This is a genomic window from Desulfosoma sp., from assembly GCA_037481875.1.
Classification (GTDB): domain Bacteria; phylum Desulfobacterota; class Syntrophobacteria; order Syntrophobacterales; family DSM-9756; genus Desulfosoma.
Genome location: JBBFKY010000002.1, coordinates 1 through 56427, shown reverse-complemented (window position 1 = coordinate 56427; position 56427 = coordinate 1). Strand labels below are relative to the sequence as shown.

At 54.0% G+C, this 56427-nt stretch carries 53 protein-coding genes, 1 tRNA gene and 2 rRNA genes (1 of these 56 only partly in view); 29 read left to right on the top strand and 27 right to left on the bottom strand.

Annotated elements, in window-relative coordinates:
• Window positions 1-115: the 3' portion of a hypothetical protein gene (locus tag WHS46_03160; protein MEJ5347671.1), read on the top strand. Its footprint begins 68 nt before the window's first position; 115 of the gene's 183 nt are visible here — the last part of the coding sequence; its start codon lies beyond the left edge, outside the window; the stop codon is at window positions 113-115.
• A complete protein-coding gene (locus tag WHS46_03155; GenBank protein ID MEJ5347670.1) occupies window positions 112-1284 on the top strand; it encodes an NADH:flavin oxidoreductase in 1173 nt (390 codons plus the stop codon). Before WHS46_03160 ends, WHS46_03155 begins: the two co-directional genes overlap by 4 nt.
• Window positions 1285-1383: 99 nt before the next feature.
• On the opposite strand, the gene WHS46_03150 is transcribed toward WHS46_03155, so the two are convergent.
• From WHS46_03150 to WHS46_03130, 5 genes are all read right to left on the bottom strand, one after another.
• Window positions 1384-3540 (bottom strand): tetrathionate reductase family octaheme c-type cytochrome, encoded by a 2157-nt coding sequence (locus WHS46_03150; GenBank protein ID MEJ5347669.1) that lies wholly within the window; start codon window positions 3538-3540, stop codon window positions 1384-1386.
• On the bottom strand, window positions 3537-4793 hold the full coding sequence (gene hybB, locus WHS46_03145; GenBank protein ID MEJ5347668.1) for a Ni/Fe-hydrogenase cytochrome b subunit: 1257 nt from the start codon (window positions 4791-4793) through the stop codon (window positions 3537-3539). Before hybB ends, WHS46_03150 begins: the two co-directional genes overlap by 4 nt.
• A complete protein-coding gene (locus WHS46_03140; GenBank protein MEJ5347667.1) occupies window positions 4790-5707 on the bottom strand; it encodes a 4Fe-4S dicluster domain-containing protein in 918 nt (305 codons plus the stop codon). The genes hybB and WHS46_03140 overlap by 4 nt, the downstream gene beginning before the upstream one ends.
• Window positions 5704-6153, bottom strand: a complete 450-nt coding sequence (locus tag WHS46_03135) for a universal stress protein (GenBank protein ID MEJ5347666.1) — start codon at window positions 6151-6153, stop codon at window positions 5704-5706. The genes WHS46_03140 and WHS46_03135 overlap by 4 nt, the downstream gene beginning before the upstream one ends.
• Before the next feature lie 192 nt (window positions 6154-6345).
• Complete coding sequence (locus WHS46_03130) at window positions 6346-6705, bottom strand: DsrE family protein (protein MEJ5347665.1); 360 nt, start codon at window positions 6703-6705, stop codon at window positions 6346-6348.
• Window positions 6706-7143: 438 nt separating this feature from the next.
• Between WHS46_03130 and WHS46_03125 the strand changes: the two genes are divergently transcribed.
• The 4 genes from WHS46_03125 to WHS46_03110 all read left to right on the top strand — a co-directional run bounded on the left by WHS46_03125 (window position 7144) and on the right by WHS46_03110 (window position 9695).
• Window positions 7144-7482 (top strand): hypothetical protein, encoded by a 339-nt coding sequence (locus WHS46_03125; protein MEJ5347664.1) that lies wholly within the window; start codon window positions 7144-7146, stop codon window positions 7480-7482.
• A 42-nt stretch (window positions 7483-7524) separates the two neighbouring features.
• Window positions 7525-7818 carry a 4Fe-4S dicluster domain-containing protein gene (locus tag WHS46_03120; protein ID MEJ5347663.1) on the top strand — a complete coding sequence of 98 codons (294 nt, stop codon included), beginning with the start codon at window positions 7525-7527 and terminating at the stop codon, window positions 7816-7818.
• A 98-nt stretch (window positions 7819-7916) separates the two neighbouring features.
• Complete coding sequence (locus WHS46_03115) at window positions 7917-8123, top strand: DsrE family protein (GenBank protein ID MEJ5347662.1); 207 nt, start codon at window positions 7917-7919, stop codon at window positions 8121-8123.
• A 159-nt stretch (window positions 8124-8282) separates the two neighbouring features.
• Complete coding sequence (locus WHS46_03110; protein ID MEJ5347661.1) at window positions 8283-9695, top strand: sigma 54-interacting transcriptional regulator; 1413 nt, start codon at window positions 8283-8285, stop codon at window positions 9693-9695.
• A 230-nt stretch (window positions 9696-9925) separates the two neighbouring features.
• Here WHS46_03110 and WHS46_03105 read toward each other — a convergent pair whose 3' ends face one another.
• The gene (locus WHS46_03105; GenBank protein ID MEJ5347660.1) at window positions 9926-13132 is read right to left on the bottom strand and encodes a DEAD/DEAH box helicase family protein; all 3207 of its coding nucleotides are present in this window, start codon (window positions 13130-13132) and stop codon (window positions 9926-9928) included.
• Complete coding sequence (locus tag WHS46_03100; GenBank protein MEJ5347659.1) at window positions 13132-13722, bottom strand: class I SAM-dependent methyltransferase; 591 nt, start codon at window positions 13720-13722, stop codon at window positions 13132-13134. The genes WHS46_03105 and WHS46_03100 overlap by 1 nt, the downstream gene beginning before the upstream one ends.
• A gap of 221 nt (window positions 13723-13943) precedes the next feature.
• On the opposite strand from WHS46_03100, the gene WHS46_03095 reads away from it, so the two are divergent.
• Window positions 13944-14231, top strand: coding sequence for a hypothetical protein (locus tag WHS46_03095; GenBank protein MEJ5347658.1), 288 nt, complete (start codon window positions 13944-13946; stop codon window positions 14229-14231).
• Window positions 14232-15343: 1112 nt separating this feature from the next.
• Here the strand turns inward: WHS46_03095 and WHS46_03090 are convergent.
• Window positions 15344-17374, bottom strand: coding sequence for a sigma-54-dependent Fis family transcriptional regulator (locus tag WHS46_03090; GenBank protein MEJ5347657.1), 2031 nt, complete (start codon window positions 17372-17374; stop codon window positions 15344-15346).
• 295 nt (window positions 17375-17669) lie between these two features.
• Between WHS46_03090 and WHS46_03085 the strand changes: the two genes are divergently transcribed.
• Genes WHS46_03085 through WHS46_03060 form a run of 6 tightly spaced genes read left to right on the top strand, consistent with a single transcriptional unit; the run spans window position 17670 to window position 22781 of the window.
• Window positions 17670-19004, top strand: coding sequence for a dihydrolipoamide acetyltransferase family protein (locus tag WHS46_03085; GenBank protein MEJ5347656.1), 1335 nt, complete (start codon window positions 17670-17672; stop codon window positions 19002-19004).
• Window positions 19005-19019: 15 nt separating this feature from the next.
• Entirely contained in the window at window positions 19020-19382 is a 363-nt protein-coding gene (locus tag WHS46_03080; GenBank protein ID MEJ5347655.1) for a Lin0512 family protein, read from the top strand.
• 40 nt (window positions 19383-19422) lie between these two features.
• Window positions 19423-20382 (top strand): thiamine pyrophosphate-dependent dehydrogenase E1 component subunit alpha, encoded by a 960-nt coding sequence (locus WHS46_03075; GenBank protein ID MEJ5347654.1) that lies wholly within the window; start codon window positions 19423-19425, stop codon window positions 20380-20382.
• A gap of 54 nt (window positions 20383-20436) precedes the next feature.
• On the top strand, window positions 20437-21411 hold the full coding sequence (locus WHS46_03070) for an alpha-ketoacid dehydrogenase subunit beta (GenBank protein ID MEJ5347653.1): 975 nt from the start codon (window positions 20437-20439) through the stop codon (window positions 21409-21411).
• 34 nt (window positions 21412-21445) lie between these two features.
• Window positions 21446-22438: an NAD(+)/NADH kinase gene (locus tag WHS46_03065; protein ID MEJ5347652.1), complete on the top strand. Its 993-nt coding sequence runs from the start codon at window positions 21446-21448 to the stop codon at window positions 22436-22438.
• A 31-nt stretch (window positions 22439-22469) separates the two neighbouring features.
• Complete coding sequence (locus WHS46_03060) at window positions 22470-22781, top strand: DUF6506 family protein (protein ID MEJ5347651.1); 312 nt, start codon at window positions 22470-22472, stop codon at window positions 22779-22781.
• Window positions 22782-22842: 61 nt separating this feature from the next.
• Here WHS46_03060 and WHS46_03055 read toward each other — a convergent pair whose 3' ends face one another.
• From WHS46_03055 to WHS46_03030, 6 genes are all read right to left on the bottom strand, one after another.
• Window positions 22843-23169, bottom strand: a complete 327-nt coding sequence (locus WHS46_03055) for a carboxymuconolactone decarboxylase family protein (protein MEJ5347650.1) — start codon at window positions 23167-23169, stop codon at window positions 22843-22845.
• 242 nt (window positions 23170-23411) lie between these two features.
• Complete coding sequence (locus WHS46_03050) at window positions 23412-24389, bottom strand: lipoate--protein ligase (protein MEJ5347649.1); 978 nt, start codon at window positions 24387-24389, stop codon at window positions 23412-23414.
• A gap of 301 nt (window positions 24390-24690) precedes the next feature.
• Window positions 24691-25272 (bottom strand): hypothetical protein, encoded by a 582-nt coding sequence (locus tag WHS46_03045; protein ID MEJ5347648.1) that lies wholly within the window; start codon window positions 25270-25272, stop codon window positions 24691-24693.
• Window positions 25273-25452: 180 nt separating this feature from the next.
• Window positions 25453-25785 (bottom strand): hypothetical protein, encoded by a 333-nt coding sequence (locus tag WHS46_03040; GenBank protein MEJ5347647.1) that lies wholly within the window; start codon window positions 25783-25785, stop codon window positions 25453-25455.
• A gap of 252 nt (window positions 25786-26037) precedes the next feature.
• Window positions 26038-27264, bottom strand: a complete 1227-nt coding sequence (locus WHS46_03035) for a SufD family Fe-S cluster assembly protein (protein MEJ5347646.1) — start codon at window positions 27262-27264, stop codon at window positions 26038-26040.
• Window positions 27243-28010, bottom strand: coding sequence for an ABC transporter ATP-binding protein (locus WHS46_03030; GenBank protein MEJ5347645.1), 768 nt, complete (start codon window positions 28008-28010; stop codon window positions 27243-27245). Before WHS46_03030 ends, WHS46_03035 begins: the two co-directional genes overlap by 22 nt.
• Window positions 28011-28197: 187 nt before the next feature.
• Here WHS46_03030 and WHS46_03025 point away from each other — a divergent pair, with 187 nt between their 5' ends.
• Window positions 28198-29895, top strand: a complete 1698-nt coding sequence (locus WHS46_03025; protein ID MEJ5347644.1) for a DUF6178 family protein — start codon at window positions 28198-28200, stop codon at window positions 29893-29895.
• Window positions 29896-30108: 213 nt separating this feature from the next.
• On the opposite strand, the gene mtaB is transcribed toward WHS46_03025, so the two are convergent.
• Genes mtaB through WHS46_03005 form a run of 4 tightly spaced genes read right to left on the bottom strand, consistent with a single transcriptional unit; the run spans window position 30109 to window position 33449 of the window.
• Window positions 30109-31440, bottom strand: a complete 1332-nt coding sequence (gene mtaB, locus WHS46_03020; protein ID MEJ5347643.1) for a tRNA (N(6)-L-threonylcarbamoyladenosine(37)-C(2))-methylthiotransferase MtaB — start codon at window positions 31438-31440, stop codon at window positions 30109-30111.
• Window positions 31441-31444: 4 nt separating this feature from the next.
• Window positions 31445-32527, bottom strand: a complete 1083-nt coding sequence (gene mnmA, locus WHS46_03015) for a tRNA 2-thiouridine(34) synthase MnmA (GenBank protein MEJ5347642.1) — start codon at window positions 32525-32527, stop codon at window positions 31445-31447.
• Window positions 32466-32957: a Fe-S cluster assembly scaffold protein NifU gene (gene nifU / locus WHS46_03010; GenBank protein MEJ5347641.1), complete on the bottom strand. Its 492-nt coding sequence runs from the start codon at window positions 32955-32957 to the stop codon at window positions 32466-32468. The genes mnmA and nifU overlap by 62 nt, the downstream gene beginning before the upstream one ends.
• A 60-nt stretch (window positions 32958-33017) precedes the next feature.
• Window positions 33018-33449, bottom strand: a complete 432-nt coding sequence (locus WHS46_03005) for an NIL domain-containing protein (GenBank protein MEJ5347640.1) — start codon at window positions 33447-33449, stop codon at window positions 33018-33020.
• Window positions 33450-33738: 289 nt separating this feature from the next.
• Between WHS46_03005 and WHS46_03000 the strand changes: the two genes are divergently transcribed.
• The 6 genes from WHS46_03000 to WHS46_02975 are packed head-to-tail and all read left to right on the top strand — an operon-like array spanning window position 33739 to window position 38687.
• Window positions 33739-34854: a Xaa-Pro peptidase family protein gene (locus tag WHS46_03000; protein MEJ5347639.1), complete on the top strand. Its 1116-nt coding sequence runs from the start codon at window positions 33739-33741 to the stop codon at window positions 34852-34854.
• A 36-nt stretch (window positions 34855-34890) separates the two neighbouring features.
• Window positions 34891-35334, top strand: a complete 444-nt coding sequence (locus WHS46_02995) for a CoA-binding protein (GenBank protein ID MEJ5347638.1) — start codon at window positions 34891-34893, stop codon at window positions 35332-35334.
• 3 nt (window positions 35335-35337) lie between these two features.
• Complete coding sequence (locus WHS46_02990) at window positions 35338-36147, top strand: hypothetical protein (protein MEJ5347637.1); 810 nt, start codon at window positions 35338-35340, stop codon at window positions 36145-36147.
• A complete protein-coding gene (locus WHS46_02985; GenBank protein MEJ5347636.1) occupies window positions 36144-36734 on the top strand; it encodes a class I SAM-dependent methyltransferase in 591 nt (196 codons plus the stop codon). Before WHS46_02990 ends, WHS46_02985 begins: the two co-directional genes overlap by 4 nt.
• Window positions 36731-37921 (top strand): pyridoxal phosphate-dependent aminotransferase, encoded by a 1191-nt coding sequence (locus WHS46_02980; protein ID MEJ5347635.1) that lies wholly within the window; start codon window positions 36731-36733, stop codon window positions 37919-37921. Before WHS46_02985 ends, WHS46_02980 begins: the two co-directional genes overlap by 4 nt.
• A gap of 4 nt (window positions 37922-37925) precedes the next feature.
• The gene (locus tag WHS46_02975; GenBank protein MEJ5347634.1) at window positions 37926-38687 is read left to right on the top strand and encodes an SPOR domain-containing protein; all 762 of its coding nucleotides are present in this window, start codon (window positions 37926-37928) and stop codon (window positions 38685-38687) included.
• Between the two features lie 191 nt (window positions 38688-38878).
• Here WHS46_02975 and WHS46_02970 read toward each other — a convergent pair whose 3' ends face one another.
• Both WHS46_02970 and WHS46_02965 read right to left on the bottom strand, forming a co-directional pair.
• Complete coding sequence (locus tag WHS46_02970; GenBank protein MEJ5347633.1) at window positions 38879-39115, bottom strand: hypothetical protein; 237 nt, start codon at window positions 39113-39115, stop codon at window positions 38879-38881.
• A 34-nt stretch (window positions 39116-39149) separates the two neighbouring features.
• A complete protein-coding gene (locus WHS46_02965) occupies window positions 39150-41114 on the bottom strand; it encodes an ASKHA domain-containing protein (protein ID MEJ5347632.1) in 1965 nt (654 codons plus the stop codon).
• 236 nt (window positions 41115-41350) lie between these two features.
• Here WHS46_02965 and WHS46_02960 point away from each other — a divergent pair, with 236 nt between their 5' ends.
• On the top strand, window positions 41351-41746 hold the full coding sequence (locus tag WHS46_02960) for a Smr/MutS family protein (GenBank protein ID MEJ5347631.1): 396 nt from the start codon (window positions 41351-41353) through the stop codon (window positions 41744-41746).
• 9 nt (window positions 41747-41755) lie between these two features.
• Here WHS46_02960 and pruA read toward each other — a convergent pair whose 3' ends face one another.
• Window positions 41756-44743: an L-glutamate gamma-semialdehyde dehydrogenase gene (pruA, locus tag WHS46_02955; GenBank protein MEJ5347630.1), complete on the bottom strand. Its 2988-nt coding sequence runs from the start codon at window positions 44741-44743 to the stop codon at window positions 41756-41758.
• A gap of 237 nt (window positions 44744-44980) precedes the next feature.
• Here pruA and WHS46_02950 point away from each other — a divergent pair, with 237 nt between their 5' ends.
• The 5 genes from WHS46_02950 to WHS46_02930 all read left to right on the top strand — a co-directional run bounded on the left by WHS46_02950 (window position 44981) and on the right by WHS46_02930 (window position 49562).
• Window positions 44981-46105, top strand: a complete 1125-nt coding sequence (locus WHS46_02950; protein MEJ5347629.1) for a branched-chain amino acid ABC transporter substrate-binding protein — start codon at window positions 44981-44983, stop codon at window positions 46103-46105.
• Window positions 46106-46229: 124 nt separating this feature from the next.
• Window positions 46230-47135, top strand: a complete 906-nt coding sequence (locus WHS46_02945) for a branched-chain amino acid ABC transporter permease (GenBank protein MEJ5347628.1) — start codon at window positions 46230-46232, stop codon at window positions 47133-47135.
• A complete protein-coding gene (locus WHS46_02940) occupies window positions 47132-48091 on the top strand; it encodes a branched-chain amino acid ABC transporter permease (protein ID MEJ5347627.1) in 960 nt (319 codons plus the stop codon). The genes WHS46_02945 and WHS46_02940 overlap by 4 nt, the downstream gene beginning before the upstream one ends.
• A complete protein-coding gene (locus WHS46_02935; GenBank protein ID MEJ5347626.1) occupies window positions 48088-48852 on the top strand; it encodes an ABC transporter ATP-binding protein in 765 nt (254 codons plus the stop codon). Before WHS46_02940 ends, WHS46_02935 begins: the two co-directional genes overlap by 4 nt.
• Window positions 48853-48854: 2 nt before the next feature.
• Window positions 48855-49562, top strand: a complete 708-nt coding sequence (locus WHS46_02930) for an ABC transporter ATP-binding protein (GenBank protein MEJ5347625.1) — start codon at window positions 48855-48857, stop codon at window positions 49560-49562.
• 223 nt (window positions 49563-49785) lie between these two features.
• On the opposite strand, the gene WHS46_02925 is transcribed toward WHS46_02930, so the two are convergent.
• Window positions 49786-50577, bottom strand: a complete 792-nt coding sequence (locus WHS46_02925) for a hypothetical protein (GenBank protein ID MEJ5347624.1) — start codon at window positions 50575-50577, stop codon at window positions 49786-49788.
• Window positions 50574-51476 (bottom strand): hypothetical protein, encoded by a 903-nt coding sequence (locus tag WHS46_02920; GenBank protein MEJ5347623.1) that lies wholly within the window; start codon window positions 51474-51476, stop codon window positions 50574-50576. The genes WHS46_02925 and WHS46_02920 overlap by 4 nt, the downstream gene beginning before the upstream one ends.
• 104 nt (window positions 51477-51580) lie before the next feature.
• Here WHS46_02920 and WHS46_02915 point away from each other — a divergent pair.
• From WHS46_02915 to rnhA, 3 genes are all read left to right on the top strand, one after another.
• Window positions 51581-51655: transfer RNA gene (locus tag WHS46_02915), tRNA-Gly, on the top strand.
• A 73-nt stretch (window positions 51656-51728) separates the two neighbouring features.
• Complete coding sequence (locus WHS46_02910; GenBank protein MEJ5347622.1) at window positions 51729-52754, top strand: DHH family phosphoesterase; 1026 nt, start codon at window positions 51729-51731, stop codon at window positions 52752-52754.
• Between the two features lie 97 nt (window positions 52755-52851).
• Window positions 52852-53304 carry a ribonuclease HI gene (gene rnhA, locus WHS46_02905; protein MEJ5347621.1) on the top strand — a complete coding sequence of 151 codons (453 nt, stop codon included), beginning with the start codon at window positions 52852-52854 and terminating at the stop codon, window positions 53302-53304.
• Window positions 53305-53757: 453 nt separating this feature from the next.
• Here rnhA and WHS46_02900 read toward each other — a convergent pair whose 3' ends face one another.
• The 4 genes from WHS46_02900 to WHS46_02885 form a co-directional block, all read right to left on the bottom strand.
• Window positions 53758-54207, bottom strand: a complete 450-nt coding sequence (locus tag WHS46_02900; protein MEJ5347620.1) for a SoxR reducing system RseC family protein — start codon at window positions 54205-54207, stop codon at window positions 53758-53760.
• A 36-nt stretch (window positions 54208-54243) separates the two neighbouring features.
• On the bottom strand, window positions 54244-54624 hold the full coding sequence (locus tag WHS46_02895) for a hypothetical protein (GenBank protein MEJ5347619.1): 381 nt from the start codon (window positions 54622-54624) through the stop codon (window positions 54244-54246).
• Window positions 54625-54690: 66 nt separating this feature from the next.
• Window positions 54691-54807 (bottom strand): 5S ribosomal RNA (gene rrf, locus WHS46_02890).
• Window positions 54808-54870: 63 nt separating this feature from the next.
• Window positions 54871-56427 (bottom strand): 23S ribosomal RNA (locus WHS46_02885); the annotation flags it as partial.

The window sequence follows — 56427 nt, the reverse complement described above, 5'->3', positions numbered from 1 at the left end:
ACGATATGTGCTTGTATCGGTCCCAGGTGCCGCCCGTCAAGCCGGCTTTTCTGCGTCGAACCCGACGCTGAGAGCCCTTTCTCAATACCAGTCCAGCCAAGGAGGTGTTCCATGACCAAGTATGCTAAGCTTTTTTCGCCTTTTGCTTTAAACGGCCTGACTCTGACGAACCGGATTACCATGGCGCCGTTTTTTACCGGATACGCCCACGGCGATGGGACCGTAAGCCCGCTGATTTTGGATCATTACAGGGAGATGAGCCGGTCAGGGGCGGCGATGATCGTGGTGGAAAACATCGGAGTGCATGCAACAGGTTTGGGCAGCCCTTTCATGCTCCGGGCCGACGATGACCGATTCCTTTTCGGTCTGGAAAAGCTCGCTCGAGTCATTAAGGAGGAAGGCGCCATAGCGGCCGCTCAGATCAACCATGCCGGCCGTTTTGCCTACACGTCCGAACGCCTGGCTCCTTCTCCTTTTCAAACAGGTCAAGTGATTCCCAAAGAAATGGACGCCACGGATTTGGAAACCATCCGCAGTGCCTATGCTGCCGCAGCTCGCCGACTTCAAAACGCCGGTTTCGATCTCGTGGAAATTCATGGAGGCACGGGATACCTTCTGGTGCAGTTTCTATCGCCTCGCACCAATCAGCGAAGGGACAATTACGGAGGATCCCTGGAAAACCGCATGCGCTATCCCTTGGAAGTGGTGGACGCGGTTCGGCATGCCGTCGGACCCGATTATCCTGTAGGCTATAGGTTCCTTGCCGATGAATGTCTTCCGGACGGTCTTCACATGGACGAGACGGTTATCTATGCTCAGGAACTGAAAAAGCGGCGGGTTGCCTACCTTTCCGTGATGGCCGGAACCTACGACTCCTTTTTCCTACCCGATTACCTGGCTCGAGAAAAACAACAAGGCTATATGGTAACCTTTGCAGCCGGCATCAAAAAAGCCGTAGGGGCTATGCCTGTGATCACCGCCGGAAGGATTCAGGACCCGATCACAGCCGAAACCATTCTCAACGAAGGAAAGGCGGACCTCATAGGGCTGGCCCGGGTTCTTTTTGCCGACCCTCTATGGCCGAAAAAGGCCAAAGGAGAAGTCCCGGAACCCATGATCCGTTGCGAACCCGCATGTTCTCTGTGCATGAAGCGGGTCATGAAAGGAAAACCTGCCTTTTGTTCCCAATGGTCCAAGGAAAAGCGCGAAGCCTTTCTTGCCCGCTGTAACGAATCGGCCGCCGAAGCCCAAAAGGACATGGAAGAAGGGATCGGCAGCCTGTAAAAGAAGCTTATACATTCTGTTCGAGAAGGCAGCATGAACCGCATCACGCGATACCATTCCACGAAGGGGTGGGGGCACGGCGCGCCGTGCCCTCATAACTTACGGGGTCTTGGGCAGAGCGGGACCTGGGCCCAGGGGGAGTTTCTTGAAACGTCCGCCGTGCACGATAGGATCCCCTTTGTAGCCCAAGGATTGAAACCCGATATAATCCGTCACGTTGAGAAGCTCCAAGGTGTCTCGTCCTGCATAGTAAAGCTGCTGAAAGTCGATTCCTCGATAGGCCAAGGTTTTAAAATCCACGGCGCCGGTGTTTTGATGACATCGTCCGCAGTAAGGTTCCTGCCTCAAACTCTGATGGCATTGCACACAGGAGAGGGCTCGGTCCTTTGGCGTGATTTCATGATTCAAGCCCCAATACATGACCGTATCCACCCACTTGAAGGAACCACTGTAGGTCAGTCCGGCCGCTTTCATACCGTTTTCAAGGGATTTTTGCCAATCTAGGGTCTGCCAATAGCCGCCTTCACCGAAAAGATGCGGTACGGCGATCATGTTTTGTTCAGCATCGGCGGGCTGCCGCCCTCGCATCACCTTAAAAGCGTAGATCTTGGCCTGTGGATCTCTTATGTCGCCTACGGGTTCCGTGAGCTTCACGGTCCCGTTGGGTTCAAACCGATCCCCCAGAATGTAGCGGCGTACTTTCCCATTGTACCAGTAATACTCAGGCTTGGCGCTTTCCTTCCAGACAAATTCTCCCTTCTGCCAAGAATAATCCGGCATCCCGTATTTGTCTTTTTTCGGCTTTCTTTCTTTATCCCCGGCTTTGGACCAATCCCAGGAAACAATGGTCGCTTTGCATTTGGCATAGATGGGGCTGTGGCAAGTGACACACGCTACATGTTCTGTGTGCCGGTTCAGGTGGTGACTCAAAAGGTTGTTTGAATCCGCATGAGGTTGCGCCGTATGGCAGGATTCACAGGAACGACTTCCTTCCACGACGGGTACCGACGTGCTTCGACCGGAAATTTTGTGATCGCGGGTTTTATGACAGTCCACGCATTGAAAGTCCATTCCTCCCATGTGCACGTCACAGTTGCGGCTGGGGTAATACAGAATACTGTTCAAGTCCCCGTGCTTGACCGCGTCGCCTCCGCCTCCGGAAAAATGACAGTCGCCGCAGTTCTTTCGAGTGGGTCGGCCGATGTTTTGGGCGATCTTCAAAAGGTCCAGCTCTTTGTACGGCATGCCGGCGCCTGTGGGGATCTTGGCGTACGTGCCGGTGGCGTCATGGCATACCAAGCAGTCGATGCGGGTTTTATCCGTGAAATCAAAATGAGCGTCCTTCCAGCCGTAGCCGGCATGGCAACTGGTGCATCGCGGCCAGTTGGAAGCCAAGGCGATGCAGAAGTTGTTGACCGTGTTGGTGCCTTTTCCCAGCATCACACTCTTTTCATGACCTTCTGTGTAAGGTGAAGGACCTCGCCACAGCCAGTGGGTGCTCTTCAGCATGTGCTCACCCGCCTTTTCATGGCACCTCAGGCATTCCTTGGTCACATCCCAGGGTTGCGGATTCGCCGGCAATTTCACCAGTGTGGAATGATCCGGAACCTTCTTGGCATGACATTCCGTACATCCCACAGGCCCCTTATCGCGTTCCTTATGGCATCCCATGCATTGTTGATGATAGGCGGCCTTCAGGCCGAGACGGTCCGGCATCTCAGGGTTGAACGCTTTTTGATGGCAGGCGGAACATCGTGTGGTTTCCTTTGCGGCCGAATCCGCCGGTCGATAATGGTGGCAGACGGTGCAATCCCCCACGACGGCTGCGTGCTTCTTGTGCATGAACCGAACGTACCCGAAAAGATCCTCTTCCGTTTTCAGAATCGGGCTCTGTAAAATCATGTAGTCCACGGTGAGATCCGACAACTTGGGAAAAGTGTCGCCAAGACGCTTCTTCCGCTGCACAGGTGTTTCCCGCAAAACGTCTTTGACCAAAGGGACCACTTCATGGGCTCTCTTGAGCGCCTCTTCCAGATCCACAGCACGCCATGGGGTGCCGTCTTCAAAGACGGCTTTGGGAGGTGGCGGAGGCCCTTTGGGAGCTTCGGCGCCGCTCAGTGTTTGAAGGTTTCCAGAAAGGAAAAGGCCACCTAAAAGCAAAAGGCCACCCACGAAGATTCCAAGGCGCCACACTGAGGAAAGAAAACCCCTTTCGCTCGGGGATGTTTTCACGTCCGCCGGTTTCCGTCTTTTCATGACTCAGCCCTCCCTTCCTGCAACAGCGCCCCGTCGCACGCCGTCGTGGTGTGACTATGATTTCGAGGCGTCAAAACGGGAAGATAGGTCACCAGCAGGCGATACAAGAACATGATGGCGGCAATCAGCGCCGTTGTCACAGCCAGTTCGCCTATGGATGGAAAGTATCCTTTTTCGGCGTACGGAGATTGAAAGCCTACCAGGAACACGTTGAGGCGATTCAGCACGACACCGAAGATGATGAGGCAGGCACTGATGAAAAGGCCGCGTCGAGACTTCCGAACGGAAGGCTTGAGCAACAAAAAGAAAGGGAGAAAAACCCCCACAAGCAGTTCAACCAGAAATGAAAAACTCTCGACACGGGCTTCCAAAAGATACCCGGCCGCTCCGCGGACCACGATATCCGCAACTTTCAGAATACCGTACACCCCGAGCAAAATCACCGTGTATCGGCTCAGGGCCGACAGCACTGGGGTTTCATCTTCAATGGGCAAGGAGGCGGAAGCAAGCGCATTTTCAAAGATCACCATGGGAAATCCGACGGCGATGGCGGAAAGCAGGAACAATAGCGGAAGAATGGGTGTGTACCACAAGGGATGCAGTTTGGTGGGAGCGATGAGCATGAGGGATCCCAGGCCGGATTGATGCATGCAGGAAAGGACCACACCCGCCAGAATAAAAACCCACATGACTCGATCCAATGTTCGATCTGCGACCTGAAGAAATTTTTCCACAATCCCGTTAAGGATCGACAAAGGCCCGGGAAGACGCACACGGTCTTTATAGCGTTCCGCAACAATGGGAAGAAATTCGATATAGAGTACATTGGTGTAGAGCACGACACACATGGCCACTTCAAAAAGGACCGAATTTCCCTGCCAATAAATGATGGGATGCCAGATGGCCCAAGACCGCCCGATATCGATCATCAGGGCGATGGGCACAAAGGTATAGCCGAGCATGGCCGTCAGAAGCGCCGGACGCGTGACGGTTTCATAGGCGTGACGCCCGAAAACATGAGCCAAAGCAGCGGTTGTGAATCCTCCCGCCGCCAACGCCACCCCGGTAGCCACGTCAATAGCGACCCAGATGCCCCACGGAGAAGTTTGGCTCAAGTTGGTCACGGCGGCCAGGCCCCCGATGAATCGAGCCAGAATAAAGACAAAGCCTGGAATCATCAAAGCGATCAGGACAAAGACTCCGGGCGTCCATAAAGGAACGGACAAAGGTGCCGCTGCATGTCGACCACTCATGACTGATCCCCCTTGTCATCTGAGATGCGGGACGGCGTTTTCGGCCGCACGCTGTACATGATCGCCCCCAGAAGCCCGTAAAGGGTGAGGGGAGCCCAAAAGTATTTGAAGATGCCGTGTTGAATGGCTTCCGCCGTTTGGGGAATGGGCTTGGAAGGAAGAGTGAGAAAGCCCAGTCTTTCAAAGGGCTCACCACTGATGTACAGCCAGGAGGTCCCCCCGACTTCCGTAGCTCCATAAATGGAGTCGATATACCGGGTGGGGTTTTCTTGAATCCGCTTCTTGGCCAGGTCCAGAAGCACGTTGCGTTTTCCGAAGGTGATGGCTTCCACAGGACAAATGGCAGCACATCCAGGAAGGCCGCCTTCCTGAGAAATCCTTTCAAAGCAGAAGGTGCATTTGCGCACTCGAGGTGTGATCGGGTCGGTGTATTCGTACTGGGGAATTTGGAACGGACAGGCCACCATGCAGTAGCGACATCCGATGCATTTGGAAACATCATAGTGGACCGCGCCGTTGGTCTTTTTGGTGAGCGCCCCCACAATGCATGCGGAAACACAGGCCGGATCCTGGCAGTGCATGCACTGGACCTTGACGAAGGTGGGCACAAGCTGACCTCGGTCATCCCGCCGGCCTGTATGGTAGCGATTGACTACAGTGAAAGCTTCCGGGCTGGGACGACGATGCCTGTCGAAGACCACCAAATCATCAAAGGGAGTCGACGGGGGCGGCAGGTTGTTGACCCTGTTGCAAGCCTGTTCGCACTTTCGACATCCGACACACCTCGTCAAATCCACAAGACACCCGTAGGGGTCGTCAGGAACTTTTCGCGGAGCACCGGCTGCAATGGTCGGAGAGCCCAGCGCCGCTGCGCCTCCTGCGGCCGCCCATTTTAAAAACGCGCGTCGATTCATAACCTCGTCGCCTCCTTCCCATTTTCGAGGCATGGGACAATCAAAACAGGGCATGGGGCCGTCTGGGCCACGGTAAGACCGACCATTCCCAAACGAGAAATACCAGGCCGATTCCCCACCTCGTGGCAGCCTAGCACCACCAAATCCGCCCGTGTTTCCTCGGCCAGTTTCACCACCTCTACAGCGGGATCCGATTCCCAACAGTTGAAACCGTAGTGCGAGACACCTTGAAGAAACCCCTTGCACTCCTCAGCGAACCGCTTCTCAGCCTCTTGAGTCATCTGGACAATCCGTTCATCGGGAGTCTGCGGGTGCATGAGTCGATAATCCAGTGCGTGAAAGATATGAAGACGAGCCCCGTGGACTCTGGCCAAATAAGCCGCCATTTTCAAAGCGGCCATGCCCCCTTTGGAGAAACGAAACGCCACAAGGATTCTCTGAATCACGGCTGGACGCCTCCGGCCGAAGCCTAAACACAGGGAGAGCCTTCGGTCGGCCCTCTCCGGTGTGGATGTTCAGGCAAGACGGGTTCCTCCACATCCCTGTTGAGAACACAAACCTGCGGGAGGACACCGGTATCTGACCAGGGCCCTCCACGGACCGGTTGACGGACTGACTTCGTCAATGTGTGCAGCTTATTAGAAAGTGAAAACCTTATATTCCGGATCCCCCATCATTTTCACAAGCACGGGAGCGGGAGAGATCACGGCGCCTTCAACGAGATCGTCGGGCGAAATCAGACGCTTGTCCGCACAGGCCTTGCAAACATGAATCGGCGTTTTGCGCGCGATAAGTTTATCCAGCAGATCCTTCATGTGTTCCCCGGTGGAAGACCGAATGCCTTCTGCCATCCCGATTTGAGCCCAATGAATGGCATCGTCGATCAAAAACACTTCGACCTGATGACCTTCCTCCGCCGCAAGGCTCGCAAACTGCATGGCCCGCGTCGCGCTGCCCGACCGCTCAAACCCGATAGAAATGACAAAACATAACTTCATAACTTCTCTCCTTTCTTGCATGTCCTAGTCATCCTCATGGCCTTTAGTCCCCCCACGACACGCACGCTGGTCTTCGTCCAACGCCTACCCCTGCATACTTATGCAAAATTCTTGCCCATAGAAAACGCGAGCAACGCCCATCACCTGGACCCAGCTTAGAAGCGTCGTCTAAGCGCTGGGCATCCTTTTCAAGGGGTAGCCATATTAACACGCGTTAAGAGCCGGCATTAACAGGCGTTCACTTTTAAACAGGTGATTTTAAACAGGGGAGTTTAATGTCAAGATTTCAGGTGGAAGCTCTACCTAAGACTCCATAGGTGTTCTCTTTGTCAAAGCCAAAGTCGCCCTCGGCCCATTACGAAGCCATGGTGGAAGCCATTGCCGCCGACGAAGCGGTAGAGGCGCATTGCCCGGGCTTGGCCGAAACAGGAGAGAAAAATGGATGCCGTGACGGAACGTTGCCCGACCAAAAACCAACAAAAGGAAATTCTCAAACACTTGCTCCAACTCCGTCGGAACACCGTCCAGAAAGTGGCCGTGGAGGTGAAGGTGCAGAAGAAAATCATCGCCTCCATGTTGAAGACTCTTGGCGAAGGTCCCAAAACGGTGCCTGAGCTGGCCGAGGCCGTCGGCCTTTCCCCTCAGGAAGCCTTCTGGTGGATCGCATCGCTCAAAAAGTACGGCATGGTCGGGGAAGGTGAAAAGCGAGGCTTCTACGACACGTATGTCCTTGCGAACAAAGGCCTTTCTGGAAGTGGTGAACACGAGGCATCCTAACCTGTGCAGCCCCTTGTGAAGGGAAAATGACGGAGGCCGACAATGGCTCTCGTGGACCTCTCTTTTTCCGAAGTGTTGGAGCGTTTTGGGGCTCCCAAGACTTTGGAGTGTTTCCATTGCGGCACATGCGCCGCCATCTGTCCTCTCCTGGACGAGCATTTTCCTCGGCGAGTGATTCGTTACGCCCAGATCGGGGCCGCGGACCGCCTTCTGGCATCGAGTACGGAGCTGTGGCGCTGTCTTCATTGCGGTTTGTGCGCCCAGACGAAGGAGTTGAACCATGGCGAAAGATCGTCTACATCGTCACCCACGCGGGGGATGATCCGGAACGGGTAAGCTTCCCCTTTGTGTTGGCCAACGCCGCACAAGCCATGGATGTGGAGGCCGTGGTCGTGTTGCAAGGACCGGCGGTTTTTCTCGCAACCCATGGATGATTGCAGCACGTCTTTGCGGCCGGCCTTCCACCCCTCAAGGATCTGGTGCAAAACTACGTGGATGCCGGCGGGAAAATTCTCGTTTGCGGTCCGTGCATCAAAGAAAGGCGCATTGATGAAAGTGAACTGATTCCCGGGGCTCAGGTGACCGCCGCCGGTGCCTTGACCCAACATATTCTGGAAGCCAAAGCCACCTTGGTGTCCTAAGCAAGCCTCAGCCAAAAGACCTCGGGACATCCCCGGTGTTCCGAGGTTTCAGTTCATTCCGCCTCCTGCCTCTTGGTTCCGTCGACGAAAATGGTATACTGCGACTTGAGAAATCGCGGGCCGATCTGTCCGAAAATCGGGTTGAAGGAAGGCCGCAGTATGACGGATATTCGATACTATTTGGAAGATATTGTAAACACCATGAACGACGGCCTGATGGTCGTTGGGCCGGATGGATCCATTCTCATGGCCAATGATGCGTTGTGCCGCATCACCGGCTATCGACGGGAAGAACTTCTCGGCAAATCATGCGCCCTTTTTCAATGCGACAGTTGCGAAGCCGAACGCCGTGAGGGCGGCGCCTTGTGGTGCAATCTCTTTACCCTAGGGGCCATGCACCATCGACGTTGCATGGTGGTTCGAAAGGACGGCGGCTACGTGCATGTGTTGAAGAACGCCTCCGTGTTAAAAGACGAAAAGGGCGAAACCATCGCCGCCGTGGAAACCCTTACCGACATTTCCGAATTGGACCGCAAAGAAGAACAGATTGTCCGCCTGAGCCGTCTTTTGGACAGAGAAAAAGGTTTTCGAGGCATCGTCGGAACCTCGCCGGCGATGCAAAAAGTCTTTGATATCACGGAAAAAGCGGCGCAAAGTGACGCCCCCGTGATCATCTATGGGGAAAGCGGGACGGGAAAAGAGCTCATCGCTCGAGCCATTCACGATTTGGGCCCTCACCGGGACGGCCCGTACATACAGGTCAACTGCGCCGCCCTCAACGAATCCCTTTTGGAAAGCGAACTCTTCGGCCATGTGAAAGGGGCTTTTACGGGAGCCACCAGCCATCGAGAGGGACGCTTTGAGGCGGCCAATGGGGGAGACATTTTTCTGGATGAAATCGGAGATGTACCTCTTTCCATTCAGGTGAAACTCTTGCGTGTGCTGGAAAACAAGACGGTGGAAAGGGTAGGGGATCATCGTCCCATTCGGGTGGATGTGCGCATTATCACGGCCACCAATCGTGATCTTCCGAAGCTGGTTCGCGAGGGCGCTTTTCGTGAGGATTTCTTTTTCCGCATCAATGTCATTCCCATCTTTCTGCCTCCTTTACGCGAGAGGATGGAAGACCTGCCGCTTTTGGTGGATGTTTTTCTCGAGCAACAGCGGCGTAAGGCGAAGCGCGTTTACGGCGTGCACCCTCAGGCCATGGCTGTGCTTATGGCTTACCGCTGGCCGGGAAACGTTCGGGAATTGAAGAGCACTCTGGAATACGCCTGTGTGGTAGCCGAAGACGGTCTTATTCGCCCCGAACATTTGCCTCCCCATGTGGTTCACTCTCAGGAGTCCGCATGTCCTTCCGCGTCTTCAAGGGATGTTCCGACGGCGCCGACAGTGGCCGTGAGCGTTCGCGAACCGCGCCGAGACCGACGACGTCAAGAGCTCATCGAGGCGCTGCGCAAGGCCGGAGGCAACCAGAGCGAAGCGGCTCGCATCCTCGGTGTGAGCCGCGTAACCGTCTGGAACCGCATGAAGCGTTATCAGATCGACCTCCAAAAGATAATTTCAGCATAAACTCGGCCGGTTTTTCCTAAACGAAAGGGCCTACGCGGTTTTCGCGGTCCGGGTGCCGCTTGTCCGAAATTCCTGACCATCCCGACAAGCGCGACTATGAGCGCGACGCCTTGCCCGATCATCCCTTGCAATCCCGAAAAGCCCTTATTCGTGGCTTCAAAACGCTTTTTCGAAGCGTTGAAGGGAAGCTATCTGGATCTCTGTAGAAAAGAAATTCATGACAACTTTCTTCAGTATGTGTATGGCAGCAATTCAAAGGTTGTGGAATTTACGCCGCCTTTTCGTGTCAGCACGAAGACCCTTTGGCCGATTCGAGGAGCGGCGGCGAAACGTTTTTGCATCGCTTGTAGAAGTCCCTCAGCTTCTGTGTAAACCAACCTGTAATGTCGCGATTCATCGGGCCTTAGCACTGTCACATCGTAACTCTGCCCTTCGTAAATCAGTCTGATTGTGCGCGCCTCACATGGCTCCAGAGGGCTCCGCAGATCGACACCGTTTTGTCTTCTGTAGAAGATATGCTCTGCAAAGCGGGGTTCTAACGCAAATCCCCATTGCAGGAGGGAAGTGTCATAAGGGATTGTTTGCCGTAAACGTCGCCTTTGGAAATAGCGTGTTAGCTCAAAGGTTGTTCGGTCCTCCACGAGTTCCCTATAGAAAGGATCTTCCCAATAGGGGGCAACCTCGTCTTTCACCCGAAAAGTTTCGTCTCTTTCTAAGATAAACCAGTCCTTATCCGTATTGCTCAAGTATTTGAGCGGCATGTTAAGGATGTGGGAACGTACTTTGCGAAGCGGAAATTCGTCGGGCTTCAAAGCATTAGCCAGGGCATCATAATCGAAGATCATCTCTCGGTTTTGAAGGTAGAATTTAAGAAAACCCTCTGCGATCTCATCCACAGACCAGCGGGTACCCGGCAATTGAAGCAACACTTTGAGCACAACCATTTTGTAAGAACGAGTAGGGCTAAGTTCGGTTTCAAGGTGCCTAAGGAAGGCTTCACCCGGAGTATCCAGCAGGACCCTCTCATTATGGGGCAGTGTCCCTTCGCAAAAAAGTTTGGCCCGCAACCAACTACCAAATTCCAGCACAAAAGCTTTTGGATCCAGTCGCGATGAGATCCCGAGCAGATCCATGAGCTGTGGGGACTTTTCCCCGAGGTTTTCACGAATTTCCAGGTACCACGCCTTTAGGCGGTCCCTGCGTGACACCCCTTCCAGAATTTGACGGATCTCCTGGTCCCAAATTCGTTGAGCTTCCAGATCCGCGTCGACAAAACAGCACGCCGGAAGCAAAGACTGCAAAGACGCTTCCTTAAATTTAGGCAGTTCACCAATGGCCTCGGCCAAAGATGTGTAGCCTATAAGGGCAAGCGGAGCTATATGGGCTTTTCGAAAATTACCAACAAAATCGATGATCACCGTGAAATCTTTACCCGGCGCACGCCGCAAACCTCGGCCAATCTGCTGCAAAAAGACAGTGAACGACTGAGTAGGTCTTAAAAGGACAATGTGAGAAAGGTTGGGAATGTCTATTCCTTCGTTGAACACGTCCACGCAGCAGATAACGTTAAGCGGATCATTTTCGTTTTGCAGTCGATCAATGAGCAACTGCCTTTCTTGTGGGGAATGTTCGCCCACCAAGTAAGCAGCCTCTATGTCATGCTTTGCTGACAGTGTCCGGGCTGTATACTTGGCATGGGCAATGCTGCTGCAAAAGGCCAATGCTTTGACCTTGCCGCTGGATGGAAGGAACTTTCGAAGATTATGAGCCACGATTTGAGTGCGTGTATCCGTGCTTAAGGCTTCCTCTAGTTTCCTTTCATCGTAGAAAGTTCCTCGCCAGGGGATTTGTTCATAGTCCGTTGGGTCATAGATCGCATAGTATTGAAAAGGAGTCAGCCAACCTCGATCGACGGCTTCTATGAGGCGGACTTCGTAGGCTATGTTGTAGTTGCAGAGCCGCAGGACATCTTGGCCGTCCGTGCGTTCTGGAGTTGCTGTCAGGCCGAGAAGAAAGCGAGGCTGAAAGTACTCAAGCACACGTGCATAGCTTGCGGCAGCCGCATGATGAAATTCATCGACGACGATGTAATCGAAGTGATCACGTGGAAACCGGGACAGATGTTCCGGTCTCGAAAGTGTCTGAATCATCGCAAAAGCAATGTCGGGAAGATGATCCACCGAATTGCCACCGCCAAGGATGGTTCCCAAATCTTTTTGGTCCAGCACATCTGAAAAGGAGCGACGAGCCTGGCTCAGAATGTTTTCTCGATGGGCAATGAAAAGAAGTCTTTGAAACCCGCTTTGACGAAAATCAAAAGCGGCCAAGTATGTCTTCCCGAGCCCCGTGGCCGCTACCACCGCCGCTTGTTGAACACCTTCCGCCCTGAGAGAGGCGAGGCGCTCCAGGGCCTCTTGTTGGGCAGCATTGGGATGTACTTGCTTTCTGGATGCAAAAGAGGCTTGTTTTGCACTGAACATATCTATGAAAATCGACGGTTGATACCTTTTTCGATACACCTGTAGAAATTCATCGTTCAACTCCACGGAGAATTCGTTCCACATTCGGTCGAATTCTCGCTTGGCGTAGGCAAAAGGACTGAAACAACCGTCAAAAGGAAGGTTTATTTCCATTGAACTGAAATAGTTCCATTCTATGTTCGAAAAAAAACCACCCTGCGTAAAGTTTGAGGAGCCCAGGATGAGGCTCCCATTTTTTTCATCTCGTTCAAACAAATACGCCTTTGCATGAAAATTTGGAGGATTCTCTTCAAGGGGCACGTCAGGAGGATGAAAAACACGAACGTTCGCCCCTGGCACGTGGTAAAGGATCTGCTCTAGATGCTCGGGCCGGTTAAGATTACCCATCGTAGAAAGCAAAATGCGTAAGGATCCGCCCCGTTGTGTGAACTGCACCAGGTCTTTGAGCAAGAGGTTCGTCACGGCGGGTGTATAAAAGGCGGACGCGATGGAAACCGTGCTGCTCTGAAGGAGGAGCGCTTTGACCAGTTCGATCAGGGTCGTGTGGTCCAGAGGAATGAAGAAGAGCCGAGGAAATTCTGGCGGGATCGGAAAGGGTGCCGGTGATCCCGTGTATTCTAAAACAATATTTCGGTCAAAGCCGCCATGTTTAAGCCTTTTGTCACTGCGGGCGCGTAGCAGCTCATCGAGAGTGAAACCTTGTTGTTGGAGAAGTCTTAAAGTGATTTCTAAGAGATCGGCCGCTTCATCGAGGATATTCTCAGGAGTATCGCTATGCCAAGCTCGAAAGAGCTCATGAGCTTCTTCCAAAAGCTTCAATCCTAGCGCCCGCCTCAGTTCCGTTGCGTGCGCTTCATGGATCGCGAATGGTTTACCAGTTGTTGCGATCCGTTCCGGAATGCGGTCGCGAACGAGTTTGAAGAAAAAACCGTTTTCGTGCTTTCTGCTTGAGCTCATTAAGATTTGTCTTTCCCCAATTGAAGCACGTAGCTCAACCAGATTTCCTGGCTACCTATCGACGAAACAGATCTTGCTTGATACAGGACGGTCAGATTTAGTTCATCAAAAAGCCTTCGAAGCTCCTTGTCTTGCCACAGATAAAAAGTACGCCCGTCCGGTGCCGTCCATAGGCCACAGCCTTCTTTCATGCTGACAAGAATGTAGCCTCCATCTCGAAGAGCCTTCAGCATTCGTTGTAATGTTAAATGGACTCGCTTCGGCGGCAGATGCACCAGCGCTCCAACCAGCACAAGGGCATCGACTTGTAGTGTGTTGAAGTCAAAAATTTCAAAGTCTGCCTCAAGGATTTGGGCCCCGGTGGCATCCCGGGCCAGGCAGGCAAGGCCTGGGGAGCGTTCCAATCCGGTGACTTTGTATCCTTGCCGTTGAAACCAAGAAAGGTCCCTTCCAGATCCACATCCAATGTCCAGTACATGAGCCGGAGGAGGTAGGAACCGGGTCAAGGGTTGCAGGAAAGAGGTTGGATCTATGAAAAACGTCTTGCGATGGTACTCTTCGAAATGGGTCGCGTAATAGTCGTCCGTCATTCTTTCGGCCGCTGATCGCACATTATGAGAAGGTCCTAGAAATGGCTGCGAGCACAAATGGCTTTCAACATGCTCCCGGCCTCAAACGCCTGCACGAATTGGCCAAGCAAGGTTATATCCTATCCATTCATTAGTCTAGATTTTTGGAACATGGTTTTGGGGCATGTCATTACGATTCTGAACATTAAACCTGTGTCAAGGTCAACCTGAGAACCTGCGAGGTGGATGTTTTCGATCATCGGTCACAGGTGAGGCAGGAGCTTCTTTTCTTCAAAGAGCGTTACGTGCGGCCGGACCATCCGGATTGGAAAACATGGGCAGCTCAAAGCCGCTCCCTACAGGAGATCGGCTTGAACCTGGAAGCCGGCTTCGGACCATACAAACAGGAACTGCTCCAGCTTTCGGCTCAACACCCTTGGCTGCGCTACCTGTTGGATCCCGCTATGAGCGCAGGAGCTGAAGAAGAACATCCGGAAAAAGAAACCGACTTTGCCGGTAAGAAATCATAGGGTTGAAGATGAACAGGCAACCCGTAAAGCCGCCTCTCAGCCGTTTTCCCTATGGAGCTGGACATCCCGTAGTCCCAGCTCACTTTGCTTTACGCATAAGGTTCATTGCGATTGAGTAGATGTGTCCCTTTGACGGCGCCTTCGGCCTGATTCGCATGAAGAACCTCCTCGGCGTTATGGAAGCTCTCGCCCACCAACTCTTCAAGGGACGACGCTTCGGTTCCATACCCCGAACCACAAAGGGCAAAAGAGCCGACGAGACGACCACCCTCAACCCTAGGTTGATCCGGGGGACCTTTTATCCGCGTTCCCCTATTGCGACTCTTGCTTTCACGGCCGAAAAAAATGCCTCCGGCCTTGGCTCTAGCTTCCTTGCCGGTTGCCGCAGGTGCCTTCCCCATGGGTGACTATCCTCTTTAAACAGGCTATGCGTTATGCATCCTTTGGCCGCTCTGGGGCATCCACATTCATAGATCTCAAAACGAGCGGCGTCATGCCAAACTTGATCAGATACCCGCAGGTCCATGGCTTTGAGAAATTCAAGATACAATCGAAATGAGGCATGAAAGATCTTGGTAAGAATAGGAGGTGACATTTCAACACACGGCAATCAGTGGTCACGCCGACAAAGGACAGATGGATCACGTCCGGCATACGTCAGAGCCAGAACCCATCCATGCCAAGATTCACAACGCTCTTGGGCTGCCAACGCGCCCGCTCAAGAGCGGCAAGCGCGTTGACTGAAAAATCCGTAGTGGAAAAGAAAAAACATAAAGCAGGTAATAACAATAAGTTAAGCCGAAAAATGACAAACATGGGGTAACGGAAAGCCGGACTATTGGCGCAGGAGAAATAGCCCATAACATGCGGCTCAACCCGACGCCGCACCACGCGGCTGCATCACACAAGGTGGTGCCTTTTGATAGTCCTGGGTGCTCCGCTGGCGCGGGTTAGCCGCGGCGTTGGCTTAGGCGAGATCCAACGGGTGTGCTCGCAGATTCGCCAAGAGTGCCGCAACGTCACGGACATGAGCCATGGGCTGCCGACCAGAACCGAAATTGTGCGATTCTTGAACACTGAAAAATGCTTTTTCCTGAGGTGCGACTTCCCGGTCAGAGGATTTTGTGTTTTTTCAGTTTGCTGTAAAGTGTGTTTCGCCCGATTCCTAAGGCCCGTGCGGCTTCAGAGATGTTTCCCTTGAAATGGAAGTAAGCTTTTCGGATGCATTCCGCTTCGAGGCGCTTCAAGTTAAAATGCGAAATCTCCGGTGAAGATGTCGGCATAGTCGTGGTCTGTATGAGATCTTCCGGAAGACATTCCGCAGAAAGTACATCTGCCGGCATAACGGCAATGGCTGCCTCTATGGCATAACAGAGCTCCCTCACATTGCCGGGCCAATGATAATGATGCAAAGCTGCGTAGAAATCGGGTAGAACAGCCCGAACCTTTCGATCCAATTTTTTCCCATGTTGAGCAATGAAATGTTGAATCAAAAGTTCCAGATCTTCACCGCGTTCCCGCAATGGAGGCAAAGAGATGCGGACCACATTGAGCCGATAATAGAGGTCTTCTCGAAACTGACCGGCTGCAACCCTTTGGGACAGGTTCCTGTGGGTTGCGGCAATAATTCGAACATCCACGGCGGTAGGTTTCGTGCCCCCTACACGAGTTACCTGCCCTTCCTCTAGAACCCGCAGAAGATTGACCTGCATGTCCAAGGGCATTTCCGCGATTTCATCCAAAAAGATGGTTCCTCCGGAGGCTAATTCGAATTTCCCGGGAGAGCCTCCACGCCGTGCCCCGGTAAACGCCCCTTCCTCATACCCAAAGAGCACACTCTGGACGAGCCCCGGCGGAATGGCCCCGCAGTTCACCGCCACAAAAGGACCTCGACGCCTTCGGCTCGCCCTGTGAATGGCTCGAGCCAAAACCTCTTTTCCCGTGCCGCTCTCACCGACAACAAGCACGGTGGTATCGGTTCGAGCCACACGTCTGGCCACGTCCACGGCTTTGCGAATGGCTGCACTTCGGCCGAGCAACGTCCCGAAGGGATCTTCTTCCCCGTCCGGCAACGTTTTGGCCTTTCGTAAGGGTCTTGATTGTTGAAGGATCAAGCACGCGCCCATGCTGGTTCCATTTCGGCTGCAAACGGGATGAGCGAAAGCCGTTACGGAAGCATTGCCGCGACATCGAACAGGGATCACGCTCTCTTTGGAACCGAAACCGCTCTTAAAGGAGTCCTTCCATGGATGTGGAAGGTCGAACCAGCTGCCTGCCTTGGCACCGCACAGTTGGTTTCGAGGTGTCCTGAGAAGATGCGCGGCCGCTTCATTTCCTTCCAGGATTTTTCCCTCGGGATCCACAAACAGCAGCCCGACGGTAACGCCGCCGGACAGCTTTTGCACCAAATCACAAGCTCGGAACATGTGTTGGGCCGCCTCGATCCGATAGAGACGGCTCTCAATGAGACGCGCTCCGTGCAGGGCAAACTCCAATGCCTGCCCGTGATCCGCGTCGATGGGACCGGAAATGTCCAACACCGCCAAAGGCTTGCCGTCCCATCCAAAGATGGGCACGGCGGAGCAAATCCAACTGTGATGACTTTCGCAAAAATGTTCTTTTCCCTGGACTCGAAGAGGATGACCGCATTGTAAAGCGGTGCCGATGGCGTTGGTCCCGACGCTGCTTTCAGACCAATTGGCTCCGGGACCGAAATTCAACCGATCCGCCGCGCTCAGTGCCTTCACATCCCCGAACATTCCCAACAAATAGCCGCGTCTTTCACTGACCGTGACAAGAAGTCCCCGATCACGGATGAGGCCGTAAATTTCGGCTTGGACATCCAAAGTGAGGTCCTTGAGAAATTGGAACTCATCCCCTAATTCGCCCTCGGAACGAATATCACGACATTTTGCTTGGGCGGGATCCACCCCGCTTTGCCTGCAACGCGACCAGGACTGAAGGATGATCTCACGAACACACTCCCGGGATACGCCTTTCAGCACGTAATCCCTCCAGGTTTTCATGTCCAGGTCGGGCGCCGATAAAATCAAAGATGGTTTTTGAGAAGCACCGGACGTCTTCTTCGCCCACGAAGACGGTACAAGTTGAAATCTCGATCCCTGCCAGACCAATTCGTACATGGTTCTCACCTCCTGTGAGAAGGGAGAAACCTATCGTTTAGGCCGGAAGATGCCCCTTGCGGAGCGCCTTCTGTTTCCACTACCCTTATTCATTAAACGAACCCGATTTGCTTTCCAACATCTTTTTCCGGTGAACCCTACGAGGTCAGGACGTCTGTTCGAAAACGGAACAGTTCTCGAAATGGGCCACCTGCAAGCCATTGTTTCTCCATGCTTCTTTCCTGGCACCTCTTTTGCCCTGAAGATCACGTGAAAATGCCCGGCCCAATGTGCTGCCCATGGAAGGAGGAAAGTCGTGGCTGTTCAGGTTTTCATGCCCAAATGGGGCCTCACCATGACCGAAGGCAAAATCACCCGGTGGTTTAAGAAGGAAGGCGACCAGGTGGTTGAGGGTGAGCCCCTTTTCGAAGTGGAGACAAGCAAGATTACGAACAAGGTGGAATCGCCCGCCACCGGCATTCTTTTCCAGATTCTGGTTCCTGCCGGGGAAACGGTTCCCGTAAATACTCTGGTTGCGGTCATTGCCGAACCCGGTGAGAAGATCGAAGGCATCACAGGGCCATCGGCTGTCTCTGAAGCCCTTGCGCCGAAACCTGAAACGGAAACGGTTTCCAAGCCTTCATTTGTGCGGGCGACACCGGCGGCACGCCGCTTGGCCAATCAGTGGGGACTGGAGTTGGCGGCGATTGCGGGTTCCGGCCCCGAAGGAAGGGTAACGGAGCAAGACGTCCGCCGGCACAAGGAACAGTTGCAAACGGCGCCGGCCATCAGCCCCCAGGCCAAGGTCTTGGCAGAAAAGGAAGGGATCGACCTGGCCACGGTTCAAGGAACGGGCGAAGGAGGCCGGATCACTAAAGTGGATGTTTTGCGTGCCGTTGAAGCAAAGAAAAAGGCTTTAACGGGGCAAGAACCTCACGGCGCCGAAAAAACCAGGCTGTCTCCCGGAACCGTACTGCCGCTCACCGGCATACGCAAGATCATCGCCGACAACATGATGGCCAGCTTGCATCAGTCGGCGCAACTGACGGTGTTTGTGGAAGTGGACGTGACCGAACTTCTGAGGCTCAGGGACCATCTTCGTGCAAGATTTTCTTCACCCAACGATCCAAAGATCAGTATCAATGAACTTATCTGCTACGCCGTGTGTCGGGCTCTTCAACGTGTTCCCGTGATGAATTCCTGGCTGACGGAAGAGGGCATCCGCATCCACGAAGGGGTTCATCTGGGCATTGCCGTGGCACTGCCCGAGGGGCTCATTGTTCCCAACGTGAAAAACGCCCATCAAAAAGGCCTGCTGGAATTGTCTCGGGACATAAGAGAACTGGTGACCAAAGCCCGGGAAAACCGCCTCACCGTGGATGAAATCCAAGGCGGGACCTTTACCGTTACCAACGTCAGTCGACAAGGGGTGGATGGTTTTACACCCATTCTAAACCCGCCGGAAACAGGCATCCTGGGTGTGGGACGAGTGATGCTCAAACCCGCCGTGTTTCAGGACCAAATCCAGATTCGAAGCCTCATGACCCTCAGCCTCACTTTCGATCATCGTGTCACCGACGGGGTCCCGGCCATGACCTTCTTGAGAACCTTGGCGGATTACCTAGAAGAGCCCGCCACCTTGATTGCTTAAAGGAGGAACCAGGCTATGGGTCTCAAAAGGTTTGTCGTCGAACTGGGTATGGGCGTGGATTTGCACGGTGAAAACATGACAAAAGCCGCCTGCCGGGCTGTGCGGAACGCCATCGGGCGCAGCTGTCTGTGTGGGTTGATCGAGATTCTCGGTCTTGAGAGTTTGGAAGAGGTGCAGGTGGAGATCCTCGTGGCCTGTCCCGATCCGGGTCGGGTCGACCGGGACGTCGTTGCGGCCGAAGTTCCTATCGGCCGAGCAACGGTCAAGGTCATCCCCGGGGGCATGACGGCGCCTGGGATTTGCGTGGACCGTTTCGCTAAAGACTGCGACCGGATTGCCGTGGCCAACGTAGCGATCACCGTGTCCGTGGATTCCTAGGAGAACGGGTGCCAAAGGCAACCCGCTTGGGAGGTGCCCCATGAGTTTGAGCGAAGAAAAACTTTTGCAGATGTACACCACCATGCTCCGCATTCGAGAATTTGAAAGCAAGGTTCAGGAGTTTTTCGCCGCAGGCAAGATTCCCGGGTTCGTGCATCTGTACATTGGGGAAGAAGCCGTGGCCACCGGAACATGCGCCGTTCTGAACCCCTCCGATTACATCACCAGCACCCACCGAGGGCACGGCCATCTGATCGCCAAAGGCGGGGACCTGAAAGGAATGATGGCGGAACTCTTCGGCAAGAGAACCGGCTACTGCAAAGGCAAAGGGGGATCCATGCACATCGCCGATGTGGATCTCGGCATTCTTGGTGCCAACGGGATCGTGGGTGGAGGAGGTCCCATTGCCAACGGCGCCGCCCTGGCCGCGCAGTATCGCGGGACAGATCAAGTAGCGGTTTGCTTTTTCGGGGACGGCGCCGCCAACCAGGGCACGACGCAAGAAGCCATGAACTTGGCCAGCGCTTGGAAGCTTCCCGTCGTCTTCGTCAATGAAAACAACGGCTACGGTATCTCGTGCCCCACCTGCAAGTCCATGGCCGTCGCCGACATCGCCGATCGTGCCGCCGCCTACGACATGCCCGGCGTGGTTGTGGACGGCAACGACGTGGTGGCGGTTTACGAAGCGGTGGCGGAAGCCGTAGCACGGGCTCGCACCGGGAACGGGCCGTCCCTTATCGAGTGCAAGACTTATCGCTGGTGCGGCCATTTCGAAGGGGATGCTTGCACGTACCGGGACGAAGAGGAGGTCCGCGCTTGGAAGGAAAAAGATCCCATCGCCCGCTTTAGAGAAAAGCTTCTGGATCAAGGAATCCTTACGGAAGCCAAAGAGCGTGAGATTCGGGAAGGGATTGCCCGAGAACTGCAGGAAGCCATTCGATTCGCCGAAGAAAGTCCTCTGCCGGCGCCGGAAGAAGTTCTGGAAGACGTCTACGCGTAGCTGACAGGGACACCGTTGCATCGCCATCAACTCCAAGGTTTCAAGGAGAAAGCCATGCCGACCAAGACCTATCTTCAGGCCATCAACGAAGCCCTTCGTCAGGAGATGGAGCGCGATCCCGATGTGTTCATCATGGGGGAAGATGTGGGTCCCTTCGGAGGCTGCTTCGGCGTGACCAAGGGCTTGTACGAACAGTTCGGGGACAAGCGGGTCAAAGACACCCCCATCACCGAAAGCGCCATCATCGGGGCCGCCACAGGTGCTGCCGCGGCCGGGCTACGGCCTGTGTGCGAGATCATGTTTGTGGACTTCATTGGTGTGGCTTTGGACCAGTTGTTTAACCAAGCCGCCAAAATGCGCTACATGTTCGGCGGAAAAGCCAAAATCCCTATGGTGCTTCGAAGCCCGCAAGGGGCGGGCATCGGCGCGGCGGCCCAACATTCCCAAAGCCTGGAAGCCTGGTTCGCTCATGTGCCCGGGCTGAAAGTCGCTATGCCGGCGACGCCTTACGACGCCAAGGGCCTGCTCGTCACAGCCATTCGAGACGACAACCCGGTGGTCTTTCTGGAACATAAACTTCTTTACGGCCTGGAAGCTGAAGTTCCGGATGAGTTGTACACCGTTCCCTTTGGGAAGGCGGAAGTGCGAAGAACCGGGGAGGACGTGACCATCGTAGCCACGGCCAAGATGGTGCACACGGCCCTGGAAGCCGCGGATGTTTTGGCTAATGATGGAATCTCGGCTGAGGTCATCGATCCTAGAACCCTTGTGCCCTTCGACACCGAAACCGTGGTGGAATCGGTGAAGAAAACCCACGCCCTTGTGGTGGTCCATGAGGCGGTGAAACACGGTGGGTTCGGTGCCGAAATTGCCGCGCAGGTGGCTGAACTGGCATTTGACTACCTGGATGGACCCATCGTGAGGGTGGCGGCGCCGTTTACACCGGTGCCGTTCTCTCCACCCCTGGAACAAGCTTTCCTTCCCAAGGTGGACGACATTGTGAAGGCAGTGAAAACCATCCGCGGTTGAACGGCTGTGCCTCAAAGGGCGAAAAAGGACTCCCATGTCCGGCTCGGTAGGGATTGTGGCCAATCCGGCCTCTGGAAAAGATATTCGAAGGTTGGTGGCTCACGGCAGCGTCTTTGACAATCAGGAAAAGGTGCGCATCGTCCGACGCATCCTAATGGGCCTTGAGGCTGTCGGGGTACAATCGGTTTTCTACATGCCCGATGCCTATGCCATTGTGGATCGAGCCCTACGGGGCTGCTCTGTGGCTATGGATGTCAACCCAGTGCCCATGGCCGCTCAGGACAGTCAAGAAGATTCCGTAAAGGCTGCGGCTTGGATGGAAACCCAGCGTGTAGGTTGTCTCGTGGTCCTAGGCGGGGACGGTACATGCCGTGCGGTGACCAAAGGCACCCGATCCGTGCCTCTTCTTCCCATTTCTACAGGAACCAACAATGTGTTCCCACACGTCATGGAAGCTACCATTGCAGGACTGGCAGCCGGCTTGGTGGCCACCGGCGCTGTTCCTTTAGAAGAGTCGGCCTGCCGGGTCTCATGCCTGGAAGTGCTTTGTGATAACAGTCCTGGGGATCTCGCCCTTGTGGATGTGGCCGTCTGCGAAGGCAGTTTCATTGGAGCTCGAGCCATCTGGGAGGTGGAAAAGGTCCGGCAGCTTTTTCTTTCACGATGTCGGCCGGAATCCATCGGCCTGTCCGCGCTGGGAGGACAATTGACGACCATTGGCCCTTCAGAACCCACAGGGCTTCACATGGTCATGGGTGCAGGGGGCCCAAAAATTTCCGCGGCCATTGCGCCAGGGTTAATCCGAAGCGTTTCTGTGGAACGATTCGAAAGAATGATCCCAGGAAAGCCGTACCCGGTGCTGTGGCAGCACAGTGTTTTGGCTTTGGACGGGGAACGGGAAATGGAGGTCAAGCGGTCCATGTCCGTGGCCGTTCGGTTGTCTTTGGAGGGCCCGTTTGTGGTGAGTGTGCCGCGCGTCATGGAAAGGGCGCGAGACAAGGGTGTTTTTGTTGAACAACGGTCATGAGCCTCTTCAAGGAGGCCGAAAGGGGAAAAAGATGGGCGATGTTTTAAAAGCTGCGTTCCTTTTTGTCGCTCCGGAAGCCGACCCCGGCGTCCATCGCCAATGGGTGAAAACCCCGAAGGTTCATCTGCTGGTCCTGGGTGCATCAAGCTATCAAGCGGCGGCTGAAACGGCCAAAGAATTGGTGGCAAAAGAGGGAATTCAAGCCATCGAGCTCTGCGGTGGTTTCGGCCATCGTGGAACATCCCTGGTGGCGGAAGCTGTGGGGACATCGGTTCCCGTAGGTGTGGTCCGTTTCGACATCCATCCTGGGCTTGCCAACAGGAGCGGAGATTCACTGTTCTAATTGCCACCCTCATGAAAGCCGGGCCCGGGGAATCGCCCCGGGCCCGGACCTTCCAGCTGGATCAGCCGAAAAGATCCTCCAGAGCTTCAAAAACATACTTCAGATACATGAGTTTTGGGGATCCTCCCATGGCTACGGCCATGAGCGCCGCCTGCAGGATCTGGTCCCGCGATGCCCCTGCAGCAGCCGCGGCTTCCACGTGAATGGCGATGCACATGTCGCATTGAGACATGACGGAACAGGCCACGAGAATCAATTCTTTTTCTCGAGGAGTGAGACCCCCTTTAAGGGACATGGATTTGGTATATTCCAAGTATTTTTCGTAGACCTCGGGAACATGTTTTTGGATGGCCGCAAACGCTTCACTTGCTTTTTCCGCCGTATTCATCGAATGACCCCTCCTCCCGTCAACACATCGCATCGGCTGCCTCTTCCGGTACGCTAAAGACTTACTTTGGAAAGAAGAGCAAAGAGCATGCTGAGCTTTAGGGACAAAACAAAGGTGCCAATTGGTGATCAGAGAGAAAGATGAGCGGACAGTGATCGCCCGCGTGTTCAGATTTGGAACAGTCTTTTGAAAAGCCAGTTCCGAGATTGAACAGAGGGCAACCCTCCAGGGCTTTCAACCAGCTAAACCAACGCTTCGGCCAACTGGCGAGGCGATATCCCTTGGATGTAGTCCTGTACCGGCTGGGTTTCCAAATAGACGGCGAGTTCTTGCAGATCATGTCGTAGCCCTCTTAGGCATGACTCCAACTCGCCTATTGCCCCAGAGCCGAAAAAGTCCCCGAAGATACGTGCGTCTTGAATCACGCCTTCTTCGACTTCCAGATACACTTCCAGAACTCCCGCAGGAGTCTTGGTCACCTTCTGAAAGTTGTAAGCCGGCGAGTTACCGTAGTTCCACTCCCAGAGCCGGTAACGGGAGTCGGCTAACCGATCGATGGCGTCACAGTCGCTTGCGGAAAGGGTGACCGCTCGAGAGCTTTTCTTTTCTCGGATAAACTCAAACAGCTTATGCATGAACGCCTCCGCAGAGAGGTCAACGGCCAAATGCTCTCGAATATTGGTCACCCGCTTTCGAATGGAAGGAATGCCGCGATCCCTATATTTCACGTTCCCGACTCGCAGCGCCTCTTCCATGGTGCAGAGGTCCGTGTCAAAAAGGAGGGTTCCATGATGAAGTAGGTTGTCTCCGCGGCCGTACTGGGCATTGCCGGATATTTTAAACCCATGGACACAGATGTCGTTTCGACCGTCGAAGGCCGCCGAAACTCCAAGATCCAAAAGAAACTCCAAAACGGGAGCCGTCAACTCTTGAAAGGGAACCGGCTTTAACCCTCGGCCGGGCACGATGAACGTGAAATTAATGTTTCCCAGGTCGTGAAAAACAGCACCTCCACCGCTAAGTCGCCGCACCACGTGAATGCCCCTGGTTTCCACGAAGGTGCGATTGATTTGGGCGTAAGTATTTTGGTTCCGACCAACAATGACCGACTCACAATTCCTCCACAGAAGAAAACAAGGTTCCTCGGCCTTCTCCAAGAGGTATTCCTCAGCAGCCAGGTTCCACGCAGGATCCGTACTATCATGCAAAAGGCAAATCATGGTCCCAATATCCCTCCTTTTCAGGGATCATGTGCTTCGAAAGCTCTCCAACCCACTGAGTCCATACCCTTGTTGCGTGTTGTGGCCCAACACCAAAGTTCTTGGATGCAATCTTCGAGCTAAAAAACGTTCTTTTGAAAAATGCCGGAGTCTTACTTTCCGGCCGCTGTGGGTCACGGGTCATGGCTCGGCGTCCCGGCATCCTCTTGAGCCGGCCTTTGCAGCGTCTGCAGTTGTTGCATCGAAAAGATTATGGAAAAGATTGGCTAAGAGAAATGGAATGCCATGGCCGGGGTGCCCCTTATCCGAAAATACGGACCATACCGATAAGTGCCACGATGAACGCAACGCCTAGCCCGATCATCCATTGCAACTGGGAAAAACGTTTGTCTACGACTTCAAAGCGGGCCGCCATTTCACGTTGCAGCGCTTCAAAACGCTTGTCCATGGCTTCAAAACGGGTGGTTGTTTCACGCTGCTGCGCCTCAAAGCGCTTGTCCATGGCTTCAAAGCGGGTGGCTATTTGATGTTGCAGGGCTTCAAACCGCTTGTCTATGGTGTCGAATCGCTTTTCTGAAGCTTCAAAGCGGGCCGCCATTTCACGTTGCAGCGCTTCAAAGCGCTTGTCCATGGCTTCAAAACGCTTTTCCGAGGCGTTGAAATGAGCGATTTGGATTTCTTTGAGGCCTCGCAGCTCTTCCTCAACCCGAACGACCCTTTCCATCAGGGAAAGTTCCCGAACCCGCTGTTCGTTTTCCTGCACAAAAGCAACGAGCCTTTGAGCCACAATCTCATCGACTTTCTCTCGAAAGACGTGCTCAACGCTTTGGGTGATCCAATCCTTGAGTTCCCTCTCGCTCACTGAAGAACCGGAAAGGGTCATAGGAAGCGCTCCTTCTTTGCGGGTGATTCTTCGAAACTCTAGCACCCGTTTCTGCTGCTGACAAGATCGGCGGGAAGACACATCATGGCGGAGCGACACCAGTGGCTTTGAGCGCGGATTCGCGCCAAAGTGGCCGGATTAGGTGGCTTCATACTTAGGCTAAAGCGATCGCGAGGAAACTCAACGGGCTGGAAGTTCCCCTGGAAAATAGCCTAGAGGCCTCTCAAAGGTGTAGCCAAAGGGATCCCCTACCAGCTTTTGGGTGACTTCATTCATGTTTCCGGCCGCGGCGGCAAAGGGAGCGGCTACGACGGTTCCCAGAAGGCCGAGCACACAGGCGACCATACCTAAAGGACGCACCAAAAAAACATCAGCAAGCATGATGCCGCCGTCAGGAGTTTTTTGGGAAATCGGTTGTGATGTCGAGAAGCCATCACCGGCCATGGCATGAAAGCTTTGAAAGCAAAGAGCCAGAATGATCGACAGGACAAGGAGTTTTTTTAACGAGTTCATGGGATCATTCCTCGTTCTTGTGAGGGCTAAGGGGGCTAAATGGGACGGATACATCGGTCCGCCCCTCCAAGGGCACGTTTTTCCCTGCATGCTAAAGCAATCTTTTTCGCGCGGTTTTGGCGGCGTACATGTCGGTCCGCCCCTCCAAGGGGAACCGGCAGGGCCAAGATAACGGTTCGCCCGTACGGCTTCATAAGTTAAAGGGCGGACACATCGATCCGCCCTTTTAGATCATTGTGCGGGGTAAGACCTTCACATGACATCTTTGTCGCTTTGCTCCACGGCTCGATCGATTTCCGCCTTGAGCTGCGGCGGTAGTCCCGGAATGTCCACGCTGAGAAAGCCTCGTACGATGGTAGCCGTGGCCTCGTCTTCACTCAGCCCTCGCGACATGAGGTACGCAATCTCTTCAGCGGCGATTTTGCCCACCGCCGCTTCATGGCTCATTTCCACTCCGTCCGCATGGCCTTCCAGTTCCGGAATGGCATGAATAACGCCCCCGTTGAGGATCAAACCCTTGCATTCCAGGTGGGCTTTGACGTCAGGCACTTCGCCGATCAGGTGCCCTCGCGCGATGATCTTGCCCCCATTGCTGATGGTTCGAGCCACGATTTCCGCACGGGTTCCCGGCTTCTTGAGGTAAACACGACCACCCACATCGTATTCCGATCCCGGGCTACCCACGATGATACTGTAGAACCGAGCCACGGCATTTTCTCCCACAAGGTGCGTCGTGGGGTACATTTGCAAGGATCGCACGGGCTTCATACACACATAGTTGTTGAGAAACAGACCGCCCTCTTCCACACGAGCCACGGACCTGGGCCGCACGGCCATATCTTCCGCCCAATTGTGGATCATCGTGAAGCTCAGCTTGGCGTTCTTCTTGACAAAAAATTCCGAAATACCCACGTGGGCGCCGCGTGTCATGTGCGGCGACGTGGAACACCCCGTGATGATGTGGAGCTCCGAATCCTCTTCGGCGATGATGATATTGTGGACATTCTGCTGTAAGTTCTGTTTGTTGAGATACAAGCAGGCCTGGACCGGATAGATGGACTTCGCTCCCGGTAAAGCCCGAATCACATAGCCGTCATGCAGATTAAGTTCCACGGCGGCCGTGTACTTGTCCGCATCCACCGCCACCAGTTTCCAGTAGTAATCCCAGATCCAGTCGTATTTTTCCAAGGCCTTCTTGATGGGAAGAACCTCGATCCCTTCCTGTTTCGTTCCGCAGCGCACCACGGACGTATCCATCTGAATGTAGGTGCCGCTGCGTTCCGATTCCGTCACATCGATGCCGGCCATGAGCAGCCGCTTTTTGTCAAGGACGGGTAGGGACAGAAGCTCTTCCTTGTCCAAGGGGCGGTGTTCCACCGGACTCTGGTCAAACTGACCGAGATCGATATCGGCTCCGATGGGCGCAGATTTATTGACCGCCTTGAGCGCTCTTTGTCTTAATTCCTCGCGATTGTGCATCGTACACACTCCTCGTATCCCATTTCGCTGATACATTGCAGAATCTCTCGGGGATTGTCGGAACAACTGAGCACCCCATCGAAGAGCACCTGGCCTTTGTCAGCGGTGAGGTATTCCAAAATGTAGCCCGTATGGGTGATGATGAGTCCCATCTTAGTGCGTTCCCTTTTGACCTGAAGCATGGACTTGAGGTCCGTGGGGGCACATTCCTTTTGAAGCAATCGAGCGATGGTATGGCCCACCAGGGAGATGTTTTCCATGTCCACGCCGGATTCCGGCTCATCGAAAAGCATAAGATCAGGGTCCTGGGCCATAAGTTGCAGGAGTTCCGAGCGCTTGATTTCACCTCCGGAAAACCCGGCATTCACATCTCGGTCCAGGAAATCCTGAAAATTAACCTTGCGGGCCAATTCCGAAACATCCACGTCACGATCCCCAGCACAGATTTTGACCATCTGATGCGTTTTCACACCACGAATGGTAGGGGGTCTCTGGTACGCCATGCCGATCCCCAACTTGGCTCTTTCGTTGATAGGAAGGTTTGTGATGTCCACTCCCTTGAAAAAGATCTTGCCTCCCGTGACCTTGTACTGAGGGTAGCCCATGATGGTCATGAGAAGAGAAGTCTTTCCAGAGCCGTTGGGGCCGAAAAGGATGTGGGTTTCCCCTGGTTTGATCTCCAGGTCGATATGTTTGAGTATCTTCTTTCCGGCCAGTTCCACTTCCAAATCTTCAATCACCAACATGGATGAACTCCTTTGTCTCCTCGTCCTTCTTGATTATCCCTTAATGCTTACCCTAAGCATGGAATCCCATGCTAGCAAGCAAAATCTTTCGCAGCACCTTGACTTTACGCCTGATGACGAATAGAAGTCACTGCCGAATGCACCCTCAAGGCGATCACCCTCAAGACGCTCAACATGACAGGAAACCATGCCCACAGATGTCATTGATTTTGAAGCCAAACGCTTGACTCGGTTGCCGCCCCGCCTCATGGCTCAGCACCTCATGAGCCTTCCCGCCAAAGAACGCATGGAGGCCATCATTTCCAGGCCTGACGCGGAAGCGGTGGCAGCCGCCATGTCGGACCAAGACTTCTATCTGACCGTCAAGGAAATCGGCCCTGAAGATGCCTTGCCTCTGCTGGCCGTCGCTTCCCTGGATCAGGTCACCCATGTTTTTGACCTGGAAATGTGGCGTAAGGATCGCATTCTTCCAGGTCCGGCCATTCAGTGGCTGGATCGACTCTTTCGCGCCGATCCTAGACGACTACTGGCCTGGCTTTATGCGGCAGACTTTGAACTTCTGGTGGCTCTTTTTAAGAAATGGATTCGCGTGGCCCAAATGCCGGACGAAACCGATCCTTTGGAAGCCCGCGATTTTCTGCCCAAAAACACTTTGGATGACCAGTACTTTTGGGAAACATCGTATCCTCAGTTTGAGGACTTAATCCGCCAAGTCCTAAGTTACCTCTTTGAAACCCATTACGGTTTTTACAAAGAACTCATGGACCACCTGCTGTGGGCTCTGGAACCGGAAATGGAAGAGGCGGCTTATCGTTTCCACCGGGGCCGTCTGGAAGATCGAGCCATCCCCGATTATTACGACGCTCTGGAAATTTACAAACCCTTAAACCTGGAACAGATTCCCCTGGGTAAGATTCTCATGGGTGACCGGCCGGAAGACGAAAGGGCGTCACCGCCGGCATTCGCTCTGATCCCCATGCCGGAAGAAGGCTTGCTGCAACGGGTTCTGGCACAGATCGACGATCCGCATCTTTTGGACACCCTACGTTGGGAAATGGCCGCCATTGCCAACAAGATCGTGGTGGCTGACGGGCTGGCTCCCGATCTTCCCGAAGATTTGCGCGAAGCCGCCGAAAAAGCCGCAGCCATGGTTAACCTAGGTCTGGACCTGCTCAGTTCCGGAAACGAATCCCTAGCCCGCAAAGGGCTTGAAGAAGTTTATTTGGAACACCTTTTTCGATTAGCCCAAGGAAAAGTCTACGGTGTTCGAAAAAGACTGAAAGCCCTGCTGCGTGACGGCTGGTTGGCCGAGTGGCCTACGGGACAAACCCTTCTGGACTCTCCATGGGCTGAAAGAGTCGCCGCTCTCTTGCTCAAGACCCCAAAAATTTATCGACTACAGGATACCGAAAGACCCCGTGTGGTGGAAAGATTCCTTCAGGACCGTCGGGATCTGCACGAAGCCAAAGAATGTGTCGCCGTGGTGGAAGCTCTCGGACCTTTGTTTCGCACGCTGGGCATCACTGCGGACGATCTTCGAGGCAAACTCTGGATCGAAGGGCAGGTGCGGGTCCTGGAAGAGGTCACCTTGGGAGTTTTGCTTTTTACCGCCGCCGGATGGAAAATCCTGACAGACAATTGGACCGTAAAACCCGTTCCTGTTTCCCTTTGGCCCGACCTTTTCGCCAAAGCCGCTCCAGAACTCCTGGAAACCCTCTTTAAAAAGGTCGTGCACGAAGCCATTTCGGATTCAGGCCAACGACGATCGGCATGGCTCTATGTGGACTCGTTGCTCCGTCGTTACACGGAAGAAACCGAATCCTTCAGCCCTGACAATCCCCCCATACCTCAGCTCATGAGCCTATTTCTCTTTCAGCCTGACTAGAAGCCGGTCGTAAACTCAAAACACCAAGGTATCTTGCCGTTTCAAGACTGGGACAAGGGGGCACTTCGCCCTTGCGAGTCCCAACATGAAACCTATCCTAGGAACGGGGGCGCCTCCCCCGCACAAAAGGAATATGGGCCCTCGCTCGCAAGGAAAAGAACCTTTGGGAAAATCCGTAACATAGACGAAAAGAAATCGGTTTCAGCTTTTGCCCTAAAGCAACTCGGTCGCTGCTTTTCCACAAAGGCTGGTTTCGGTCGCTTGGGAGATTCGAACCCGAACGAGGCTTCCTATGGGCACGGCCTTTTCCGCCTGAAATTGAACGGTCAGATAATTTTCCGATGTGCCTTGCCAGAGACCGGGTTTAGGAGAATTTTCCACCAGAACTTCCAGGATCGAACCCACGAAACGCTCCTGAAACATTCTTTTCTTGGCTCGGCCGAGGTTGCGCAACAGGCGGGCTCGATGCTTCAGAGCCGGGCCCACCACACGACCCTTCATGGAGGCGGCTTGCGTTCCGGGACGAGGAGAATAGGGGAACACATGAAGGTAGGTGATGGGCAAGGATTCAATGAGTCGCACGGTGCGAAGGAAATGAGCCTCCGTTTCCCCGGGAAAACCCACAATGACGTCGGCTCCAAAAGCGGCATGCGGAAAAAGCCTGGAAAGTGTGCAGACCGTATCGGCGTATTGTTCCGGCGTGTAAGGTCGGCCCATGGCAGCGAGGATTTCCGAATCCCCGCTTTGCAAAGGAATATGAAAATGAGGACAAATCCAAGAAAAGGCCTTAAGCGCTTTAAGCAAAGCTTCGTTGATTTCCTTGGATTCCAGTGAACTAAGGCGGATTCGTTCAGGTCGCTGCGCCTCATCGATGCATTGGAGAAGTCCAGCGAGTCCTCGGGGCTCGTTCGAGGCACAACTCCAAGGCAGGTCCAGGCCCCATTGTCCCAAATGAATCCCAGTGAGGACCACTTCGCGGTAACCCGCACGGGTCAGTCTTTCCAACTGCCGAAGAACCTCTCCAGGTTCCAGGCTTCGGCTACGCCCTCGACTGAACGGCACGATGCAGTACGTGCAGTAGGCATCGCACCCGTCCTGAATCTTCAAAAAGGCTCGGCTGCGATCGGCTATCATGGTTTTTACTGCAAGAGGAGGCATGGGGCCGTAACTTCGAGAATCACTGACGGCGATAAACGGTTGTTGCAGTGTGCCCGGCATTTCGAGAAAGGAACGCAGCGTAAATTTTTCGTCGGAACCCACAATGTGGGTTGCCAAATGTTCTTGAGCATACCTTTGCCAGTGGATTTGTGCGTCACAACCCACGACGGCGATGTGTGCCTTGGGGTTTGTGCGAAAGGCACGGCGTAACAGCTGCCGTGTCTGATAGGACGCCTTGTTGGTCACCGAGCAACCGTGAACCACGTAGAGGTCGGCTTTTTCTGAAAAAGACACGAGCTTCCACCCGTTTTCCAGAAAACTCTCAAGAAAGGCCGAACTCTCGTACTGGTTCACCTTGCAGCCCAGTGTCTCCAAAGCGAAGCGCATTACCTCAAGACTCCATCCTCTTTGGCTGCAGAACACCCCCTCCCAGGACCCTGTCTCGATCGTAAAAAACAGCAGCCTGCCCTGGGGTGACGGCTCGTTGCGCCACATCAAAGTGCACTTGAACCGTTCCGTTTTCCTGAGGAAGCAGTAGGGCCGAAGCAGGCCGATGTTGATGACGAATTCGTACCCAAGCACGCAGGGGCTGCTTTGGAGGATCTATGGAAACCCAGTTTACCCGGTCCACTAAGGCTTTCGAACATAGGAGATCCTTGGATCGACCCACCCAGAGAGTGTTGGTTTTGGGATCCAGCGCCAGGACGTAGTAGGGCTCCGAAGATGGGATATCGATACCCCGGCGTTGCCCGACCGTGTAGCGATAAAGACCTTTGTGACGACCGATAACCGCCCCGGAAGCATCCCGAACGGGGCCTTCCCCTTGCAGGGTGGCTTGCGGCCAATGCTCCTGAATAAAACGGCGATAGTCTCCTGAGGCAATAAAGCAGATTTCCTGACTTTCCTCGGGAAGAAGCTCATGAAAGCCATGGTTTTCGGCCCACTGACGCGTGGATTCCTTGGTTTCACGGCCGAGAGGGAAAAGGGCGCAAGAGAGCTGTTTTTGTGTCAACCCGTAAAGAAAGTAGGATTGATCTTTTTGAGAATCCATACCGCACAGGAGGGCATAACGTCCATAGGGGCTGTCGGGAGCCTGTAAACGCACATAGTGGCCCGTAGCTAATTTCTCGGCTCCAGCTTTCAGGGCATGATCCAAAAGATACCCGAATTTAACGGTAGGATTGCATAAAACGCAGGGGTTTGGAGTCAGCCCTTCAGCGTAGGCTCGAAGAAAAGGATCGATCACTTCACGGTGAAAAATGTGGCGGCAGTCCACCATCACAAGAGGGATACCCAGCCTGTGTGCCAAGGCACGAAGGCGGGATTCCCTTTGATGGTCGGTTTCGTGGGCGTCCGTGGAACCGAAGGTGGGAAGCCGCATGTGAAAGGCCATGACGTCATGGCCGGCCTCCTTAAGAAGCCATGCGGCCCGAAGACTGTCCATCCCCCCGCTCAGGGCTATGGCAACACGCATGCTGAGGTTCTGTTTCCTGCTCCAGGTGCTCATCTTCCAAGGGCACCACTTTTTCCGGCTGCCCGTTTTTTCTCCAGTAGTCGTTCACGGCGGCTTTAAGAGCGTCCGTTCCCAGGTTGGAACAATGAAGCTTTTTTTCGGGAAGCCCACCCAAAGCTTGGGCCACATCGTCCCGGTTGATACGAACGGCTTCATCCAGGGTTTTGCCCTTTGCCATTTCCGTCACCATGGAACTGACGGCGATGGCGGCGCCACACCCAAAGGTTTTGAATTTGACGTCGGCTATACGATTGTTTTCCACTTTGATGGTCATGCGCATGATATCGCCGCAGTTCACATTACCGATCTGGCCGATGCCGTCAGGATTGTCCACTTCGCCCACATTTCTCGGGTTCATGAAGTGGTCCATGACAATATCGCTGTAGTTCATCGGGAGAACCCTCCTTGAAGTAAGCTTGCAGTGGACGATAGGTTGTTCCTGAGAAACGACTCAGACCTCCAAGGTCATTTTCTGATCGAAATGGACGATCATGGCACGAGCCGGACAGGTTTTGACACAGAGTTCGCAAGCACTGCATCTTTCCGCATCAAACAAGACTTCCATCTCAGGCCTTTTGATGTGCAAGGCTCCGGTTGGACACACCGCGGTGCACGCTCCACATTGATAACACTTTTCCTCATCACGGCGAATCCCTTGCGCGATGGATTCCACGATCACGCCGATATCTTTTAGGTACTGCAGGCCACGCTCGTAATCCTTGCGATTCCCCCGCAGCTCCATAACCATAAGCCCTTCCTTGCGTGGAAAGATTTGGGCCTTGAGAATGTTAAAGGAAAGGTTGTAATTGCGCACGAGATTGGTCACGATAGGCTTGTCGACAATCTCTTTGGGAAAACGTAAAACAAGCATGCGTGCATACATGGCCGCACCTCATACGCCCCCTCTGACCAAAGGGGGTAGAAATAGGGAAACACGAGACGATTCTGATTAATGGACCCAGAGGGTTCTGTCAAGACACCCTGCTTCATCGAGGTCCGAAACCGAGTCAATCCCGTAAAGTTTGACGCTCGTAGGCGCGGGGCGCCGCTTCGCCCCAACCCGGAAACACCATTAAACCTTGCTATTGCGAGTTTTCAGACAGGCTCTTAGTCAAGAGGACCTGCGGTCACATTGTATCGACACGGCGCTCACAAGCCAAGAAAGGAGACTCATGATTCCGGAACCTTTCGCCTCCCGCCTTCACGCGCTGAGAACGACCATGGAAAGCCTCTCTCTGGATACGGTACTCATCACTGTCCCTGAAAATCGCTACTATCTCAGTGGATTCCAAGCCGAAGACATGAACCTGACCGAAAGTTCAGGCCAACTTCTCATTGGTATGGACCGGCAGGCTTTGGTTACAGATTTTCGCTATGAAGAACAGGCCGCTTCGGAAGCTTTAGGGTATGAACTGGTGATCTATCGAGAAGGCTGGACCCAGGTGCTTCCCGATCTTTTACGGTCTTTTCAGGTGCGCCGCCTTGGCGTGGAAGCTCATCATCTGACCTGGGAACGCTTTCGCCAGCTCCAGCAAGCTCTTCACGAAGTGTCGCCTCAGGGGGAATTGTGGGGAGAAGATTCCTTGGTGGAAAAATTTCGTATGATCAAGACGGATGAAGAAATCGAAAAAATGCGCCGGGCATTGCGCTTGACGGAATCCGTCTTTGAAAAGATTTGGGAAGAACTGAGTCCGGGGTGTACGGAAAAGGAAGTGGCTTGGGCCATTGAAAAGGGGCTTCGAGAAGCGGGAGCGGAAGCTGTTTCTTTTCCGCCTATTGTGGCTTCCGGGCCCAACGGCGCTTTGCCTCATGCGGTGCCCACGAATCGACGCATCAGCGAAGAAGACGCTGTGATTTTGGATCTGGGCGCTCGATATGCCATGTACTGTTCGGACATGACTCGAACTTGGCTTGGGTCCAAGGTTTCCGAAAAGCTTAGGGAAATCTACCGGATCGTTCGAGAAGCTCAAGTGGCGGCCATGGAATCCATCCGTGCCGGGGTGTCGTCCCATGACGTCGACGGTGTGGCTCGAGGCATCATCGATCGAGCCGGCTATGGGGCCGCCTTCGGTCATGGACTCGGGCATGGCATTGGACTTGCCGTTCACGAAAAACCGGGATACGGAAAAAAAACATCCGTGGTCCTTCAGGAAAACATGGTGCTCACCGTCGAACCGGGGATCTACATCTCGGGTCTCGGCGGTGTACGGCTGGAAAACATGGTGCGAGTCACCGCCACAGGCTGTGAATGCCTCAGCCGAAACGATTGGTATCTTGAAAAACCGTAATGTGAAAAAGAATGTCCATGAACAAGGAGGTGCTCCATGACTGAATGTGAACTTCCCCGCGAAAACCTTCCAGATCCCGAAATCAAAAAACTCTTGGAAACGGCTCGAACCATCGCCGTCGTAGGGATATCCCACAAGGAAGATCGGGACAGCCACAAGGTGGCTCGATACCTCAAGGAACACGGTTACACCATGATTCCGGTCAACCCCAAGTACAAGGAAGTGCTGGGAGAACCATGTTATCCGGACCTGAATTCGGTGCCCGTTTCTATAGACGTTGTGGACATTTTTCGAAACATCGAAGCGATTCCCGGCATTGTGGATGAAGCCATCCAAGTGGGTGCCAAGGCGGTCTGGATGCAATTGGGACTGTGTCATAATGATTCGGCGGAAAAGGCTCGACAAGCCGGCCTGCAGGTAGTCATGAACAAGTGCATCAAGATCGAGCACACCAGGCATTTCGCCTCCAAAAAGGAATAAGCTATGGAAAGACTGGAAGCTTCCGCATTCTTTGATCTTGAGGCATTTTCTCACCGCGATGTTTTCGCCTCAGAACTCCCTGTGTGGGAAACCCTCTCGCGCCTCAAAGGCTATCTGGAAAAACACCTGAAACCTTCCCTAACCGGGCTGAATCTCTATGGCACCCCTTTACCTCAAACGGTGGTGCTTTACGACGGTCGCATCTGGTTCGATGGTTTTGAAATCCTGGGAGGTGATGTAGGTAAAGGAACATTTCACGTGCTCGTGCGCGGGCAAAAGACTTCGGAAGCGACCGTGCTGTATGCCGGCTGTGTTTTTATGGACGCTGGTGTCCAGTTGGGAAAGGGCACGGTGGTGGAACCGGGAGCTCTGATCAAAGGGCCGACCATCATCGGAAATGGCACGGAAATACGTCAAGGGGCCTATATTCGAGGCACCTGTCTGGTAGGGGATCGCTGCGTGGTGGGGCACACCACCGAAGTCAAAAGCAGTATTTTTCTGGACGGTGCCAAGGCCGGGCATTTTGCGTACGTGGGAGACAGCATTTTAGGAAAGGATGTCAACCTTGGTGCCGGAACCAAACTGGCCAACCTGAAGATCAAGGGCAATAACGTTCGTATTTGGACCGAAAACGGCGCCGTGGACACAGGTCGGCGTAAACTGGGAGCGATCATCGGGGACGGCACCGAAATCGGTTGCAACGCCGTCACGAACCCTGGAACAATCCTCGGCAAACGATGCCTCGTCTTGCCCCTGACCTCCGTAGCTCCAGGAATTTATCAAAACCACAGCGTGGTCGGGGGAAAAAAGTGAGCTCATTGCAGACCTCGGAGCGCCTCAAGCCATTTCTGGACTACTTTAAAAAACGTTATCAACGTTACGAGCAAAAGGGAGGCGCCTACAAACTGACATCTCTGGGGGCATGGGCGACCGCTCGTCCTGAAGCGCTGGTTTCTTTTTTTCCAAGGCTGGGTTTGGCAAAGCATCACCGGTTCGCGGACCTCGGATGCGGAGACGGTGTGGCGGTGTGCTGTGCGGCCCATTATTGCCAAGCAACGGGCATCGAGGCCGACTGGGATCTATGCCGAGAGGCGCAGATGAATGCACGAGCTTTGGGCCTGGAAAGCCGAACCGCTTTTGTCTGCGCCGATTTTTTGCAGCTTCGGCTCGATCCTTTTGATCTTCTTTACATTTACCCTGACAAGCCTCTTGAGGCGCTATGGCGGAAAATTAAGGACTGGACCGGCACCCTTTTGGTTTACGGTCCCCATTTTTCCCCGAAATCTCAGGCCCCCTTCAAAGTGTACACCTGGGAAAGGGAAACCTTGAGTGTCTACGTTATTTCTGCTAGCAGTAGGACGCATTTCAACGCTTTGACTCAACAGGAGGGGGCTTCATGAGCATATCGCATCAGATGCGCAGTTACATGGATAGAGCCTCATGGATTCGCAAGATGTTTGAGGAAGGAGCCAGGTTGAAGCAAATTTACGGAGCCGACAAGGTCTTTGACTTCAGCCTCGGGAATCCTAACGTGCCGCCACCACCTTCGGTAAAAGAGGCTCTGCTTCGTGTCATTGAAAACGGTGCGGCATCCCTTCACAGTTACATGCCGAACGCCGGGTTGCCTCAAACCCGTGAAAAACTCGCCGCTTATCTCACTCGAGAACACGGTGTGAAGCTCAGCGCAGACCATGTGATCATGACGTGCGGAGCCGCCGGGGCTCTTAACGTGATCCTCAAAGCCTTGCTTAACCCCGGAGATGAAGTGGTGGTGCCGGCACCGTTTTTTGTCGAATACGGTTTTTACGCGGAAAATCATGGCGGTGTTTTGAAAACGGTGCCTACCAGGTCCGATTTTTCCCTGGACTTGGACGCCCTTGAAACAGCTATAGGTCTCAAGACCAAGGTGGTCCTTATCAATTCCCCGAACAATCCCACGGGGCAGATTTACCGCGCGGATGAATTGAAAGAGCTGGGCGAATTGTTACGCCGAAAGAGCCGCGCTGCAGGGCGTTCCATTTTCCTTGTTTCCGATGAGCCTTATCGCAAAATCGTCTATGCCTCTGAACGAGTGCCTTCCCTCTTTCAGTGTTACGAAAACGCTCTCATCGCCACATCCTTTTCCAAAGACCTGTCACTGCCGGGTGAACGCATCGGTTACGTGGCCTTACATCCGGAGGCCGACGATCAAGCCGCTTTGCAGGGAGCGATGATTCTCGCCAACCGAATCCTGGGTTTTGTGAATGCTCCGGCTTTGATGCAATGGATCCTTCCCGATCTTTTGGAAGAATCGGTGGATGTGGCTCTCTACCGTGCCAAACGGGACAGGCTTCTCGATGGACTCAGACGAGCAGGCTACACCTGCTTTGAGCCTCCAGGGGCCTTTTACCTTTTCCCGGCAAGCCCGCTTCAGGATGATGTGGCTTTTGTGAAACTCTTGGTGGAAGAAAAGATTCTTGCCGTTCCCGGCAGTGGTTTCGGGGGCCCGGGTTATTTCCGGCTCGCCTATTGCGTGGATGACCAAACCATTGAAGGAGCTTTCCCGGGCCTGGCCAGGGCTATGGAAAAGGCCCGATCCATGAGGTGATCCCATGCCAAAAAAGAGTGTTTTTGTGCCCAAGGCCGGCATGCGACAGAACAGCTCGATGGCTCCAAAGGTGCTGCTGGGACGCATTTTTATCGCTTTGTCCATCGGCGTGGTCTTTGTGCTGCTGTTGTCTCTGATCTGGCGACAAAACGCGCAGCCCCCTATCGGCGACGATAAAGATGCCGGAAAACCGATAGTTTATAAGGAGATTCCCAAAACGACCGTTCCGCAGCCTCAGGTCGTGAGCCTGGAAAAGGTGGTCACGTCTGAGATGCCAAAGCCTGAGGTGACAGCTTCTTCACCGGAGCCTGAGACCAAGACGTCAGGGCAGGGAACACCTGCCATAAGTCCGCCGCCTTCAGGGTCAGACGGTTCTCCGATGGTTTCCGTGCAAGGTAAGTCATCAAAAACCACCACGAGCCCACCGGTTTCGGAAAGCGCCGTAAAAACGCCAAGCCAACCTCAAACGCCGGCCTCCATGCCGCCAAAACCTCCCGAGGCTCGAGTCCCGGCTTCCAGCTGGATCTACGCCGTTCAGGTAGGTGCTTATTCCAAAAAGGAAAACGCTCAAGAAGCTCTGGAAAGACTCAAGAAAATGGGCTTTACTCCTCAGATCAGCCCTTTCAATCACCCCAAACTCGGGCCGCTGTATGCCGTGCGTGTCGCCCCTTTTGCGTCCCAGGGTGAAGCTCAGAAGGCGGCGGAAAAGATTGCCGCTGTGGAAAACGAGAAGCCCATCATTGTGAAAACACCCGCATCTCATTAAAAGCCTTCGAGGAAAGTCGAGGAGCTTGTCCGAAAATTTAAAATGAACCAGACCACGACGTAAGGGTACGGCGCGCCGTGCCCCTACGTTCCACGCCCTTTGTTTTTCCTGGGAGCGCAAGCCTCTGACCCGGTTCTTTTTGCAGGCGGGACGGCCCGCACTTCCAGGAAAAAACAAGCTTTCATTATGCCTCAGGGTCCGGAACACACGGAGGCTCCGTCAGAGATGGAGTCCGTGTTATGCCGACGACGTCTCTTGACTTCCCGTCGGCATAGTTCCCAGATGATGCAAGCTGTTCGATGCCTGCAGTAGAGTTCCGGATCCGTACAGGCCGTACAAGCCTCCACACACTCTTGACAGTAGCCGTACTCGAACTTTTCACACCGAACAACAGCCTCTCGATCCGGATGAAATCTGCAATAAGCCATGAAAAGACACCTTTCCCATGTCCGCCGCCGTTATTCACAGTCCCGCAGCAACGGCTTTTCTACGTTCAGCCAACATGGTCTTGACCGAGGGGAACAGTTCCATGTCCGTGTGAGGCAGAAACAACGCGGCGATGAATTCGTTCATGAAGCCTGGATGCACGGATAATTCGAAATAGGTCATCTGCCTGGCGATGGCTCCGGCTTTTCGAAAGGCATGCGTGGACAATAGGCATTGGCGGGCTCCGGCCACAGAACTGTTTCCGATAAATTGCACACGATCCAATGGAACATCGGGCAGGAGTCCAATGCGAATGGATTTCTGAATATCAAGGTGAGCTCCAAAACCACCGGCCACATAGATGCGTTCCAAGTCAACGAAACGCATTCCAAGATTTTCCAGCAGGATCTTCATAGCAGCCAAAACGGCGGCTTTGCTTTTCATGAGGTTGCCGATGTCGTCCTGGGTTATGGCCACGGCCTCCGCCGTTTCACTTTCGTGAGGGAAGGCCACCACAAATTCGGGCACACCGTCCACCACCTGAACGTGGGGATGATCGAAGCGAATAAATTTGCCACTTTGATCGATGATCCCTTCGGCCACCAGTTCCGCCATGAGATCGATAAGCCCGGAGCCGCAAATCCCTTTGGCTCTGCCACCTCCCACGGTTTCGTAACTCACCTCATGGCCATGAATTCGAACCTTTTGAATGGCGCCTTTAGTGGCTCGCATGCCGCACTTGGTGCCGCCGCCTTCAAAAGCAGGCCCTGCGGAGGCCGAACAGCACACAAGCCATTCGTTATTGCCAATAACAATCTCGCCATTGGTGCCGATGTCAATGAGAGCGCTTAATTCCGGCTTGTCGTTCATGCCGCAGGCCAAAACCCCTGCCGTGATATCGCCTCCCACATAACTGCTGACACATGGCATACAATGGAGCATGGCTTCAGGATGACCCACAAGCCCTACATCGGCGGCTCGAACCCATGGAAAACGCGCTGCCGTCGGAATATAGGGTTCCAGCCGAATGGTACAGGGTTCCAACCCGAGCAAAAGATGGGTCATGGTGGTGTTTCCCGCCGCCACAAAAGCAATGATATCGGCATGGGAGATCCCTGCCGCCGTCACCAGGGAATGGACCAGGGAATTGATGGTGGTGACAACGGCATTCTTCAAAGGATCGATACCGCCGCGACCACAGGCAAAAACCATTCGAGAAATCACGTCTTCTCCATAACGGGCCTGCTGGTTATGGCTGGCTTCCACGGCCCTGATCTGCCCGGTTCTCAGATCCACCAGTTGTGTCACGATGGTGGTCGTGCCCACATCGATGGCCACACCGTAACTTCGTCGGCTTGTGTCCCCGGGCTCCAGCGCCCGAAGATGGTAGCAGTGAGGATCCAACATATGGGCGAGAGCCGTCACCTGCCATTTGTTTTCCCGAAGAAGTCGCGCCAGATTCTTGAGACAGCTGAAGTCAGCCTCCCATTTGACGTCGGGATACTTTCTGTTCAGTTCTCGATAAATTCTTTCCAAGTCGGAAAGGTTGTCTTTCAGAGAAGGTTCGGGAAGCTGGAGAAAAATCTTGCTGCACAAGGGATTGAAGTATGGAATGAAAGGGGAAGGGGAAAGACCATGTTCTTCGAGCACTTCCGGTGCCGTGTACTGAACGATATGGTCAACCATGAGAATCTGTTCTTCTTCTTGCCGGGATTCCGGAGGAATCCACACTTCCAGATCTTGGTCCACGAGCTTGGCTTGGCAGGCCAGCACATAGCCCGCATCCACTTCCTTGCGGTCAAGAAATCCCACACCCTTGCTGGAAAAATCCACCGAACCCTGGACGACCTTTAAGCGGCATTTGCCGCACACGCCTTGCCCGCCGCAAAGGCTGTTGATGTATATGCCCGCAAGCCCGGCCACATCCAGCAAAGTGTCTCCGGGGTCGGCGGAAACGGTTTTGTTTTCCGGCTGAAACGTCACGCGAATCGAGGGGCTCATGTAAGGTGTCCTCCTTCCTTGTTTCGGCAAGGCAAAGCAGGTGATTCTCCAGGGCTTGGATTGACCCACGCCAAGCTTTATAAGACGCTGCGGAGCCCATGACAAGCCCGGGAGGGTTGCCGTCTTCATCGTAGGAGTCAAGAGGGTGGTTTCTCGATGTTTAGAGATCTATACCGAAGGCAAGGTGTTTTATGACGGCATCGCAGACAAAATTCCTTTCAAAGAATGCTCTTGTAATGCCGGTCGAACCCAGGTTGGATCTGCATACCTATGATCCTCGAGAACTGAAGCCTCTCCTGGATGATTTTCTCGCGGAAGCTCAAGCTCACGGGTTTTCCCGGGTTTTGATCATTCATGGAAAGGGAAGGGGGGTTTTACGACAGCGGGTTCGCTCCCTTCTCGACCAACACCGTAGCGTCGTGGGCTATCAGGATGCTCCCCCGGACATGGGTTCATGGGGAGCGACCCTGGTGCATCTGCAATGGGATGCCATGGAGCGAACCCGAAAAGGTATGGGGGTGCACTGGGAATCTCCCGAGGCTCGGTCCCGGAGAACCCTGCCCTGGCTGCAACTCGTCCTCGGCATGGTCCTGGGCATGCTGATCGGTGCCATCATTTTGTGGTGGCATTAAATCGGAACGTCACTCCGAGGGTGCAAATCCACGCCTCAAGGTGTTTTCCACCACATTCCTTGGAATCATGAACTGAAGCAGATAATCGGGCCCGCCGGCCTTGGATCCGATTCCGGACATTTTGAATCCGCCGAAAGGATGCCGACCCACGATAGCTCCGGTACACCCTCGATTGATGTACAAGTTGCCGACCCGAAAAGATTTCTTGGCTTTTTCTATGTTTTCCGGGCTGCGACTGAAAACGGCGCCCGTCAAGGCATAGCTGGTTCCGTTGGCCACATGCAGAGCCTCATCGAAAGAATGCACCTTGATCACACTCAGCACGGGACCAAAGATTTCTTCCTGGGCCAAGCGATGGTGGGGAAGAATGTCCGTAAAAATCATCAACGGAACATAATGGCCGTGATCATCCCCAAAGGGCCGTTCCACCAACACTTGCCCTTCGGTTTTGCCGATTTGAATATATTCCGAAATCTTCTTTTTGGCTCCGGCGTCAATCACAGCCCCCATCATGTTCTTAGGGTCTTCCACCGGGCCTAGTTCCAAACTTTCCGCAGCCGCCTTGAGCCGCGTGATGAATTTGTCATAGTTTTCTTCCAGAACAATGAGGCGCGAACAGGCTGAACATTTTTGGCCCTGATATCCAAAAGCCGAATGCAGCACGTGGACGACGGCTTCATCCAAATCGGCGTCGGCATCGATGATAATGGCGTTCTTGCCTCCCAGTTCCGCAACCACATTCTTGATCATCCGGGCGGAAGGGGGAGTTTCATAGGCCTGTCGAAGGATATTTAAGCCCACCTCTTTACTGCCCGTAAAGGCAATCATGGCCACATCCGGATGGTTCACCAAGACTTCGCCTACAACGGATCCGGGCCCTGGAACAAAATTCAAAACTCCCGCCGGCAAACCCGCCTCTTCAAAAAGCCTTACCATGCGCCAACCGATCACAGGAGACTGAGATGCGGGTTTATAGACCACTGTGTTTCCTGTCACCAAAGCAGCCGACGTCATGCCTGTGGAAATGGCGAGAGGAAAGTTCCACGGAGCAATGACCGCCGTCACCCCTCGCGGTTCATAAAAAAGATGGCTGATCTCTCCCGGGACACGGCCCATGCGTCGAGGCGTTCCCAGACGGATCATTTCACGGCCGTAGTACTCCAAAAAATCGATGGCTTCGCACACATCCGCGTCCGCTTCCTTCCAACTCTTTCCCACTTCAAAAACCTGAAGCGCCGCCAGTTCGAACCGCTGGGATCGAGCGATCTGCGCGGCTTTGAACAGGGTGGCCGCTCGCTCTGAAGGTGCCGTGTCACGCCAGGCCGAAAAAGCTTCCTTGGCCGCACGAACCGCCTCCTCCGCCTCACGGCGGCCCGCTGAAACCACCACGCCCACCACCTCCCTTGTGTCGTTGGGATTGGTGGAAGAAAACACGTCCCCACTTGTGATTTTGGATCCTGCCACAATCAGGGGAACTTTGACCGGAAAGCTTTTGCGCACCTTGGCCAAAGCCTTTTGAAAATCCCGACGCACCTCCTCCTGTGTCCAGTCCCACGGGGGCTCGTTTTGAAAAGGCCCTAAAGCATCTTTTTCGGCCGGTTCACCAACCACGTCGGCGGTTTCTTTCGTTTTTTCAGCGAGGATTTCCAACGGATTTCGCAGCAAGGACTCCCGTGAAACGCCCTCCGAAAAACTTAAACGCAAGAACGATTCGTTGCTCGTGTTTTCCAAAAGACGCCGCACCAAATAGGCCATACCGGGAATAATTTCGCCGATAGGGGTGTAGAGACGCAAAGGCAACCCCGCTTTTTTCAAAGCCGTGCGCACCGGTTCGGCCATGCCGTAGAGGATTTGGTATTCCAATCGGTCCGAAGGGACTTTAAGCTCCTTGGACAGTTCCAGAACATAGGCGAGGCTGCGAATATTGTGGGAGGCACAGGCGCAGGACACAAAGGCATGATTTTGGAGTAGAATTCCAGCAAGTTTTTCAAAATTGGCATCTGTTTCATGTTTTCGCGTAAAGACAGGAACCGGCCATTGGTTCTGCCGCGCCCACACGACTTCCGCATCCCAGTACGCTCCTTTGACGAGACGCACAGTGCAGCGTCGTCCTCTTTTCTTGGCCCATTCAATGATGGAACGAAGATCTTTTTCGCTGTCTCGAAGATAGGATTGAATCACGAGCCCCGTATGCGGGTAATCCCTGAACTCGGGCTCTTCCATGAGGCTTCTGTAAAGCTCGAGGGTCATGTTTTTAAGAGCCGTATGTTCCATGTCCAGACACACAAAGGCTCCTGAGCTCATAGCTTTACGAAAGACAGGGCGCAGACGTTCCTTGGCACGGTCCACGCTGTAGTCAAAAGCTACAGGATGCATCTGGGAATACAAGGCCGATGGTTTGAGGGAAATGTTGACTTTGGGGGCATGTCCCCAGTCCAGATTCCCGGAACCTCCGCCCAAAGGAGGCCATCGCGTGCAGGCTTCCCCAAGGAAATCCAGGAGTTCTAGGTACCTCTGGAGATACATCTCTTCTTCGGCTCTGGAAACGACGGCTTCGCCCAAAAGGTCCACCGTAAAAGCCATCCCTTGGTTTCTGAGATTTTCCAAGGTTTCGAGGGCTTCTTGAGGGGTCGCACCGGCGATGAACTGAGCCCCCATGGATTCAATGTTTTTAGCCATGCTCTTGGCCACCATCTTGGCAGCAAAAGATGTGGGCGACAGCTGACGAAGTCCCCACTGAAGCGCTACTGGAAAACACTGGTCCGGACGACAGAAATATTCTTGAAGATGCTTGGCCACCGATTCAGGACGGGTGAGGTAGGGAAAAACGTCAATGAACCGAAACATCTCCACCTTGAAAGCTTCATTTTGCATGCACCAGTCTATGACCTTGCCGGTCCAATAGTCCTTCTTAAAAATGGATGGGGTTTCGTCTTCAATGAGCTGGTACAACCACAATCCGGTCTGACGAATCCGTCTCTCGAGATCACTGTTCATGAGCCCCGCTCCTTTACTGTCGTTTCGCGTGCGGTGAACTTGCCGCGCCCAACCTTTTAGGACTGCTTCAACAACCAGCTTCGCTTGAAACAAATCCCGTTTCCCCTCAGGTTGTCAAGTTGACAGGGTCCGATTTTTTTTGATATCTTCCGCACACTTTTTCATGGAAGTGGTTCCAAGTGGCGGAAGCGTTCAGCAACGAATCGGGGGTTTCAAAAGACAAGGAGGGAGATACCCATGAAAAAAGGTCTCGTTGCGGTAGCGGCGCTGTGTCTTCTTTTGGGCGGTGTGATTGCGGCCAAAGCGGACACCATCAAGATCGGCCTGATGGGACCCATGACCGGACCGTGGGCCAGTGAAGGCCAGGAAATGAAGCAGGTCTTGGACCTCCTTGCGGCAGACCTGAATGCCAAGGGCGGTGTTTTGGGCAAAAAGGTTGAAGTGATCGCCGATGACGACGGCGGGGATCCCCGCACGGCAGCTTTGGCGGCCCAGCGTCTGGCTACACAAGGCATTGTGGCCGTCATCGGGACCTATGGTTCTTCCATCACGGAAGCCACCCAGAATATTTACAACGAATCCAAGATCCTTCAGATCGCCAACGGATCGACCGCCATTCGACTCACGGAAAAGGGACTCAAATACTTCTTCCGCACCTGTCCTCGCGACGATGAACAGGGACGGGTGGCGGTGCAAGCCATCGAAAAGATGGGAGCCAAAAACGTCGCTATTCTGCATGACAACACCACCTACGCCAAAGGTCTCGCCGATGAGGCCAGGGGGCTTTTGGAAGGCAAAGGGGTCAAGATTGTTTTCTTCGATGCTTTAACCCCAGGTGAGCGAGACTATACGGCCATTTTGACCAAGCTTAAGGGAGCCAACCCGGATGTGGTTTTCTTTACGGGTTACTACCCTGAAGCGGGTCTGCTGCTGCGTCAGAAAAAGGAAATGAACTGGAACGTGCCTTTTATCGGTGGGGATGCCACCAACAATCCGGATCTCGTGAAAATTGCGGGTAAAGATGCGGCGCAAGGGTTCTACTTTCTGAGTGCTCCGCTGCCCAAGGACCTGCCGTCCCCGGAGGCCAAAGCCTTTTTGGATGAATTCAAGAAGAAATACGGCACAGCCCCCAACTCCATCTACGCGGTTCTGGCCGGGGATGGTTTTCGCGTAATCACGGCCGCTATTCAGGCGACCCAGTCTACGGATCCAGACAAGCTGGCCGAATATTTACATAAGCAACTCAAAGACTTCGCCGGTCTAACCGGTAAGATCGCCTTTAATGAAAAGGGTGATCGCGTCGGGGAAGTGTATCGTGTCTACAAGGTGGACGCGGAAGGAAACTTCATTCTGCAACCGTAACGGTGGTGAACCCGCCCTTGCCTGCAGGAGCGTTTTCGGGTAGCAGCCTGATCTCCGAACCGGTAACGCTCCTGCACTCATTTGGCAACCATCACGCTTCGGGTGACCGACAACAATCAAGCCCATGGAAGAATTCCTTCAACAATTGACCAACGGGCTCGCCGTGGGCGGCATATACGCTCTGATCGCCTTAGGCTACACCATGGTCTACGGCGTTCTTAAGCTCATCAATTTCGCTCACGGGGACCTGTTCACCATTGGATCCTATCTGGGTCTGACCCTTTTGACCTCCATGGCCTTGGTGGACCGGTTGGGCCCCGTGGCAGGGATCGCCGTGTTGGTCCTGATGGTCATGGGGTTGGTGGCTCTCGTGGGCGCTCTCCTGGAACGGGTGGCCTATAGACCCCTTCGTCATTCCCCTCGGTTATCCGCCGTGGTGTCCGCTCTGGGAGCTTCCATCTTTTTTTCCAATGCCCTCATGCTCATCTACGGCGCTCGATTCCAAGTGTATCCTCAGGGCATCTTGCCCAAAACGGCTATCGATCTCTTCGGCCTCTATGTGCCTTTGGTTCGAGTGCTCATGCTCGGGACATCCGTGGTGATGATGATAGCCCTCTACACCTTCATACAGAAGACGAAGATCGGAACGGCGATCCGCGCCGCCGCCATTGACCAAGATGCGGCACGCCTCATGGGCATCGATGTCAACCGCGTCATTCTCATGGTGTTCCTTATCGGCCCGGCTCTGGGCGGTGCAGCGGGACTGATGGTGGGGTTGCATTACGGGCAAATCAACTTCACCATGGGTTGGGTTTACGGATTAAAAGCTTTTACGGCGGCGATTCTTGGAGGCATCGGCAACATTCCAGGGGCTATGGTCGGAGGCATTCTGCTGGGCGTTATTGAGGCTTTGGGAGCCGCGTACCTGTCCGTGGCTTGGAAAGATGCGATCGCCTTTGGAGTCCTGATTTTTATTCTCATCGTGCGTCCCACCGGACTGCTGGGAGAACGGGTCGCGGAAAAGGTATGATCTGGAGTCGTTTTCTCACCTACGGACTGATTGCGGCGGCTTTGGCCGCCTGTCCTCTGTTTCTCAACCCCTACTGGACGGATGTGCTCAACAGCATCGGACTCTACGCCGCTCTGGGACTCAGCCTTAACCTCATCGTGGGCCATGCAGGCCTCTTTAATCTGGGACACGCTGCCTTTTATGCCGTAGGCGCCTACACCGCCGCCATCCTCAACACCCATTTTCATATCCCTATTTTGATGCTCATGCCCCTGTGCGGGCTCACAGCAGGGCTCTTTGCCCTTCTGATCGCTCGACCCATCATCCACCTTCGAGGGGACTACCTGTGCATTGTTACCATCGGAGTGGGAGAAATCGTTCGAATCGCGCTCATTAACAATGTTTTCGGAATCACAGGAGGCGCCAACGGCATCTTCGGCATCAGTCGGCCGAATCTGTTCGGCTGGGTGATTCGACAACCTCACGAATTTTTCTATCTTATTTGGGCCTTCGTGGCCTTGACAATCTTTTTCTTTCATCGCCTTGAAAATTCAAGGTTCGGTAGAGCTTTGAATTACCTTCGAGAAGATGAAACGGCCGCCGAAGGCAGCGGCATCGACACGGCCCATTACAAGCTCATGGCCTTTGTGCTTGGAGCGGCCTGGGCGGGCATGGTCGGCAATATCTATGCGGCTAAAATGACCATTATTGCCCCGGAATCCTTTAGTTTCTGGGAATCGGTGGTTATGTTCACTCTGATTATCTTGGGGGGATCGGGAAGCATTCCAGGAGTGCTTCTGGGAGCTTTTCTCATCGTGGGATTGCCCGAAGTGTTTCGTGGCTTCACCAATGCACGCATGATGGTCTTTGGGGCCGCCATGATCGCCATGATGATCTTTCGAACCGGAGGCATTCTACCAGCTCGGCCACGCCGATACAGATTGCCCGAACAATATGTTGGGGAGGAGGGGGCGTGAGTCTTTTGAGCCTACGGCGGTTGACCAAATCCTTTGGAGGTCTCACAGCCGTCCACAACGTCTCCTTTGACGTAGACTCTGGAAGTATCGTCGGGCTGATCGGTCCCAACGGCGCCGGTAAAACCACGGTTTTCAACCTGATCACGGGCATCTATCGACCGGACCAAGGCGACATTCTTTTCAATAACACTTCGTTGCTGGGTCTTCGCACACACCGCATCATCCGCTTGGGAATCGGTCGAACCTTTCAGACCATTCGCCTTTTTCAGAATCTGTCCGTGCTGGAAAACGTCCTGGCAGGATGCCATTGCCGCATGCGTTCCGGGGTTGTTTCCGCCATGCTCGGGTTGGGTCGACATCGAAGGGAAGAAAAAAAAGCCATCGACCAAGCTTTGGACGCTCTGGCTTTCGTAGGGCTGCAAAAGAACGTGCTGCAAAAGGCCAAAAATCTCTCCTACGGCAACCAGAGACTACTGGAGGTCGCGCGGGCTTTGGCCACGCAGCCCAAGCTGCTCATTTTGGACGAACCGGCCGGAGGCATGAACGAACAGGAAACGCAAGAACTTATTGAAATTATTCGAAAGATTCGAGCCAAAGGGATCACGGTTCTGCTTATCGAACATGACATGAACCTGGTCATGCGCGTGTGCGAAAAGATTGTCGTTTTGGAATACGGGTCCAAAATCGCCGAAGGCACACCTTCGGAAATCAAAGCTAATCCCCGTGTCATTGAGGCGTACCTGGGGACGGACGAAGACTGAAAATGCTTCAACTCGTGGACCTTTACGTTAAGTATGGCAATATTGAGGTGCTGCACGGCATTAACCTCACAGTGCATCCCGGGGAAATCGTGACCATTCTCGGGGCCAACGGGGCAGGCAAATCCACCACGTTGCTCACCATCAGCGGGCTGGTCAAGCCGTCTTCAGGAGCCGTGATTCTGGAAGACACCCCTCTGCATAAGCTGCCGCCTCACGAAGTGGTGCGCCGCGGAGTGGCTCATGTGCCTGAAGGACGTCGCGTTTTCGGAACCCTTACCGTTCAGGAAAACCTGAACCTGGGAGCCTTCATTCGATCCGATACAAACGGTGTTCAGAAAACTCTTCAGTGGATCTACGAGCTTTTTCCCATCCTGGCGGAAAGACGCCGCCAACTTGCCGGAACCCTCAGCGGCGGGGAACAGCAGATGCTGGCCATAGCCCGAGGACTGATGAGCCGGCCTAGAATTTTGCTGCTGGATGAACCCAGTCTCGGATTGGCACCATTGCTTGTGAAGACCATCTTTCAGACCATACAGGACATTAACGCTTCGGGGGTGACTATCGTCCTGGTGGAACAAAACGCTCGAGCAGCTCTGAAGCTGGCTCACCGAGGCTATGTGCTGGAAGTGGGTCGCATCGTCTTGGAAGATACCGCTCAGGGACTCCTGGAAAACGCCGACGTTCAAAAGGCGTACCTGGGAGGCGCCTAAATTCGACACGAGTCTGTTTCACTCCCAAGGCCAGAAAACCATGACGTAGATTTAGCTTCTAAAGCCACATGCCGTTTGATTTCTTCGATAGCGCTCTGATCTTTTTTGGATCTGGTTCAGTTCGGGCCCCATAAGTTCCTGCATGGCAAATTCAAGAGCTTCTTTCACTTACCCACCTCCTGAAAAAGTTCAGACTCGTCACCGATGCGCCCCGGAAATATTATTACACCTCACGTTTGCGGCGTTCTTTACGTGCAGCCTTTTTCCAACCACCATCCTTGCGCCCTTTTTTTCCCGAAGTTTCCTTGCCGCGGGGTTCTTCGAAGACTCGGTTTGAAAAAAGCTCTTGAAGGTGGTGTGGTTTCACATGAAAGGAGCCGAAATCGACTCGAAAGTCTTCCTTGGGAACCGTCTTGGCGCCTTGACGCGGACGAATGACGGTCTCTTCTTCCGTTTCTTCAAGCATGCCTAAAGGAATGATGACATAGGACGCCTGCACGGCTCTAGCGAGGAAGAAATCTTCTCCAGCTTGATAAAACAGTTCGCCGGCCGCGTAGGCTTCTCGGGCTCGTATCTCCAGAACCAGGGGAGAAGAAGTGCGACGTCGAGCCATACGTTCCGCCGTTTCTTTATGCACCCATAAAGGAACATAGGATCGATGCCGGGCTCGAAGACCATCCAGGCGCACCGAGGGAAGCTGCTGAGGGCGAATGCCTGTAAAGAGCCGATCCGGTGGTTCCACCGAGGAAAAAAGAGGAAGGGTTGAAGACCCAGCCACCAGCCTTAACCGTGATCCGTCTAGGACAAAGGGCAGGGCATGGCCCAGAAGAGCCAGTTCTTTCAATGTGGATTCGCGGACGAAACGTAATCGAGGATCCTCCTGCAGGGCCCAATAAAATTCCTTCCATGGCATGGTGCCGTCGTCGTCCCAAAAGAGGCCATACTCATGGGGCAGTGTGCACGCCATGGTGGTAAGAATTTTGGCCAAAGTCTTCAGTGGAACCGGGTGACTCATGCAGACTCACCTCCCAAGATGGCAATAATCGGAGGGATGCAGTGGCGCGCGATATCGCTTCGGGATCCACCGCCTAGGACCACTTCCAGACGTCCATGACATGTTTTTTCGGCCAGTTCCGTCATCATACGGGCGATCATGAGATAGGCGGACCGGCTTAAGCCTATGTCACCATAGTCTCCTCGGTGCGTGTCAAAACCAAAATACCAAAAAATGAGATCCGGTTGAAACCTCAAGCATCGATCATAAAAAGCCTGTCTCGCCGTTTCGTAATAACGGAGGTCCATATCCGTTTCTTCTTCCGAGGCCACATCATCCCCCCATCCAAGGGTGCGCCACAGGGAAAGGCCGCCTGGTACAGGAACATCCACCTTGGTGCCATCGGGGGATTCATAGGCGCTATAACATAAACACACATGAAGAACGTTCGGGTCGTGACGCACCAAGTCCCGTGTGCCATCGCCATGATGGGCGTCCGTGTCCAAGATGGCAAAACGCTGTAACCCATGCTTTTCCCGTAACACCGTGATGGCCAAAACCACATCGTTAAAGCAACAGTAACCTCCGAAAAAATCCCGACCACTATGATGACCTCCAGCACCGATAAAGGCAAAGGCGTTTCGAAGCTCCCCCAAAGCAATCTTTTCGGCTCCTAGAACCACACCTCCGGCGGAATGCCATGCCGTAGAACACAAAGCGTCCCGCATGACACCCTCCAAAAGCTTTCGGGAATGGACTTTGAGGATCCAGTCTTCGGTAATGGCTGGAGATTCAATGAGAACAAAGCGAGGGTTCCGCAATAGGGGTTCCAGGGCCTGGGGGAAATCTTGGAGTCGAGAGCCCTGGGTGAGGTAGCTACGGCGACTGAAGCTGGAATGATAAAGTATTCCCGTGGTCATCACGCCCTCGCTTTCAAGTTTACATAATATATATTATCGGATGACAGCCAAAATTTTTCCTTGACTCAGGGCCGACTCTGGAGTTAAAGAAGCTCACGAACTGAGCGGGAATAACTCAGCGGTAGAGTGCGACCTTGCCAAGGTCGAAGTCGCGGGTTCGAATCCCGTTTCCCGCTCCATAGAGAATCTTGAGGGGTGGAAAGGCCACCCCTTTTTTCGTCCTCGTTCCACTGCGCAAATGTTACGGGTTTCATGGCGCCCAACAAACAGCCTTCCTCCGCATGCCCCACGTCTTTGAGGCCGCGTTCTCGAAAAGACGCGCTTCAACGCCTTTACGCTCTGGTGCAGACGAAAGATCGAGTGCTGATTACCATCGATCCGGATCCGGACTCCATTGCCGCCGCTTTCGCCCTGAAACGGCTTCTTTGGCGACGCGTGCATTCCACCACCATTGGAATCATTCGGCCCATTCGGCGTCTGAACAACTTGACCATGGTGCGGTTGCTGAAGCTGCCCTTGGTCCTTCTGAAGGATAAAAACCTTAGCGATTTCAACAGGTTCTTTCTGGTGGACGGACAGCCGGCTCACAATGAGTTCTTTCAAAAAATTCCGTACTCTCTGGTCATCGACCACCATCCCGTTACGGCCTTGCCGGAAATTCCTTATCTGGACATTCGGCCCGACTATGGAGCCACTTCAACGATTCTCACCGAATACCTGATCGCAGCCAAGATCAAGCCTTCAAGAACCCTGGCCACGGCCCTTATATACGGCATCAAGACGGACACACAAAACTTCGAACGCCAAAGTCGTGAAGAGGACGTACGTGCCTTTCACTACCTCTACGACAAGGTGTACCAGGCAACCTTACGCAAGATCGAAATTTCCGACCTGGCCCTTAAGGACCTCACCTACTTTGTCGAGGCCATCAAGAACAAGACAGTGATCAAGGATCGCATTTACACGCATCTTGCTCGGGTTCCTTCCGCTGACATCCTGGTCATCTTGGCCGATTTTCTGCTCAAAGTCCATGACATCTCTTGGAGTATCGTCAGTTCCGTTGTGGACAAAACCCTTGTGGTCATCGTTCGAAATGATGGATACCGCAAGAACGCAGGTCGAAGTGTGCAGAAGGCCTTTGGAGCATGGGGAAGCGCCGGAGGCCATCGATCGGCGGCTCGAGCTGAAATTCCCTTAGAACGTTTGGAAGAGGCCCTGAAGAAAAAAACCCCTATGGCCATGGCTCGGTTCGTCCGCCAACGGCTCCGTGCCTCTTAAGGAGCGGAATGCCTCAATCGATAGGATTCCGTTCCTACTTCTTTCAGTGTCACGGCAAGAAGGGGGGGCATTCCCATCCAAGGATAGAAAATCCTTCATGAAAACCGTTGAAATCTTCACCGACGGAGCCTGTTCCGGCAATCCCGGCCCTGGAGGCTGGGCGGCGCTGCTCCGTTATCAGGGACATGAGAAACGCCTGAGCGGATCTTCCCCAAGGACCACCAACAATCAGATGGAACTCACAGCCGTCGTGGAAGCCTTGAAAGCTCTCAAGGAACCTTGTCGAGTCCTTCTGTTTACGGATTCCCAATATGTTCAAAAGGGAATCACTCAATGGATTCACACCTGGAAAAAGAACGGTTGGAAAACTTCTAAAAGAGAGCCTGTGAAGAATCGAGAGCTATGGGAGGAATTGGATCGATTGGCGTCCGTGCATCAGGTGGAATGGCGGTGGATTAAAGGTCACGAAGGTCAAAGGGAAAACGAAATCTGCGACGCCTTGGCACGTGCCGCCATTCCCAGTCGGGTAGCCAAGAGCTTCAGCTCGTGACGCAGCTGCCTTTTTGAAAATTGCTGCGGTGCAGAGGGGTTCGCCGCGAACGATTTCCCATGCCAGATAAGAATCTGCTTTCGGCAGAAGGACCAGATCGACGCGGAACACCGCAAAAAGATCTTCCAGTTCCATGGCACGATCGACCCGCCGCCTGGCCGTAAGGCGCACGCGGTAGAAAGGCCGTACTCCACTGTCTTAATCTAAGCCCTCAGCAAAACGCGAAGGGTCAGACCACGTCTCGCCTGGCCGCTCCGGTACGGCTCGAGCCTGGCTGCCAAAAGCGTAGACGTCGGCAAGGCCAAAAACGCGGGCCATGCGCCCCAATCTTTTCCCAGTGGTCGTCTCGAGTGACCGTAAGTTAAAACGCCTGCCGCAGTTCCTTCGCCGAAGCCGAATTCGTCACGGCAATCCGCGTCGCCTTGGGAGAAGTCTATCCCATGTGGCACAAAATCAACCAAGGTCGAGACAACTCACTTCTTTGACAAGGATCCGCGAGAGGATCGGAAGGACCTCGTCACTCTGGGCCATTTTTCGGACCATCAGGAAACTAAAGGCCAAAGCCACGATCAAGCCTGCGGCACCTGCCGCAACGACTGCCGCTGTGGAAGTCCAACCCCATAGGAAAGCCGACAGGCTTCCAAGAGCCAGAGCCGCCGCCGGAAGACCGAAAAACAAAATAGAGTAAATCCAGAGAGGGCCGGCGGGAAAGGAAATTTCAACCCGGTCACCGACACAAGCTCCCAAGGGATCGCGAACTTCCACAAGGCGGTTGGAGCCTTGGGGGCGCAGCCGCATACAGGAGCTGTGAGCGTGACAGGCATGGCAGTTTTCTTCCCTTTCCAGAACGACGAGAGCTCGCCCAGGGCTGACACCGAGCACCGTGGCACAGCGCACAGGCATGGTTTGCCTCCCTAGTAGACAGCACGTTGACTTTCCTTAGCTACTTGCCTGCAAAGCGTACCGAAAGGCCGGCACACCGTCTTCATGAGGAAAAGGCGTTCGAGCGATAACATCTGCAGGCAGGGGGGACGTTTCCTCAAAGACGTCAAAGGCAAAATACAAAAGGTTCAGTTTTTCGCGATAGCGTCGTTCAAGCAGAAAGGCGTAGAGGCATCGAAGGTGCTCTGAACGCGAGCCTGACTCATGTGGAAACTTTGCTTGCAGGAAAGCTTCCACGAAAGGTTTCGAGGAAGCCATGAGAGCGGTTTCAAAAGCGCTGGCTGGAAAATCCTTCCACTCCTCATCCGGTTCAAAGGATGCAAAGGCCTCCATGAGAGGCTTCCATGGAATTGTGTGGGCATCGGGTGTCTGCAGCATGGGAAGTGATCGTTTTAAGAGACAAAAAAAGCCGGACTCCATTGGACCGGCGGTAGGATGGGGTTGGGCTGGCGGCGACCGACTCTTCCACGCGGCTTCCCGCGCAGTACCATAGGCGCTGAGGAGCTTAACGGCCGTGTTCGGGATGGGAACGGGTGTGGCCTCCTCGCCATAGCCACCAGCCCACACAGGACCTGAATAGGGTGAGGCAAGAGTGCGCGACGGGCTGTGTCCTTCAAGAAAGGGATGGTCAAGCCTCACGGCCGATTAGTACCGGTCAGCTCCATCCGTTACCGGACTTCCACCTCCGGCCTATCAACCTCGTGGTCTCCGAGGGGCCTTCAGCGGGACCGAAGTCCCGAGGGAACTCTCATCTTGGGGTGGGTTTCCCGCTTAGATGCTTTCAGCGGTTATCCCTTCCGAACATGGCTACCCAGCGGTGCTCCTGGCGGAACAACTGGGACACCAGAGGTTCGTCCATCCCGGTCCTCTCGTACTAGGGACAGATCCCCTCAAAGTTCCTACGCCCGCGGTAGATAGGGACCAAACTGTCTCACGACGTTTTAAACCCAGCTCACGTACCGCTTTAATCGGCGAACAGCCGAACCCTTGGGACCTGCTCCAGCCCCAGGATGCGATGAGCCGACATCGAGGTGCCAAACCTCCCCGTCGATGTGAACTCTTGGGGGAGATCAGCCTGTTATCCCCGGCGTACCTTTTATCCGTTGAGCGACGGCCCTTCCATGCGGAACCGCCGGATCACTAAGACCGACTTTCGTACCTGCTCGACTTGTGGGTCTCGCAGTCAAGCTCCCTTATGCCTTTACACTCTACGGCTGGTTTCCAATCAGCCTGAGGGAACCTTCGCGCGCCTCCGTTACCCTTTGGGAGGCGACCGCCCCAGTCAAACTACCCACCAGGCACTGTCCCCGGGAAGGATCACTTCCCCAGGTTAGAGCCCTAGACGCATAAGGGTGGTATTTCAAGGACGGCTCCATGGGAGCTGGCGCCCCCACTTCACAGCCTCCCACCTATCCTACACATACACGTCCAAAACCCAATGCCAAGCTGTAGTAAAGGTGCACGGGGTCTTTCCGTCTAGCCGCGGGTACTCGGTATCTGCACCGAGACTGCAATTTCACTGAGTCCCTGGTCGAGACAGTGGGGAAGTCGTTACGCCATTCGTGCAGGTCGGAACTTACCCGACAAGGAATTTCGCTACCTTAGGACCGTTATAGTTACGGCCGCCGTTTACCGGGGCTTCGGTTCAAGGCTTCTCCGAAGATAACCTCTCCCCTTAACCTTCCGGCACCGGGCAGGCGTCAGACCCTATACGTCGTCTTGCGACTTAGCAGAGTCCTGTGTTTTTAGTAAACAGTCGCTACCCCCTATTCTCTGCAACCCCCTTCGGCTCCGCTTGCTGGAAACTTCACCTACCGAGGGCACACCTTCTCCCGAAGTTACGGTGTCATTTTGCCGAGTTCCTTAACCAGGGTTCTCTCAAGCGCCTGAGGATTCTCTCCTCGCCCACCTGTGTCGGTTTACGGTACGGTCACCCGGAAAACTCGCTAGAGGCTTTTCTTGGCAGCATGGGATCAGCCACTTTGCGGCCTTGCGGCCTCGGCATCACCTCTCGGCGTTTGACGAAGATCCGGATTTGCCTGGACCCTCCGCCTACAGGCTTACACCAGGACGTCCATCACCCGGCTGGCCTGCCCTTCTGCGTCCCCCCATCGCTCAAACGCTTTCCCGGTGGTACAGGAATATTAACCTGTTTCCCATCACCTACGCCTTTCGGCCTCG

Bases quoted from the DNA above. Each gene is read 5' to 3' on its own strand.
- WHS46_03100 (MEJ5347659.1), bottom strand. From the start codon at position 13,722: ATGACGGACGACTATTACGCGACCCATTTCGAAGAGTACCATCGCAAG.
- WHS46_03060 (MEJ5347651.1), top strand. From the start codon at position 22,470: ATGGGCGATGTTTTAAAAGCTGCGTTCCTTTTTGTCGCTCCGGAAGCC.
- WHS46_03030 (MEJ5347645.1), bottom strand. From the start codon at position 28,010: ATGTTGGTGATTGAAGATTTGGAAGTGGAACTGGCCGGAAAGAAGATA.
- WHS46_02990 (MEJ5347637.1), top strand. From the start codon at position 35,338: ATGGAAAGACTGGAAGCTTCCGCATTCTTTGATCTTGAGGCATTTTCT.
- WHS46_03025 (MEJ5347644.1), top strand. From the start codon at position 28,198: ATGCCCACAGATGTCATTGATTTTGAAGCCAAACGCTTGACTCGGTTG.
- mtaB (MEJ5347643.1), bottom strand. From the start codon at position 31,440: ATGCGCTTCGCTTTGGAGACACTGGGCTGCAAGGTGAACCAGTACGAG.
- WHS46_03045 (MEJ5347648.1), bottom strand. From the start codon at position 25,272: ATGACCCTTTCCGGTTCTTCAGTGAGCGAGAGGGAACTCAAGGATTGG.
- WHS46_03070 (MEJ5347653.1), top strand. From the start codon at position 20,437: ATGCCGACCAAGACCTATCTTCAGGCCATCAACGAAGCCCTTCGTCAG.
- WHS46_03110 (MEJ5347661.1), top strand. From the start codon at position 8,283: ATGACGGATATTCGATACTATTTGGAAGATATTGTAAACACCATGAAC.
- WHS46_03120 (MEJ5347663.1), top strand. From the start codon at position 7,525: ATGGCTCTCGTGGACCTCTCTTTTTCCGAAGTGTTGGAGCGTTTTGGG.
- WHS46_02950 (MEJ5347629.1), top strand. From the start codon at position 44,981: ATGAAAAAAGGTCTCGTTGCGGTAGCGGCGCTGTGTCTTCTTTTGGGC.
- WHS46_03005 (MEJ5347640.1), bottom strand. From the start codon at position 33,449: ATGTATGCACGCATGCTTGTTTTACGTTTTCCCAAAGAGATTGTCGAC.
- hybB (MEJ5347668.1), bottom strand. From the start codon at position 4,793: ATGAGTGGTCGACATGCAGCGGCACCTTTGTCCGTTCCTTTATGGACG.
- WHS46_03075 (MEJ5347654.1), top strand. From the start codon at position 19,423: ATGAGTTTGAGCGAAGAAAAACTTTTGCAGATGTACACCACCATGCTC.
- WHS46_03090 (MEJ5347657.1), bottom strand. From the start codon at position 17,374: ATGTACGAATTGGTCTGGCAGGGATCGAGATTTCAACTTGTACCGTCT.
- WHS46_03065 (MEJ5347652.1), top strand. From the start codon at position 21,446: ATGTCCGGCTCGGTAGGGATTGTGGCCAATCCGGCCTCTGGAAAAGAT.
- WHS46_03055 (MEJ5347650.1), bottom strand. From the start codon at position 23,169: ATGAATACGGCGGAAAAAGCAAGTGAAGCGTTTGCGGCCATCCAAAAA.
- WHS46_03130 (MEJ5347665.1), bottom strand. From the start codon at position 6,705: ATGAAGTTATGTTTTGTCATTTCTATCGGGTTTGAGCGGTCGGGCAGC.
- WHS46_03040 (MEJ5347647.1), bottom strand. From the start codon at position 25,785: ATGAACTCGTTAAAAAAACTCCTTGTCCTGTCGATCATTCTGGCTCTT.
- WHS46_02895 (MEJ5347619.1), bottom strand. From the start codon at position 54,624: ATGCTGCAGACACCCGATGCCCACACAATTCCATGGAAGCCTCTCATG.
- WHS46_03150 (MEJ5347669.1), bottom strand. From the start codon at position 3,540: ATGAAAAGACGGAAACCGGCGGACGTGAAAACATCCCCGAGCGAAAGG.
- WHS46_02900 (MEJ5347620.1), bottom strand. From the start codon at position 54,207: ATGCCTGTGCGCTGTGCCACGGTGCTCGGTGTCAGCCCTGGGCGAGCT.
- WHS46_02980 (MEJ5347635.1), top strand. From the start codon at position 36,731: ATGAGCATATCGCATCAGATGCGCAGTTACATGGATAGAGCCTCATGG.
- WHS46_02910 (MEJ5347622.1), top strand. From the start codon at position 51,729: ATGGCGCCCAACAAACAGCCTTCCTCCGCATGCCCCACGTCTTTGAGG.
- WHS46_03050 (MEJ5347649.1), bottom strand. From the start codon at position 24,389: ATGATTTGCCTTTTGCATGATAGTACGGATCCTGCGTGGAACCTGGCT.
- rnhA (MEJ5347621.1), top strand. From the start codon at position 52,852: ATGAAAACCGTTGAAATCTTCACCGACGGAGCCTGTTCCGGCAATCCC.
- WHS46_02920 (MEJ5347623.1), bottom strand. From the start codon at position 51,476: ATGACCACGGGAATACTTTATCATTCCAGCTTCAGTCGCCGTAGCTAC.
- WHS46_03035 (MEJ5347646.1), bottom strand. From the start codon at position 27,264: ATGCACAATCGCGAGGAATTAAGACAAAGAGCGCTCAAGGCGGTCAAT.
- pruA (MEJ5347630.1), bottom strand. From the start codon at position 44,743: ATGAACAGTGATCTCGAGAGACGGATTCGTCAGACCGGATTGTGGTTG.
- WHS46_02970 (MEJ5347633.1), bottom strand. From the start codon at position 39,115: ATGGCTTATTGCAGATTTCATCCGGATCGAGAGGCTGTTGTTCGGTGT.
- WHS46_03140 (MEJ5347667.1), bottom strand. From the start codon at position 5,707: ATGAATCGACGCGCGTTTTTAAAATGGGCGGCCGCAGGAGGCGCAGCG.
- WHS46_03155 (MEJ5347670.1), top strand. From the start codon at position 112: ATGACCAAGTATGCTAAGCTTTTTTCGCCTTTTGCTTTAAACGGCCTG.
- WHS46_03080 (MEJ5347655.1), top strand. From the start codon at position 19,020: ATGGGTCTCAAAAGGTTTGTCGTCGAACTGGGTATGGGCGTGGATTTG.
- WHS46_02930 (MEJ5347625.1), top strand. From the start codon at position 48,855: ATGCTTCAACTCGTGGACCTTTACGTTAAGTATGGCAATATTGAGGTG.
- WHS46_02925 (MEJ5347624.1), bottom strand. From the start codon at position 50,577: ATGAGTCACCCGGTTCCACTGAAGACTTTGGCCAAAATTCTTACCACC.
- WHS46_03000 (MEJ5347639.1), top strand. From the start codon at position 33,739: ATGATTCCGGAACCTTTCGCCTCCCGCCTTCACGCGCTGAGAACGACC.
- WHS46_02945 (MEJ5347628.1), top strand. From the start codon at position 46,230: ATGGAAGAATTCCTTCAACAATTGACCAACGGGCTCGCCGTGGGCGGC.
- WHS46_03125 (MEJ5347664.1), top strand. From the start codon at position 7,144: ATGGATGCCGTGACGGAACGTTGCCCGACCAAAAACCAACAAAAGGAA.
- WHS46_02995 (MEJ5347638.1), top strand. From the start codon at position 34,891: ATGACTGAATGTGAACTTCCCCGCGAAAACCTTCCAGATCCCGAAATC.
- WHS46_02940 (MEJ5347627.1), top strand. From the start codon at position 47,132: ATGATCTGGAGTCGTTTTCTCACCTACGGACTGATTGCGGCGGCTTTG.
- nifU (MEJ5347641.1), bottom strand. From the start codon at position 32,957: ATGAACTACAGCGATATTGTCATGGACCACTTCATGAACCCGAGAAAT.
- mnmA (MEJ5347642.1), bottom strand. From the start codon at position 32,527: ATGCGTGTTGCCATAGCCCTGAGCGGGGGGATGGACAGTCTTCGGGCC.
- WHS46_03105 (MEJ5347660.1), bottom strand. From the start codon at position 13,132: ATGAGCTCAAGCAGAAAGCACGAAAACGGTTTTTTCTTCAAACTCGTT.
- WHS46_02960 (MEJ5347631.1), top strand. From the start codon at position 41,351: ATGCCGGTCGAACCCAGGTTGGATCTGCATACCTATGATCCTCGAGAA.
- WHS46_02975 (MEJ5347634.1), top strand. From the start codon at position 37,926: ATGCCAAAAAAGAGTGTTTTTGTGCCCAAGGCCGGCATGCGACAGAAC.
- WHS46_02965 (MEJ5347632.1), bottom strand. From the start codon at position 41,114: ATGAGCCCCTCGATTCGCGTGACGTTTCAGCCGGAAAACAAAACCGTT.